The organism is Kitasatospora sp. NPDC056076 (genome assembly GCF_042266305.1).
Taxonomy (GTDB): Bacteria; Actinomycetota; Actinomycetes; order Streptomycetales; family Streptomycetaceae; genus Kitasatospora.
In genome coordinates this window covers 1-57,671 of the sequence record NZ_JBHJWG010000012.1, presented here as the reverse complement: position 1 = coordinate 57,671, position 57,671 = coordinate 1, and the positions used below count along the sequence as shown (strand labels likewise).

The following is a 57,671-nucleotide window of genomic DNA, read 5'->3' as shown; positions in this document are numbered from 1 at the left end:
GCAAGCGCCGGCCACGTCGGCCCAACGCCGTGCCGACCCTCGTGGACAACGGAAGAATCAAGAACGGCACGCCTGTCCGGCTACGCTTGTGGAACAAACCCGAGATCGAGGCACTCACCCCTTGGCTCGCGGAGGACCCACGACGCGGTGAAGCAGCCTGGGTGAACGACCGCACACGGTGCCTCGTATGGGCGGTCGACGGGAAGGCGTATTCGCCGACCCGCCTGGTCCTCAACCTGTACGAACTCGCCGGCTGGCAAGAGGCACCCGTGGCAGTGCAAGGACCAGCACGGTGGACGCTGGACGGTACGGACACTCTTTCTGATCTTGCACGAGCACTGCACGATGAGCAGACCGAACAGGAGTGAGCACGCGCGTGCCATGGCGCGAGCTGCGGCACGACAGCTCACTTGGTGACACCGACAAGGGTGAGCTCGCGTGAAACCGGCCGAATACTCGGTGTGGCGCAATACGCGCTGTCCGCGGCCTCTTCTTGGCCCTCGGCTAGACGCAGTGATCCCTTCCGGAGAAACTCACTGCGACGGACGGGGCGCGGAGAGAAGAGCGAGTGCAAGTGCAGGATGCGGGGCGGGGACAGGTGCCGGACAAGCCGATCGCGGGCCGCTACGAGCTGCTGGAGCGGCTCGGCAACGGCGGCATGGGCGACGTGTGGCGGGGCTACGACGCGGTACTGGACAGGCCGGTCGCCGTGAAGCGGATCCGGCCGCAGGCCGTCGCCGCCACGCCCCAGCTGGCAGACGAGTTCGAGCGTCGCTTCCGGCGCGAGGCGCGGATCACCGCCCGCATCCAGCACCCGGGTGTGCCACAGGTGTACGACGCCGTCCTCGACAGCACCTACGAGCACCTGTTCCTCGTCATGGAGCTGGTGGAGGGCGTCCCCCTCACCCGGTACGTGCACGCGGAGCGGCCCCTCCCCGTCAGCTGGGCGGTGGCGGTCGCCGCGCAGGTCGCCACCGTGCTGTCGTACGCGCACGAGGTGCCCGTGGTGCACCGCGACCTCAAGCCGTCCAACATCCTGGTCGCGCGGGACGGCACGGTGAAGGTCCTCGACTTCGGCGTCGCGGCGATCCTGCAGACCGACGTCACCAGGCTGACGGCCACCGGTCGGCCGATCGGCACCCACCAGTACATGTCACCCGAGCAGGTGCGCGGCACCCGGGTAACCCCGCGCACCGACCTCTACGCCCTCGGCTGCGTGCTCCACGAACTCCTCTGCGGAAAGCCGCTGTTCAACGCGCACAGCGAGTTCGAGCTGATGGACCAGCACGTCCGAACCGCGCCCACCCCGCTGCGAGGCCTGCGCGCCGACGTACCGGAGGAGTTGGAAGCACTGGTCCTGCACCTGCTCCGCAAGACGCCGGAGAGCCGGCCGGTGGACGTGCAGGAGGTCTACGAGCGGTTGATGCCCTTCCTGCCCGCGCCCGGGGAGTCCTCCACCCTCGGGGAGGCCGGGCCGCCTGGAGCGCCGGACCCGACCGGGCTCTACCGCCGCCCCTACGCACCCCGCGCCCGGGTCGAGAGCCGGCCCCGTATCACCCCCGACGAGGCGGCTCCCGGCCCGGTCGCCGGACACGTGGTCTCGTCGTCCGAGCGGGAGCAGCTGCGGGCCCAACTGCGTGAGGTCGACGAGCACTACATCGCCCTCATGGAGGAGGAGCGCTACACGCAGGCCGCCGAGGTCGCGGGCGAGATGATCGAGCCGCTGGCACGGGCCCTGGGCGCCGAGAACAGGGCCGTCCTCCGGCTGCGGCGCCGTCGAGCGGTCAGCCGGCAGCTGGCGGGTGACCACCGGGCGGCCCTGCCCGAGTTCGAGGCACTGGCCGAGGCGTACGGCCGCATCAACGGGCCGACCAGCGAGGCCGCCCGCGACTGCCGCGCCCAGGCCGCCCGCTGCCGCGGCGAACTCGGCCAGGTGACCGAGGCGCTGGCGGAGCTGCAGGAAGTCCTCGAAGTGGAACGGGCCGTCGAGAGCGACGTCAGCGACGCCGCTGTGGAACTGCGCCGCGACATCGGCATGCTGCTGCTCAGCCAGGGCAACCCGGAGGAGGCCCGGGCCTGTCTGGCGGCCCTGTACGAGGACGTCGCGCTCGTCCACGGCCCGCACCACGACGTGGCCGCCGAGGCCGCGGAGGTCCTGGCCATGCTCCGCCGCGAACTGGACGGCGGGTGACCGCCGGAGCCCGGCCGGCAGCAGGTGAACGGCCAATCCCAGCCTGCTGCCGCGCCGCAGCGGCCTAGAATCCCGTCATGCCGCACCTCGCCCTCGACAGAGCCTTCTGTCAGCAGCTGGAGAAGCTCGAAAGGCACGTCAAGAACGGCGTGTTCGATGCCTGGGAGAAGTTCGAGCGACTCACCCTCGACCAGCTCTTCAGGGACCCGGGCCTGAAGCTGGAGTCCTTGAAAGGCGCCAGGGACCGGCAGATCCGGACCATCCGGATCACCCACGGATACCGCGGCGTGGTCCTCGCGCCCTCCACGGGTGACACCTTCGTGCTGCTCCGGGTCGGCCCGCACGACGAGGCCACCGAGTGGGCGGTGAAGCAGAAGGCGACCATCAACGCCGTCACCGGCGCCGTGGAGCTCCGCGAGATCGCCACCCTGGAGGAACTGACCCCCACCTACCAGCGCATCGCGCCCGCGGAGGAGCAGCGGCTCTTCGCCAAGGTCTCCGACGGGGAGATGGTCGCGCTCGGAATCGACGCGACCACACGCGCGCAGGCGCGCGTGCTGACCAGCCTGGAACAGCTCGACGTCTTCGGGCGGTTCTTCCCGCCGGACCAGTACAAGGTGCTGGAACACCTGGCCCTCGGAGCGACTGTCGAGCAGACGTGGCAGGAAGTCGTCGCGCCGGCGCTGGCCGGCGCGGCTTCACAGGAGCCCGTCGACACCACCGACTACGCGACCGCCATCGCGCACACCCGCACCCGGATCGCCGTCGTCACGGACGCCGACGAGCTGCGCGACATCCTCGACAAACCGTTCGCCGCCTGGCGGATCTTCCTGCACCCTGCCCAGCACAAGGTCGCGTACCGTCCGTCGTACTCCGGCCCCGCGCAGGTGACCGGCGGGCCCGGCACCGGGAAGTCCGTCGTCGCCCTCCACCGGGTGCGGCACCTGCTGCGGCACCTGCGCGACGGCGACCGCGTCCTCCTCACCACCTTCACCAACGCCCTCGTGGCCTCCCTGAACGAAGGGCTCTCCCTGCTCGTCGACGATCCCGACCTGCGCGACCGGGTGGACGTCATGACCGTCGACGCCTTCGCCGGACGCGTGGTCAACACTTCACGTCGACCGCTCACCGGGTACGAGGAGACGGCCCGGTGGGAGCGGGCCGCAGAAACCACCGGCTTCACCGGCACCCCGCAGTTCCTGGCCCAGGAGTACAAGCACGTCGTCCTCGCCCAGGACATCCGCAGCCGGGAGGAGTACGAGCGCTGCGAACGCCGGGGCCGCGGCAGCGCGCTGCCGCTCGCCGCCCGGCCGCTGGTGTGGCGGACCATGGAGGAGTTCGCCCGGCGCCTGACCGAGGACGGGCTGCGCACCTACCTCGGCACCTGCACGGAGGCCACCGACCTACTGGCCGGGCAGGGGCCGTGCTACCGACACATCGTCATCGACGAGGCCCAGGACCTCCACCCGGCCCAGTGGCGGATGCTCCGCGAGGCCGCCCCGCGGCGCCCAGATGACCTGTTCATCGCGGGCGACCCGCACCAGCGGATCTACGACAACCGGGTGTCGCTGAAGTCCCTCGGCATCAACGTCGCCGGCCGTTCGACCAAGCTGCGCAAGAACTACCGTTCCACCCAGGAGATCCTGAGCTGGGCGACGGGACTTCTGCTCGGCCGCCCCTACGCCGACCTGGCCGACAGCGGGCAGCACAACACCCTGATCGGGTACAGCTCGGCCCTGCACGGCTCCGGACCGCGCGTCCACGCGGCGGAGACGGAGGAGGGCGAACTCGACGCCTTGGTCGAGCAGGTGCGTGAGTGGCTGGAAAGCGGCACCGCGCACGGGGAGATCGGCATCTGCGCACGGTTCAACAAGACCTGCGAGAAGGCCACGGCCCGCCTGATCGCGGCCGGAATCCCCGCCGGCCGCATCCGCGCGGGAGCCACCCGCACGGACGAGGCGGTCAACGTGGGCACCATGCACACCTTCAAGGGCCTCGAATACCGCTACACCGCCGTCGTCGGCGTCAACGACCGTGCGTTGCCGAACCCTGCAGCCATCACACCGGAGCAGGTCGACCGCCTCCAGCACGAAGCCGACCTCGCCGCAGAACGCTGCCTGCTGTTCGTCGCCTGCACCCGGGCACGGGACCGGCTGTACGTCTCGTGGACCGGACAGCCGAGCCCCTTCCTGGTGGAAGCCGGCTGCGAGGCAGGATAGTCGGCACAGTCCGCTCACCATCCCTGATTCAAGCGAACGCAAGCCCCCCGACCGCACTCCCGAGTCCCTCGACAGCACCACCGCCGACGCCGCCTATCGCCAGCTCTGCCACAAGACCACAGCCGTCCGATGCATCGCACCACACCGCCTCAACTACGAACATTCGCATTAGCTATCCCACCCGCATCCCCCAGTCGGACGTCGACATGAGGAAGCGGCCCCCCGACACCCGCTGACCACCAGGAGGCTCGACCGATGCCCGGCCCAGGCAACCTTCGCCGGGCGGGTGGACGACCTCAGTGCAACACCCGCGTCTGGGACGCCGCAGAGCGCAGCCCACACCCGCCAGAGCGGACCGCGTGTTCGTGCTGCGGGCGGGTCTCTACCTCGACGGAGGTCTCGCCTGAGCAGCATTTCGCAGCTACGCGTACGGGTCGCGCAGCGGCCGGGGCTCGCGAATTCCGCGCGCGATCTCCTTGGGGAGATCCGGGCCGGCCATGTAGTAGCGGCTCTGCGCCTCGCCCTTGGCGCCTAGCCAGCCAGCACGGACGAGTTCGCGGATGTCGCGTTGGGCCTGCTGTTCGCTGAGTTCGGCATCCGTCTGGTAGGTCGCGCGGCGCAGGCGGTTGCCCATGGCCGTGGGGTAGAAGGGCGTAGAGCATGCGGTCGGGCCAGCCGCGCTGCTCGACGGCTTCGTCGAGGGCGGCCCAGACCTCGCGGGTGGTGTTCACCTGGCGCTCGACGCTCTGGGCCTGCTGGTGGTGGGCGCGCAGGCAGAACCGGATCCAGGGCAGGGTGTCGCGGTCCGGAGTCCAGACTGGGCTACCGACGTCGGCGAGGATGTCGTAGTAGCGATAGGTGTTGCGGGCCCTGCCGAGCCATTCCTCGATGCTGGAGAACTCCGGCGCCATGATCCCTTCGCGGGCCAGGACCAGGGTGTGCAGGGCGCGGGACATCTGCCCATTGCCGTCCGACCACGGGTGGATCGCCACCAGGTTCAGGTGCGCCATCGAGGCCCGCACCAGTCCCGGAGCGTTCAGATCGCCCTCGTTCAGCCACCCGACGAGTTCGCCAGTCAGTTCTGCCAGCTGCTGGGCATCAGGAGCGGTATAGGCGGCGATGGTCGGGTCTTCGGCGGAGGTGACGTACACCGGCCCGGTGCGCCACCAGCCGGGCCGTTTGATCAGGTGGTGGCCTTGCATCATGAAGTGCAGCGAGTTGAGCAGGCCCTTGCTGTAGGCGAAGTCGTCGCCCGCTTCAGCGAGGCGCTGGATGTAGGTCATCGCCCGCCGATAGCCCTCGATCTCGGCCGTGACGGTGTCGTTCGCATCGATCGGCGCTTCGCCGACCATGATGTCCTCGACGTCCGACACGCTCGCGGCGTAGCCCTCGATCGTGTTCGATCCGGCGATTGCCCGCGCCGTGAGGTTACGCCGCAGCTGCCCCTCCCAGCGACGTGAAGTGCGCAGACGGAGACGCAGCCGGTTGCGCATCTCGTCAATCTCCGCGAGGACGGACTGGTCGATGTCCTGCAGCAATGGCACAGCGTAGAGCATGAAGCAATGACACCATGACGGCATCAAACAAGCAGGCGGAACCGGCGCAACCATGGTGCATGAGTACTTCGATGCATCCCTGGGAATCAGTCGCCCCGGATCCGTTCAGCGAGATCACCACCGCCGACCTTCCGACTCCGCCGAGCGCCCTGCGCTCGCAATACCGCACTTCACGCTTACCAGCCCCCGCCCGCCGGCCTCCCAGGCCACCCCGGCCCAGAAACAGGCCTGGGCCAGCTTCCTGGCAGGGGCTGTCCACAATGGGCTCGACCCGACACTGGTCACCCAATGGCCGACCATCCTGGCCGACGCCACCGGCAGCCCCGTCCTCCCGTCCCTGGCCTCCATGCCGTTGGGCGACTACGTCAACCTCCGCCTCCCGGTCATCCTGACCGGCCTGGAAACCACCACACACGCCCCCTACCTCGCCGGCTGGCACCTGCGGATCGAGCCCGAGCTCGGGCGGCTCCCCCTCCGCCTGATCACCACCGCTCTCATCACTGCGGCAGTTCTCGGCTGGATCGCCGATGGCTGCAGCCGCTCCACAATCAAGAACACCCTCGCGATGCTCTCTCGCATCTTCGAGCAGGCCATCGCGGACGGCATCCTCGAACACAACCCCGCCCACATCGCTGGCCGGCAGCGCGAATTCCAGCCGGTCGAAGACGAGCTGCGGGATCCCTACTCCCTCGCCCTGCACGGCTGGGACGCCCTCACCAAACTCGCCGATGCCCTGGTCGCGGCCTCATACAACCGCTATCGAGGATGGGGTGATGTCGTCGTCCACAGCGTCTGCACCGCTACAAGGATCGGCAAGGTCTCCGGAGTCCGGGCCCGCGACGTCGATACCGAGAAGTGGCTCCTGACCTGCCGCCGACAGACCCCCCCACTCCCGGCGGCCTGGTCAACAAGCACACCGAGGGTAGGGTCGCCCGTCCCACCCCGATCATCGAACCAATGTGCCCGCTCATCATCAGGTGGCTCCGAGCAACGCGATGCGACCCGGACGTCCTCCAGATCCCGGAAGCTGGAAGCTGGACAAGCCCTCACTCATCACCTCGAGGAGCTCCAACGCCGCGACCGAATCACCCGCCGATGGTAACGTTCCGCAACTATCGCCACTCTGAAATTGCAGGTCTGTCCTAAGGCGGCCCAGGCCGCTCCAAGGTGAGCAGTAGGTGCCAGGAGGTCCCGAGAAATGTCCCGGCATCTACCACTTTGACCGACTTGACCAGTGCCCGGTGCACTTGACCTTCGGTCAAGTGCACCACCACACCTCGCGCAACAGCCACCAAAGCAAGGACTAGCTTTTGAGGGGGACCACTTGGGGGCGGGAATCCCACCCCGAAAACCAGCAAGAGCGGGCACTTGGCTTCCCAAGTACCCGCTCTCACAAGCGACATCACTGTCGGGACGACAGGATTTGAACCTGCGACCCCTTGACCCCCAGTCAAGTGCGCTACCAAGCTGCGCCACGTCCCGTGGTCTCGGTGCCTTGCGGTGGGGCCTGGGGGGCCTTGCCGGTTGGCTTCTCGACCTTGTCTCCGGTTGTTGTCCCGGCGACGTGGAAAACAATACAGCACGTCGGGGGGTGCTCGCTGCCAGGTTTCGGGGGTGGGGCGGGGAGGGGGTCAGGGGGTAGGGCGGCGGGCGTCGTAGGTGAGGAAGGCGGGGCGGCGGGCGGCGAGGAGGAGGACGCAGGCGACGCAGGCGAGGCCGCCGGTGATGACGGAGGTGGCGGGGTTGGTGAGGGCGGAGACGGCGCCGGATTCGAAGTCGCCGAGGCGGGGGCCGCCGGCCACGACGACGATGAAGATGCCCTGGAGGCGGCCGCGCATCTCGTCGGGGGCGGCGACCTGCATCATCGTGTTGCGGAAGATCATGCTGACGGTGTCCGCGCAGCCGGCCACGGCGAGCAGGAGGAGGCCGAGCCAGAGGTTGTGGAGGGCGCCGAAGGCGGCGATGGCGAGGCCCCAGGCGGAGACGGCGGCGAGGATCGCGACGCCCTGGCGGTGGACCCGGCCGACCCAGCCGGAGAAGAGGGCGCCGATCAGGGCACCGACGGCCGGGGCGGAGACGAGCAGGCCGACGGTGCGGGCGTCGCCGGCGTAGAAGGTGACGGCGATCGCCGGGAAGAGGGCCCGGGGCATGCCGAAGATCATCGCGGCGAGGTCTGCGAGGAAGCTGGTGCGCAGGTTGGGCTGATCGCGCAGGAAGCGCAGGCCGTCGAGGACGGAGGCGCGGCCCTTGCGCTCGCCCTCCGGCCGCATGGCGGGCAGGCGCCACACGGCGTACAGGGTGCCGGCGAAGGCGACGGTGTCGACGAGGTAGGCGGCCTGGGCGCCGAAGGCGCCGATCAGGACGCCGCCGAGCATCGGGCCGACGGTGAGGCCGAGGTTCATGCTGACGGTGTTCAGCGCGTTCGCGGCCGGGAGCTGGTGGGCGGGGACGAGCCGGGGGATCATCGCCGAGCGGGCGGGCGAGCTGATCGCGAAGAACCCGGCCTGGAGGGCGACGGCGGCGTAGAGGAAGGCCACCAGATGGAAGCCCGCCAGGGCCTGGGCGGCGAGCAGGGCGGAGACGACGGCCAGGCCCGCCGAGCCGATCAGGCCCAGCTTGCGGCGGTCGACGGTGTCGGCGATCGCGCCGCCGTACAGGCCGAAGGCGACCAGTGGGACGAGCGAGAACAGGCCCACCAGGCCGGTGGCGAAGGCGGAGCCGGTCAGGTCGTAGACCTGGACGGAGACGGCCACCGCGGTCATCTGCTGGCCTATGGAGGACACGGCCTGCCCGGACCAGACCCGGCGGTAGTCGGCGTTCTCGCGCAGGGGGCTGAGGTCGGCGAAGGCCCGCCGGTACCAGGGCACCTGCACCGGTACCGCCGGAGCAGCGGTGGTGGCAGGAGCAGCCGTGGCAGCAGGAACGGCGTCGGCAGGAACGGCGTCGGCGGCAGGGGCGGCGGCGGTCGGGGTATCAGGGGGTTGGTTGGCGGTCACAACAGTCCATGGTTGCCCCGGCCTCCGCCGCAGCCGACACCGGGGCCCCTGTACGCCCGCCCGCACTACCTGGTGAGCACCTGCTTCTCCCCCGCCTCCACCGCGAAGTCCAGCCGGTTGCCCGGCGGCGGGAACGGGCAGATGAAGTGGTCGGCGAAGGCGCAGGGCGGCAGGTAGGCCCGGTTGAGGTCGAGGACCGTCCGGCCCTCGTCGTCCGGCGCCGGCAGGGTGATGAAGCGGAAGCGGTAGGTGTCGATGCCGCTGGTGGCGTCGGCGATGACGCCGGTGAGGTTGCGGCCCGAGCGGCCGACGGTCAGGGTGCGGTGCTCGCCGGCGACGGTGAACTCGATCCGCCCGGTGACCGCCAGCGGCCGGTCCTTGCCGTCCGCGTTCGGGACGAGCACCGACTGCCCCTCCTCCTCGAACGGGGTGTAGACGGCGGGGACGGCCCACTCGGGCGCGTACGGGTAGGCGGCGATGCCCGCGAAGCCGGTGCGGGTCGGCGCGGCCGGGTCGAAGACCCGCAGGGCGAGCTCGCCCTCCCGCTCGATCGGGACGAGCAGCAGGTCGCCCAGGGTGGCGGTGCCGGCGGCCGGGTCGGTGTCCGGGCGGAGCAGTACCTCGCCGTCGATCGGCCCGTCGGCGCCGTCGACGGTGATGCCGTCGCCGGCGGCGGCCCGTACCCGGACGCCCTCGGTGTCGGCCCACCAGAGGCCGGGCAGGCCCGGGACCTCGGCCGGCTCAGGCTCCAGCCAGTGCGTGCCGGTGAGTGCGAGCTGTCCGTGCAGCGCGCTCACCGACGCCGCCCGCCCGTCACTCCAGTGCTTCCAGTCCTCCGCGGCCGTCGCCGTCATCGGTCAACCCTCCCGGTCCGGTCCGCGGACGGCCCGCTGTTCGGGCCGTCCGTATCGGTCATCCTGCACAACACCGCCCGCCGGTGCGGATCATTCCCGGCTTACGGCAAGCCGCCGGACCCGTAAGGAGACTGCAATGCCGCGGCAACAGAGGGCGGCCGGGAGCCCGGTCCTCCGACGACCGTCACCACCACCGCCACGACGAGCGCCACCACCACCAGCGGTCAGCCCTTCAACGGCCGGAACAGCCCCTCCTGCACCACCGACACCACCAGCTGCCCGCTCCGGTCGTAGATCTGCCCGCGGGCCAGGCCGCGCGCGCCGTGGGCGATCGGGGACTCCTGCTGGTAGAGCAGCCAGTCGTCGGTCCGGAACGGCCGGTGGAACCACATCGCGTGGTCGAGCGAGGCCATGTCGAAGTGCCGGGTGCCCCAGAGCGGCTCGACGGGGGCTCGGACGGCGTCCAGCAGCGTCATGTCGCTGGCGTAGGTGAGGGCGCAGACGTGGATCAGCGGATCGTCCGGCAGCGGGCCGTTGGTGCGCAGCCACACACCGCTGCGCGCCTCGACGTCGACCAGGTCCTCCTTGTTCCAGCGCAGCCGCTCGACGTAGCGGATGTCGAAGGGCTGGCGACGGCTGATGAACGGGGGGAGCTCGCCGAGCCGGGAGCCGACCTCGTCCAGGGCGCTGGGCAGGCCTTCGGGGGCCGGGACCTCCGGCATCGGGTACTGGTGCTCGATGCTGCCCTCCTCCGGTCTGTGGAAGTCGGCGGTGAGCGAGAAGATCGACCGGCCGCCCTGGATGGCGAGCACCCGGCGGGTGCTGAACGAGCGGCCGTCGCGGATCCGGTCGACCTGGTACACGATCGGCACGCCGGGCACTCCGGGGCGCAGGAAGTACGCGTGCAGCGAGTGGACGGGGCGCGCGTCGTCGATCGTGCGCCCCGCCGCGACCAGTGCCTGCCCGGCGACCTGGCCGCCGAAGGTGCGCTGCAGGGCCTCCTCGGGGCTGCGCCCGCGGAAGATGTTCAGTTCGATCTGCTCCAGGTCGAGCAGATCGACGAGGTCGTCGACGGGGGTACCCATGCGCGCGCTCCCTCTCGTAATGGTGTTCGGTTCTCCAGCTCACTCGAATTGTCCGGCGACCCGGGGCATTCCCGCTCACCGACCCCCACCCACCGATTCACTCGAACGAGTAAGCGAACCGCTCGGGCTACGTCGCCAGCCCCGACTGCCGCACCGTGATGTTCAGCCGCCCGGCCAGCTCCAGCCCCGAGCCCGGATCCGCCGTCCCCGGCAGCGTCCGCACCACCCCGTGGTACGCGAACCGGGCCGGCCCGCCGAACACCAGCAGGTCCCCGCTGCGCAGCTCCAGGTCCGTCCACGGCCTGGTCCGGGTCTCCGTGTTGCCGAGCCGGAAGACGCAGGTGTCGCCGAGCGAGAGCGAGACCACCGGCGCGTCCGCGCGCTCGTCGCGGTCCTGGTGGAGGCCCATCTTCGCGCCGTGGGGGTAGTGGTTGACGATCGCGGTGTCGGGCTCGTAGTCCGCCGCGCCCGCGATCCCGCCGACCGCTCCGCCGTACGCGTCCGCCACCGCCCGCCGGGCGAGGTCCCCCAGCAGGGGCGGGAACGGCTTGACGGGGGTGCCGTCCTCGGCGGTCCGCGCGTACCCGTAGGGGTACCAGTGCCAGCCGAGGCTCACCATCCGCACCGACATGAGCCCGCCGGTGGGCATCCGCACGCTGTGCAGCCCGGCCGGCGGGCGGGCCCACTCCCGACAGGCGGCGACCAGCCGCTGCTGCGCGGCACGGTCCAGCCAGCCGGGCAGCAGCACGGCGCCGGGAGCCGGTTCGGACCGCTCCCGGACGGCCTGCTCGCCGGACGGCTCCCCGAACAGCTCACCCTGGATCACCCCACCATCCTCCCGCAGCCCCCACCCCGGCACGAGCCGCTCCCCCACCACCGGACTCCGACTACGGCTCCGACTCCGACTCCGGTTCCGGCTCCGACGACGGCTCCAGCTCCGGCCCCGATGTCGGACCCGCCCCCGACCCCGACCCCGGCCCCGATGTCGACCCCGCCCCCGGCCCAGGCCCGATCATCCCCAGCTCCCGCGCACAGGTCGGCCACGCCTCCCACCCCTGCTGCCGCAGGATCTCCTCCCCGACGGTGGTCTGCTCCCGCCGGCTCCCGTGGTCGGGCCGGTCGGCGAGGCGCAGCCCGCCCGCCTCCGCCCAGGTGGTCGGCCGGATCTGCAGGCCTCCGTAGAAGCCGTTGCCGGTGTCCGCGTGCCAGTCGCCGCCGCTCTCGCAGTCGGCGAGCTCGTCCCAGACGAGGTCCGCGACCCGCGTCGCCGCACCGGCCCGTACGTCGCCCGCGACCACGGCCAGCACCACCGCCACGGCGGCGCCCGCCCGGATCACGGCCCGGGCTGTCCGACCATCACACCGCCCCGGCCACCCCTGCCCCTGCCCCGGCCCCTGCCCCGGCCCCCGTCCGCACCCGCACCCGCACCCGCACCCGCACCGGACCTCGACCCCGCACGACACGGCACCCCCGCACGACACGTCAGACGAATGCGGCACAGCAGCCGACCCTAGGGAGCCCGGACCTCACCCCACCCCGCCACGCCGGGAACGCCGACGGCCGCTCCCCCGCGTGGCGGAGGAGCGGCCGTGACGAACAACCGAGCACCCAGAGACGACCGGAGGCGACCAGAGGTCAGCTCAGCATGCCTCAGAGCCTCAGATGCTCAGGGTCTGACCCGGGAAGATCAGGTCGGGGTTGCCACCGACGACCTTGGCGTTGTTCTTGTACAGGTCGTGCCAGTCCAGGCCCTGCGCGGCGGCGATGGAGCTCAGGGTGTCACCGGACTTGACGGTGTAGTTGCCCTTGGCCGGCTTGGCGTCGTTGGAGGTGTTCCAGGACTTCGCACCGTTCGAGGACTTCGCGGCGCCCTTCTTCGACGGGGCGTCGGTCTTCGGCGCGGCGTCGGCCTTGGGCGCGGCGGCCTTCGGGGCCACGTCGGCCTTCGGCGCGGCCGCGGCCTTCGGGGTGGCCGTCTTCGGCGCGGGGGTCTGCGCCGGCTTGGCGGCGGAGGTGCCGGCCGAGGTGTCGACGGCGGCCGGGGCGCCGCCCTTGGTGAGGCCCGCCTTGACGGAGCACACCGGCCAGGCGCCGGGGCCCTGCGAGGCGAGGACCTTCTCGGCGACGGAGATCTGCTGCGCCTTGGTGGCCTGGTTGGCCTGCGCGGCGTAGGCGGTGCCGCCGAAGGCGGCCCAGGTGCTGGAGGTGAACTGCAGACCGCCGTAGAAACCGTTGCCGGTGTTGATGGCCCAGTTGCCGCCGCTCTCGCACTGGGCGACGGAGTCCCAGGTGGAGACGGGGGCGGCGGAGGCCGAGGTGGCCGTGACGAGGCCGGCCACCGGCAGGGCCGCGACAGCGGCGCCCGCCACGACGGCCATCCGAACGCGGTTGCGCTTGGTGGCGGCGGTGGTGGTGGCAGCGGCGTTCTCGTTACGGAAGGTCATGGGGTTCCTCTCGACAGCCCCGGGCGGGCATGCGGAACCAGACCCTGGGGAGGGTCGCGTTTCGCTTGCCGCGTCCGTCGGACGGCCGTGCACGTGTCGGACGTGCCTCTGCCGCCCTGGCCACCCAGCCGCTCGCCGGCGACCTGTTCGAGCGATCGCGTCGGCGGGCACCTGCCGCGCCCGGCCGGAGCCGGGGAGCGGTGCGTCGGGGGTGAACCCGGGTGGCGCTCGTTGCGCCGCCAAGAAAGCTAGGGGTCGGTCGGCGGGGAAACCAAAACACCACCGGTCTTCCCAGCTCAGCAAAGGGTTACCGGCGGTAATGGCCACACATTCTTGCCCGAAATGTCCGCTTTGGCCATCGATTCCTAGATCAAACATCAAGTCGGCGTGACTCACCTCACCGTTTCATTCCGGCAGTCCTGGCACCGACATCGACAGATTGCGACCACGAGAACACGCGGCGCGGTCGGATCCGGGGCAATTCCCGTCAGCCTCGCCGGGCACCCGTGACGCCTGACACAAGGGCCCGTTGGGCATGGCGACCTCCCCATGCCCCGCCCCATGCCCGCCCCCATGCCCGCCCCCATGCCCGCCCCCATGCCCGCCCCGTGCCCCGCCCCGTGCCCGCCCCCGGGCCCGCCCTTGACCCACCCGCACCCATCCGAGGAGAACCCGTGCCGCGCATGCTCGACGTCAGCGACGAGGTCCGGTCCGAGATCGGCGACGACGAGGCCGACCGCCTGCTCGGCGGCGACCGCGCCCCCGACAGCTACGAATGCACCTCCTGCCGCACCCCAGGCGACACCCACGTGGAGCCCACCAGCACCGTGCTGTTCGTCGGCGACGAGACGGCGGTCCTGGCCTTCGCCCACGCCCGGTGCATCCCCTCCCAGGTGGTGCCGGTCGCCGAGGAGCAGCTGGTCGGCGCCGTCCGCAGCATCAACCAGTCGCAGCCCGCCGCGCCCGGCCTCACCGTCCCGGCCCCGGACCTCACCGCGCCCTCCCCGGACCTCGCCCTCCCCGCGCCGGCCGCCCCCCAGCCGCCCGCCCCCGGCCAGGCCGCCATCCTCGGCATCACCTGCGGGCTCGTCCTGCACGGCAAGGTCGGCCACGCCTCCCTCGTGGTCGAGCCCACCGGCCCGGTCGGCCGGCCCGGCAGCACCACCGGCGAGGACGAGTTCCTCGACCTGCTCCAGGACGCGGGCTTCCAGCCGGTCACCGACCTCGACGAGACCCCGGAGCAGCTGCCCGGCTGGTCGGTCCTGGTCGCCATGGGCAAGCTGCACGCGATCCTCCAGCCCGCCGCGGCCGGCGGCAGCACCGGCTGGTGGCAGGCCCACCAGCCGCTCCAGGTCACCGACGCCTGGCGGATGGCCGCCAGCCAGCTCTCCGAGGTGACCATGTACGCCGTCCCGGCCGGGATGGTCGGCCGCCAGCCCCGCGAGGACCTGCTGCGCCAGGCGCTGGAGCGGGCGGTCGCGCTGGGCCAGGTGGTCGCCGCCTCCCTCCCGCTCGCCGGCACCTGATCCCGCCGCTCCGGCCCACCGGGTGCGGCGGAAGGGCGGCGGGCCGTCCGCCCTTCCGCCGCACCCGGCAGGCACGGCGCGTCCGCAGCACCCGGCGATCCCGCCCCTCCCCCCGGTACGCCGAACGCCCCCGCATCCCCGCCGCCTCTCACTCGTTGGCCCCTACGTGTACAGCTACGACGTCTCCGCACCCGCCGGACGGTCGGCCACCGCCCCCCGCTCGATCCCGGGCATGCGCCCGTCGTACGACGCGGAGCACCCGCACTCGACGACCCCGATCTACGACGAGCTGTACTCCGAGTACCGACGGCTGTTCCGCGCCCTGCCCGGCGACCGCTCGGGCGAGGAGGACCTGAGGTTCACCGGCTTCGCGGTCCGCGACGGCCACCCGCTGCTCGGCGAGCAGCGCCCGTACCCGTCGGCGCAGCAGCAGGCCTTCCACACCTACGCGGGCCAGCCCTCCGGCCTCCCCCAGTTCATGCCGACGCAGTCGCACCACACCCCCACCCAGCACCACATCCCCCAGCACCACGCGCACACCCAGCACCACGCCCCCCAGCACCACGCGCACGTCCACCCCCAGCACCAGCACCAGCACCACCCCCAGCACCAGCCGACCCCCCACCCCGAGCCCATGGCCGCCATGGCCGCCACCGCTGCCACCAGCGACGGCCACGGCCAGGCCGGCCCCCCGGCTCCCCAGTTCACCAACGGCCAGGGCTGGGTCGCCGCCGGCTACCTCGGCGCGGTCCAGCACACCGTGCCCGCCCCGCCGCCGGCCCCGTCCCCGCTGCTGGGCACGGCCACCGGCCTCGCCACGGCCCCCGCCCCGACCGGCGGCCGCCACCGCCAGATGCTCTCGCTCCCCCCTGGCCGCACCGGCGACCACCACTGACGGGCGACCCCCGACCGGCCCCCGCACGACCCCCGACCGTCCCCCGACCGTCCCCCGACCGTCCCCCGACCGCGGCCTGAGCAAGCAGCCGAACCGTCGGTCGGCGCACACCACCGGCAGCGGAAACGCCCGAGGGCCCCGCCACCACCGGTGACGGAGCCCTCCAGCTCGTACAGCTACAGCTACGACTGCAGCTGCGACCTACTTCTTCTTGTTGTTGCGCTTCTCCCGCACCCGCACCGAGATCGAGATCGGCGTCCCGACGAAGCCGAACTCCTCCCGCAGACGACGCTCGATGAAGCGCCGGTACCCCGCCTCCAGGAAGCCCGAGGCGAACAGCACGAAGCGCGGCGGACGGATGCCCGCCTGGGTGCCGAACAGGATGCGCGGCTGCTTGCCGCCGCGGATCGGGTGCGGGTGGGCGGCGACCAGCTCGCCGAGGAAGGCGTTCAGGCGCGCGGTGGTGATGCGGGTCTCCCAGCCGTCCAGCGCGGTCTCGATCGCCGGGACGAGCTTCTCCATGTGCCGGCCGGTCTTGGCCGAGACGTTGACCCGCGGGGCCCACTGCACCTGGACGAGGTCGCGCTCGATCTCGCGCTCCAGGTAGTAGCGGCGCTCCTCGTCGAGCTGGTCCCACTTGTTGTAGGCGACGACGACGGCGCGCCCGGCCTCGACGGCCATCGAGATGATCCGGGTGTCCTGCTCGGCCAGGGTCTCGCTGGCGTCGATCAGGACGACCGCGACCTCGGCCTTCTCCAGCGCGGCGGAGGTGCGCAGCGAGGCGTAGAAGTCGGCGCCGGCGGTCAGGTGGACCCGGCGGCGGATACCGGCGGTGTCCACGAACTTCCAGGTCTTGCCGCCGAGTTCGATCATCTCGTCGACCGGGTCACGGGTGGTGCCGGCCAGCTCGTTGACGACCACCCGCTCCTCGCCGGCGACCTTGTTCAGCAGGCTGGACTTGCCGACGTTGGGCCGGCCGATCAGCGCGATCCGGCGCGGGCCGCCGGGGGCGGCGTCGCCGAAGGTCTGCGCCGGGGCCTCGGGCAGCGCGTCCATGACGGCGTCCAGCAGGTCACCGGAGCCGCGGCCGTGCAGGGCGGAGACCGGGAAGGGCTCGCCCAGGCCCAGCGACCACAGGTAGGCCGCCTCGGCCTCGGTGGACGGGCCGTCGACCTTGTTGGCGCACAGGACGGTCGGCTTGCCGGCCCGGCGGATGAGCTTGATCAGGGCCTCGTCGGTGTCGGTGGCGCCGACGGTGGCGTCCACGACGAACAGGACCGCGTCGGCCTGCTCGATGCCCAGCTCGGCCTGCGCGGCGACCATGGCGTCGATGCCGAGGACGTCGATCTCCCAGCCGCCGGTGTCGACGACCTTGAAGCGGCGGCCGTTCCAGCTGGCCTCGTAGGTGACCCGGTCACGGGTGACGCCCGGCTTGTCCTCGACGACGGCCTCGCGGCGGCCGATGATGCGGTTCACCAGGGTCGACTTGCCGACGTTCGGGCGGCCGACGACGGCCAGCACCGGCAGTCGGACGTGCTCGGCGCCGTCCTCGCCCTCGAAGCCGTCGAGGTCGAAGCCCTCCTCGGCCGCGAGGGCCATGTACTCGGCGTAGTCGGCGGCGTCCAGCTCGCCGGGCCCGGCGGAGTGGTCTGCGGTCATGTTCGTCTGTTCCGTTTCCCGGCGCGGCCCTTCCCAGGGGCGTGCCGTGCGTACCTGCCCCGCTGGGGCAGCGCGATGGTTTCCTCCGCGGCACCTGACGGCCCGCGGTTCGTTCGATGGTCGGCCGGTCCTTCGAAGACCGGCCGTACCGGTCAGACCGAGGACAGTCCGGCCCGCTCCTCCACCAGCGCGGTGATCCGGCCGATCACCTGCTCCAGGGTGAGCTCACTGGTGTCCACCAGCACCGCGTCCGCGGCCTGGGCCAGCGGCGCCGTCTCCCGGGAGGAGTCGGCGGCGTCGCGGCGCGCGAGGTCGGCGGCCATCGCGGTGATGGTCGCCTCGTCCACGCCCTTGGCCCGCAGCTCGGCCGCCCGGCGCGCGGCCCGGGCCGCCTCGGAGGCGGTCAGGAACACCTTGACGGTGGCCTGCGGGAACACCACGGTCCCCATGTCCCGGCCCTCGGCGACGATGCCGCGCTCGGCGACCTCGGCGCAGCCGCGCTGCAGCTCCACCAGCCGGGCCCGCACCGCCGGCACCGCGGAGACGGCGCTGACCTGCGCCGTCACCTCGGGGCCGCGGATCGGTCCGGAGACGTCCTGACCGTCCACCGTGATGGTCGGCCCGTCGGCGTCCGTACCGGACACGATGACGGGCTTGCCGCACGCGACGGCCACCGCCTCCGGGTCGTCGACGTCCACGTCGTTGGCCAGCATCCACCAGGTCATCGCCCGGTACATGGCGCCGGTGTCCAGGAAGCTCAGGCCCAGCCGGGCGGCGACCGCCCGCGAGACGGTCGACTTGCCGGAGCCGGAGGGTCCGTCGATGGCGACGACGACCGGGGCGTGCGCTCGGTCGGCAGTGTCCACGGGGCCGAACCTCTCTCTGAGCATGCTGACGCATGGGAGCCGGCGCCTACGGGGGCGAGCGGCCGGGGATTGTCTCCCTCAAGGTTAATGGACCGCCGCCGAACCCCGTCCCGGCCCGGTCACCACCGCGTCACCGGCCCGGACGCCACCGCGTCACCGACCCGGTCACCAGTGGGCGGCCCCGGCCAGCGCGCCCGCCAGGTCCGGCCCGCGCGAGCCCTCCAGCTGCACCGTGCCGTCCGGCAGCGGCATGGCGAAGTACCAGTCGTCGTCGCCCGCGCACCGGACCAGGCAGAAGAGGCTGAAACCGATGAGTGCGACCGCTCTGCCCCCGGGCTCGCCCAGCACCGTCCGGACGGTGACCTCGTCCGTTCCCATCAGCCTGGCCCACGGGGACCCGCCGACCTCCCGCACCCGCTCGATCGTCCATCCCGGCGGCAGCTGCGCCGCGGCCAGTTCGGCCTGCTCGGCAGCCGGGGACAAGGGCTCCCGCTCCACCTCCAGCACCGCGTTCCCGAGCCGGGCCCGCACGTACTCGCCGTCCCGCTCGATGCCGAGCACCCCGCCGAGGAAGGCCATCGACCGCCGCCCGCCGATCGTCTCCCACATGAAGGGCACCTTCGACACGTGCGACGGGAAGGCGTTCTCGGTGAACCGCGCCGGTCCCAGTTCCACCGTCCGCCGCTTCCACCGCTGCTGTGCCGCCCGCCAGCGGAACTCCGTACGGGGCTCCGGTCCGGCCTCGGTCTGGGTGTGCGCGAAGAAGGCGGTGATCCACCCGGACACGAAGTTCCCGCCGGACTCGGACTCCCACTTGTACAGCGAGCGCCAGAACTCCTCGTCCACCGGCCCGCCCGCCGCCGTCGCCGCGATCTCCGCCAACACCGGGCGCAGCCCGTCGAACCACGGCCCGAGCGGCTCGAACCACTCCGCCAGCTCGCCGGCCTTCCGGGCCAGCAGCGCCCAGTCCTCGGCCGTACCCTCCAGCCGGATCCGCGGGATGCCGCAGAGCGTGATCCAGAGGAACTCGTAGTACGGGCTGACCACGTCCATCAGCGCGACCAGCACCGAGGAGACGTCGTCCGGCGTGGTGGTCGAGAACGACGGCTGGAAGAGCTCCACCAGCTCGGGCCCGATCTCCGCCGCCAGCGGCTCCCGGACCAGCCGGATCGACCGGGCCCAGTCCGGGTCGGCGTCCAGCAGGCTGTGGTCCCTGACCTGGATGGTCCGCTTGCCGCCGCCGGGGGTGGCGTTGAACAGCCCCTCGTACCGCTCCGCGTTCAGCCGTACGTGCACCGCGACCTCGTGCACCACCGCGTACCAGAGCACGTCCGGCGACAGGCTCAGCGGCAGGTGCTCGGCGAAGGCGAGGTGGGCGGCGCGCAGCAGCAGGCTCCAGGTCGGCTCCGTCTCCCCCGCTCGCGGCGCGTACAGAGCGGGGGACACCAGCAGCGTCCCCGTACTGCGGTGGAGCACGGTGAACTCCCCGCCGACCACGGCCGCCAGGAAGCCGTCGTTCCCGACCACCTCCAGCGCCGCCGCGTCCCCCGGCTGCTGCCCGTCCCCGAGCGCGACATCGATGATCACTGCACCTCCAGCACCGCGTGCCCCAGCCGGGGCCGCAGGTAGTCCCCGTCCCGCTCGATCCCGAGCACCCCGCCGACGAAGATCATCGGCAGCTCGACGCCCAGACGGTCCCACACGAAGGGCACCGCGGACAGGTGCGAGGGGAAGTCGTTCACCGCGAAGGCGTCCGGGTGGTACGAGGTGCCGGCCGCCGCCCGCCAGCCGAAGGTCTGCCGCAGCCGGGGGCCGTCCGGGGTCTGGGTGTGGGCGAAGAAGGCGGTGAGCCAGCCGGTCACCAGGGGACCGCCGGACACCGACTCCCACTTGTACAGCGAACGCCAGAAGCCCTCGTCCACCGGGCCGCCCGCCGCCGTCGCGGCGATCTGCGCCAGCACCGGGCGCAGCCCGTCGAACCACGGCACCAGCCAGTCGAAGCGCTCCGCCAGCGCGTCCACCCGGCCTGCGAGCAGCGCCCAGTCCCCGGCGGTGCCCTCCAGCCGGATCCGCGGGATGCCGCAGCGGGTCTCCCAGCGGAAGTCGTAGTAGGGGCTGACCACGTCCATCAGCGCGACCAGGGCCGAGGCCTCGTCGTCCGGCGTGGTGGTGGAGAAGGCCGGCCGGAACAGCTCGACCACCTCCGCACCGAGGGCCGCCACCAACGGCTCCCGGACCAGTCGGACCGACCGGGCCCAGTCCGGGTCGGCGTCCACCAGCGAGTCGTCCCGCACCACGAGCGCCCGCGAGCGGTCCGCCGCGCCGAACAGCGCCCGGTAGCGCGGCGGGTACATCCGTACGTGCACCGCGACCTCGTGCACCACCGCGTACCAGAGCACGTCCGGCGACAGGCTCAGCGGCAGGTGGTCGGCGAAGGCCGTGTGGGCGGCGCGCAGCAGCAGGCTCCAGGTCGGCTCGGGCTCGCCGGGCTCCGGTGCGGAGAACTCCGGCCGGACCGGCTGCGGCCGGGGCCGCTCGACCATCGCCGCCACGCTGCGGTGACGGACCAGGAAGTCCCCGCCCACCACCGCCCGCAGGAAGCGCTCGTTCCCGAGGTCCACCGGCTCGCCCGCGAACCCGTGCCGGGTCTCCCCCAGCGGCAACTCGATGATCACGCCCACTCCCCCTCCCCGCCCGCTCCCCCGTACCACCCCGACCCGAACCACCCGGCCCCGGACACGGCCCCGACCCGAACGCTGCCCCGCCCGAACCCCGCCCCGCCCGGACACCGCCCGGGAGCGTCAGTCCCGGACGCTCCACCCGCTCGCGCGCAGCGCCGCCGTGAGCCGCTTGACCGCCGTCGGCGCCACCGACAGCTGGACGAAGCCGACCTGCTGCCCGTCCGAGTGCTCGATCAGGACGTCCTCGATGTTGACCCCGGCCTCGCCGACCTCCCCGAACAGCCGGCCCAGCTCGCCCGGCTGGTCGCCGAGGACGACCGCGACGGTCTCGTACCGGGTGGGCGGGGCGCCGTGCTTGCCGGGGATCCGGGCCTGGCCGGTGTTGCCGCGCCGCATGACCGCCTCGATGCCCTCGGCACCGGAGCGGCGCGTGCCCTCCTCCGCGGCCTCCAAGGCGCGCAGCGCGGTGACGGTCTCGCCGAGATCGTTGGCGACCTCGGCGAGCACGTCGGCGACCGCGCCCGCGTTGGCGGACAGGATGTCGACCCACATCCCGGGGTTCGAGGCGGCGATCCGGGTCACGTCGCGCACGCCCTGGCCGGAGAGCCTTATGGCCGTCTCGTCGGCGTGCTCCAGCCGGGCCGCGACCAGCGAGGAGACCAGCTGCGGGGCGTGCGAGACCAGGGCCACGGCCCGGTCGTGGGCCTCGGCGTCCATCACGATCGGCACCGCGCCGCACAGCGCGACCAGCTCCAGCGCGGCGTTGAGCGTGTCGGTGTCGGTGTCGGCGGTCGGGGTGAGCACCCAGGGGCGGCCCTCGAACAGGTCGGCGCGGGCGGCCAGCGGGCCGGAGCGCTCGCGGCCGGCCATCGGGTGGCTGCCGATGTAGTGGACGGTGTCCAGGCCCAGCGTGGCGATCTCGCTGCCCGGGCCGGACTTCACGCTGGCCACGTCGGTGTACCAGTGCGCCAGGTTGCGGCGCTGGCAGTCCGCGAGGACCTTGCCGACCAGGGCCGGCGGGACGGCGATGATCGCCAGGTCGACCGGGCCCTCGGCCGGTTCGGTGATGCCGGCGCCGAGCGACTCGGCGGTGCGGGCGGCGTCCGGGTCCGCGTCCTCCAGATGGACGGTCAGCCCGCGTGCGGCCAGGGCCAGGGCTGCGGAGGTGCCGATCAGTCCGGTGCCGACGACGACGGCAGTGCGCATGGCGGGTGGCTCTCCTCGATCACGGTTTCTCGACGGGACGGTTCACACGGGCGGTGCTCGACGAACGGGCGGTGCTCAGCGGGTGCCGGAGGGCGCGACGAAGTACCGGAGCCGACCGGGCGCGCCCGCGCCCCATCCTCCCACCCGACGCCCCCCGCCGACCCCCGACCCCGCCAACCGTCACGCCCCGGCAACCAACGCCCCCGCTGACCGCCACGCCCCGGCAACCGCCACCCACCCGGCAACCACCGCGCCCCGCGCCCCGTCCCACCCAGTGCACACGCCGTGCCCCGGGAAATCCGGCGACGCCCGGCCCCCGGCGGGGCAGACTGGCCGCCCGGGGGACAGGCGGGGCGAGCCGCGGCACACCGGTCCACGGGACCACCGGCCCACGGGACCACCAGGCCACGGGACTCCCGGACGCGAACGAAGGGGATGCGCATGGACGATCGACACAGCAGCCACACCGGGCCGTCGAAACGGCCGGCCGTACCGGCCCACCCGTCGGCCCTGGACTCCGTCGTGGTGTACGCCGAGGGCGCGGTGTGCCGGCGCCGGGCCACCGTCCCCCTCCCCCCGGACGGACGGCTGCGGCTGACCGGCCTGCCCGACTCGCTGCGCGCCGATTCGCTGCGCGCCCGGGTGCTGGCCGGACCGGCCGGCACCACGGTGGTCGAGGCCCGCCTCGAAACGCTCGCCGAGCTCCACGAGCCCGATGAACTCCCGCAGCTGCAGCGCGAGTTGGACGAGGCCATGGAACGCCAGGGCGCCCTGAACGAGCGCCACCGGCTGGTCCTGGCCGCGATCGCCGAGACCGCCGCGTTGCGCGCCGTCCCGCCCCAGCGCCGCCCCGACGAGCCGCTGCGCCGCACCCCGGCGGACGCCTGGCTGGAGCTCGCCGACTTCGTCGACGAACGGCTGGCCCGGCTCCAGGAGCGCTCCGAGCAGCTCACCCGGGAGATCGAACTCGCGGACCACGAGCGCCAGTTGGCCACCGACCGGCTGGACCGCGCGTCCACCGCCGACCGCACCGAGCCGGTCGGCACCACCAGAACCGTCCTGCTCACCCTCACCACCGGCACCCCCGACGCCAACGCCCCCGAAACCACCCCCGAAACCACCGCCGAAACCACCGCCGAAACCACCGCCCCCGACCGGATCGAACTGGAGCTGGAGCTGGAGTACGGCGTCCCCACCGCCCGCTGGGTGCCCGCCTACCGGCTCAGCCACCGCACCGGCACCGACACCGCCCAGCTGGTCCTGCGCGCCGCCGTCGCCCAGCACACCGGCGAGGACTGGACGGGCGTCCGGCTCGCCCTGTCCACCGCCGACCTCGACCGCCGCACCGACCTCCCCCGACTCGCCTCCCTCCGGATCGGGCGCAGCCAGCCCGCCCCGCCGCCCTCCGGCTGGCGCGAGCCCCCGGCCGGCCTGTCCGACCTCTTCACCGGCTACGACGCGGCCACGGCCGACCGCCCCGCCCGCCGCCCTCGCCGCCGCAACGTCCCGCTCCCGGTCCCGCCCGGCGCACCCGGGCCCGGCCGCCGCTTCTCGGCCCGACTCGGCGGCGCCCGCCAGGCCGGGCCCCGCGCCGAGTTCCTCGCGGACGAAGCGGCGCCCGCCGGCCCGTCCGGCGGCGGAATGCTCAGCGTCCCGGAGCCGCCCTCCGCCCCAGCGTTCTCCGCCCCCGCCCCCGTGCCCATGCCCCCCGTACCCCCCGCCCCCGTGGCACCCGGCTTCGCCGGCTACGGCGGCCCACCCGCCCCCGGCGCCCCAGCCCCCGGCGCCCCGGCCCCCGCCGGGGCCCCGATGCCGCAGGCCTTCGGCGGCGCCCCGCCGGCCGAGGCCCTCCGCTCCGCGCGCCGCCGCGGCGCGACCCCACCGCCCGACACCGGCTTCGTCCCGGCGGCCGACCTGCTCGACTACCCCGACCTCCAGCTGGCCGGCCCCGACGCCCCCGCCGACCGCCGCGGCACCCTGCGCCCCGACCCGGCCCGGCTCGAACACGAAACCTGGCAGCAGATCCACCCGGGCATCCGCCTGACCGGCCTCGCCCTCCCCCGCCACGCCGTCCCGCCCCGCGTCTCGGCCGGCTCCTTCGACCACCGCTTCGATGCCGCCGCCCCCGCCGACGTCCCCTCCGACGGCACCTGGCACACCGTCACGGTGGACGAGATCCCGCTCTCCGTCAGCCCCGAGTACGTCACCGTCCCGGCCGTCGAGGAGAAGGTGTACGCGACCCTGGTGCTCGCCAACCGCACCGACCGCGCCGTGCTGGCCGGCCCGGTCGAGGTCACCGTGGACGACGAGTTCCTGCTCACCGCCGCCCTGCCGACCCTCGCCCCGGGCGGCACCCGGAGCCTGGGCATCGGCGTCACCGAGAGCGTCGAGGTGGCGCGCCGCACCGAGCTGCGCGAGTCCGCCACCGGCATGCTGAAGGGCAACAGCACCGTGCTCGACCACCGGGTGCACGTCCACCTGGCGAACCGCCTCGGCCGCCCCGTCACGGTCGAGGTCCGCGAGCGCGTGCCGGTCGCCTCGGACACCGAGATCCGGATCGAGGAGCGCGCGGACTGGCAGGCCCCGGCCGTCCCCACCCCGGAGTGCCCGGTCGGCACCCGGCTCTGGCGGGTCGAGCTGGCGCCGGGTGGCCGCACCGAGCTGGACGGCGGCTACCAGATCAAGATCCCGGCCGGAAAGGCCATCGTCGGCGGAAACCGGAGGAACTGACCAGATGACCGAAGAGACCGTTCCCCTCCCCCTCCCAGCTGCCCTCCCCGTTCCCACCGCCCCCGTTCCCCCCTCTCTCCCCGTCACCGCCGCCCTCCCCGTCACCGCCGTCACCTGCCTGGAGGACCGGGCCCAGGTCGAGCGCTCGGTGACCGTCCGACTCACCGCGGGCGTCCAGCGGCTGCGGCTGGGCCCGCTCACCGCCCTCGCGGTGGACCGCACCCTGCGCGCCGAGTCCGCCACCCCCGGCGCCCGGGTGCTGGAGGCCCGGCTGGTGCGCTCCTGGTCCCCGCGCGCGCCGCTGCCGCCCGGCCCGGCGGACTCCGCGCTGCGCCACCGCCTGCACGGGCTGGAGGCCGAGTACCGCCTCGCGGACCGGACCCGCGCCCGGCTGGAGGCCCGGCTCGCCCTGCTCGCCCAGCTGACCGCGGACCTGCTGCGCGAGGTCGGCGAGGGCGCCGGCGTCGGCGAGATCGAGCGCACCCGCTGGGCCCGCGAGCTGGACCGGGTGGACGCCGAGCGCGAGCGCCACGGCGAGGAGCTGCGCGCGACCCGTTCCCGGCTGCGCCGCCTGGACGAGGAGCGCTCCCAGGCCCTGCTGGCCCTGGACGAGGCCGAGGAGGAGCCCGCCGAGCTGCACGCCCACCTGGAGCTCACGGTCGAGGCCGAGCGCCCCGGCCCGGCCGAGCTGACCGTCCACCACCTGGTGCCCTGCGCGCTGTGGCGCCCCTCCTACCGCGCCACGCTGGACTCCGACGGCCTGCGCCTGGAGTCGGAGGCGGTGGTCTGGCAGCGCACCGGCGAGGACTGGACCGGCGCCCGGCTGACCTTCTCCACCGCCCGCTCCGCCCTGGCCACCGACCCGCCGGTGCTCGCCGAGGACCTGCTGGTCCTGCGCGAGCGCACCGACGAGGAGCGCCGCACGGTCGAGGTCGAGCTGCGCGAGGAGGAGGTCAGCACCCTGGGCCCGGACGCCGCCGTCCCCGGCCTGGACGACGGCGGCGAGGTCCGGGTGCTGCCCGCCCCCGCCCCGGCCACCGTCCCCTCCGACGGCCGCGCCCACCGGGTCCCGCTGGGCGCCTTCACCGGCCCGGCGAGCAGCGAGTTCGCCTGCGCCCCGGAGCTGTCCCCGCTGGTCACCCGGGTGGTCCGGTTCCGCAACGCGGCCGGGCACCCGCTGCTGGCCGGCCCGGTCGAGCTGGTCCGCGGCAGCGGCTTCACCGGCCGCGGCGAGCTGCGCTTCACCGCCGCCGGCGCCGACGCCGAACTGTCCTTCGGCAGTACGGACGGCTACCGGGTGGTCCGCGAGACCGAGGAGCGCAGCGGCACCACCGCCCTGAGCGGCCGCCGGACCACCACCCGGACCGTCCGGCTGCACCTGTCCCGCTTCTCCGGCCCGGAGGAGCACGACGAGCAGCTGGTCACGGTCCGCGAGCGGGTGCCGGTCTCCGAGGTCGCCGAGGTCGAGGTGCGGCTGCGCAAGGAGGAGTGCTCCCCGGCTCCGGACGCCTTCGACGCCGAGGGCATCGTCCGCTGGGACGTCCCGCTCGGCCCGGGCGCCCGCCGCAGCCTCACCCTGGTGTACGAGGTGTCCGCCGCCGCCAAGGTGGCCGGGCTGTGACGCCGGAGGCCCCGTGACGACCGCTCAGGACCGGAAAGCGGGTACAAAAGGAACATGATCCTCCATCTCGCCCCCCTGGACGACTGGCTGTCCGACCCCGGCCGCCCGTACGCCACCGCGTCGCTGCTCACCGACGGGTTCATCCACTGCTCGGCGGACGAGCGGACGGCGCTCGCGGTGGCCAACTCCTTCTTCGCCGACACCCCGGACCCGCTGATGGTGCTGCTGATCGAGGAGGCACTGGTGGAGCCGATGGTCAAGTGGGAGGCCGCCCACGGCGCCCCGCCGCCCGGCGCCACCCCCGGCGTACTGTTCCCGCACATCTACGGGCGGCTGAACCGGTCCGCCGTGGTCGGGCTGGAGAAGGTCGACCGCGGCCCGGACGGCCACTGGGCCTCGCTCAGCCCCTGGAGCTGAGCGGCCGACCCGCCCCACAGCCACCCCGGATCACAGCCGACCCGCCTCACAGCCACCCCCGCTCCCGGGCCGCCATCCCGGCCTGGAAGCGGGTGGTGGCGCCCAGCGAGCGCATCAGGGCCTGCAACCGCCGCTGGGTGGTCCGGGCGCTCCAGCCCAGCGAACGGGCGATCGACTCGTCGGTCAGCCCGGCGGCCAGCAGCCCCAGCAGCTTGCGGTGGTCGGCGTCCGGCTCCGGCGAGGCGTCCCCGGTGCCGATCGCGGCCTGCAACTGCACGGCCCGCTCCCACTCGGCCTCGAACAGCGTGTCCAGTGCCTGGAGCAGCGCCGAGGGGTGGATCACGTAGGCCGCGTCCAGCACGCTGTCGCCGACGCTGATCGGGATGATCGCCATCCGGTCGTCCGAGATGATCATCTTCATCGGCAGCGTCGGCCGCACCCGCGCCTCCTCGCCGTCCGCGACGCCGACCAGGATGTTCCGCTCCAGGCGGCCGGGCCAGGCCACCGCCTCCCGGTCGTAGATCGTCCGGAACCGCAGGCCCTCCCGCAGCCGCCGCCGCTGCAACGGCATCGCCGAAACCGGGTCCTGGATGTACGGCGGGCGGTCGAAGCCGCGGACCTGGTACTGGCTGCTCCCGGTGATGTGCTCCAGCCGCTGGGCGATCGCCTCGCCGCCGGTCAGCACCTCCACCGAGTGCGCCGGGTCGGTGTACCGCGAGGCCTCCCGGAAGGCGTCCATCAGCCGGTGCATCTCGGCCCGGGCGCTGCGCAGCTCGGACTCCCGGTGGCCGATCAGGGTCCCTATCGCCACGTCCGGGGCGACCGGCAGGTAGCGCTCCCGGTCCACCGGGGCCCGGGTGGCCATCCCCTGCTGCGCCAACCGGTCCAGCGCGCGCACGCCCTGCTGGAGCGTCAGGCCGCAGCTCTCGGCCAGCTCCTCCGCCGTGGACTGCGGGTTGGCGACCAGTGCCGCGTACACCTGCCCGTCCGGCTCGGCCAGGCCCAACGGGCCGAGCGCGTGTCCGGCGGACCGCCCCAGTGCTGCATCGGACACGACGCCGTCTCCCCCTGCTCGCTCCGGAACACCCCTCCGGCCGCCCGTACTGGCGCGGTCCCGCCACGCGGCGGGGCGGTGGTCCGGTGGCCATCCTCGGCCACGGATCATGGCGCTGACAAGGCCGTGACCAGCGGTTGCGTCCCGGCTCACACACACGTCGGAGGGTCCCCCGCCACCACGGGCGGGGGACCCTCCGACGAACGACGGCCGTACGGCCGGGGTCCTACAGGCCGACCTCGCGCATCAGCTGGCCGACCTCGGGGTTGGTCAGGCGGCGCAGCCAGCCCGACTTCTGGTCGCCCAGGGCGATCGGACCGAAGTGGGTGCGCACCAGCTTCTCGACCGGGAAGCCGACCTCGGACAGCATCCGGCGGACGATGTGCTTGCGACCCTCGTGCAGAGTCACCTCGACCAGGTAGTTCTTGCCGACGTTGGAGATCACCTTGAAGCTGTCGGCGCGCGCGTAGCCGTCCTCCAGCTCCACGCCCTTGGCCAGCTGCTTGCCCAGGTCACGCGGGATCGGGCCCTGGATGGCGGCCAGGTAGGTCTTGGTCACGCCGTACTTCGGGTGGGTGAGGCGGTGGGCCAGCTCGCCGTGGTTGGTGAGCAGGATGATGCCCTCGGTCTCGGTGTCCAGCCGGCCGACGTGGAACAGCCGGGTCTCCCGGTTGGTCACGTAGTCGCCCAGGCACTGGCGGCCGTCCGGGTCCTCCATGGTGGAGACCACACCGGCCGGCTTGTTGAGCGCGAAGAACAGGTAGGACTGGGTGGCGACGGTCAGGCCGTCGACCTTGATCTCGTCCTTCTCCGGGTCGACCCGCTTGCCCTGCTCGGTGACCTGCTTGCCGTTGACCGAGACCCGACCCTGCTCGATCAGCTCCTCGCAGGCGCGCCGGCTGCCGACGCCGGCCCGGGCCAGCACCTTCTGCAGGCGCTCGCCCTCGGGCTCGCCGAAGGTCTTGGGCAGCTTGACGGCCGGCTTGTCGTGCCGGGCCAGCACGGCGTCCTCGATCCTGGCCTGGAGCTCGCGCGAGCGCTGCGGCTGGCGGCGCGGGTCGCCCGGGGCGCCCTGGCCCTCCCGGCGCGGGCGCGGAGCCGGGCCGGGACGCCGGCCGGTGAAGCCGCCGCGGGCCGGGGTGGCGTTCGGGCCGCCACCGAACTCGGGGCGGTCGTACTTGCGCTCCTCGGGCCGCAGCGGGCGGTCCGGGAAGCGGCGGTCGTCACGCCGGTCGTCCCGACGGTCGTCCCGACGGCCGCCGTCGCGCCCGTAGGAACCGCCGCGCGAGCCCGAACCCGAACCCGAGCCGCCACCGTACGAGCCGCCGCCGCGCGAACCCGAGCCCGAACCGCCGCCGTAGGAACCACCGCGCGAGCCCGAACCGGAACCCGAGCCGCCACCGTACGAACCGCCGCGCGAACCCGAACCGGAACCCGAGCCGCCGCCGTACGAGCCACCGCCGTACGAACCGCCGCGCGAACCCGAGCCCGAGCCCGAGCCCGAACCGCCGCGACCGCCGCCGCTGCCGCCGCCGTAGGAGCCGCCCCGACCCCCGCCCTGTCCGCCGCGACCGCTACCGCCGCCGCTGCCGTTCCTGCCGTTGCCACTGCTACGCATCAAAGTGTCCGTACGTCGTTCCGTCTGGGATGTGCGGTCGTCTCGGCCGACCTCACCTCCCCCTACCGATCAGGCGTTGCCCGATCGGCCTCGCCACTGCCGTCCGCGGCCTGCGCGGCAGCGGCGGAGACCGCCTCCGCGATCATCGTGCCCTCCAGGGACTCCGCTTCCACGTCGTCGACCTCGGGCAGGAAGGGAGCGAGCTCCGGCAGCTCGTCCAAGCCGCGGAGCCCCATCCGTTCCAGGAAGTAGTTCGTCGTCCGATACAGGATCGCACCTGTTTCGGGCTCGGATCCGGCCTCTTCCGCCAGTCCTCGCTGTACCAGGGTACGCATCACGCCGTCACAGTTCACACCGCGGACGGCGGAAACCCGTGATCTGGACACCGGCTGCCGGTAGGCGACCACCGCCAGGGTCTCCAGCGCGGCCTGGCTGAGCCGGGCCTGCTGGCCGTCCAGCAGGAAGCGGTCGACCGCCTCGGCGCAGGTCTCCCGGCTGTAGAACCGCCAGCCGCCGGCCACCAGCCGCAGGTCGAAGCCGCGCCCCTGGGCGGTGTACTCGGCGGCCAGGCCGCGCAGCGCAGCGCCCACCTCGGCCCGCGACCTTTCCAGCACCCCGGCCAGCCGCTCCTCGCCGACCGGCTCGTCGACGACCATCAGGATCGCCTCCAGCTCGGCCCGCAGCCCCGGCCCGACCGCTCCGGGCCCCAGCGGATCCGTTCCGACCGCCTCCGCGCCGGTCGACTCCGTTCCAGTCGACTCCGTCGCACCGGAAGTCGACGGGCCCGACTTCTGGTGCACCACCCGGGGCCCGCCGTCCCCCGACTCCGCGGCGGCACCCGGCGGCGCCACCGGGGCTTCCTGAGCGGCCTGCGCCACCGGAGCCGCCACCGGCTCCGGCAGCAGCTCGAAGGCCGGCTCCAGCCACTCCTCCGCCCGCGGCTGCCCCGGCAGCCCGAGCGGGCGCCGCACCGGCCTCCCGACGCCCTTCCCGACGCCCTCGCCACCACTCATCGCCGCCCGTCCTCCTCCTCGGCCCGCTCCGCACCGTCGGCGGGCCGGTCGAACTCGTCCGTCACCTCGACCGGGCCCCGGCCCTCCTCGGCCACCCAGCGCACCCGCAGCTCCCCGAGCGCCTCCGGTTGCTCGAAGTCCAGCGCCCGCTCCCGGTACAGCTCCAACAGCGCCAGGAACCGGGCGACCACCACCAGGGTGTCCGGCGCGTCCGCGACCAGCTGCTGGAAGGAGGCCTCGCCGAGCTCGGTGAGCAGCCCGACCACCAGCGCGGCCTGCTCGCGCACGCTGACCGGCGGGGCGTGGATGTGGTCCACGTACACCACCGGCTCGGGCTTGGGCTCCATCGCCTTGGCCGCCAGCTGGGCGAGCCGCTCCGCGCCGACGGTGATGACCACCTCGGGCAGCAGCTCCGCGTGCCGGGGCTCCAGCCCGACGGCCCGGGGGCGGCGCAGCAGCTCGGCCGCCCAGCGCTCGCCGAACAGCGCGGCCGCCCGCTTGTACGCCCGGTACTGCAGCAGCCGTGCGAACAGCAGGTCACGCGCCTCCAGCAGGGCGAGGTCCGCCTCGTCCTCGACCTCGGCCACCGGCAGCAGCCGGGCGGCCTTGAGGTCGAGCAGGGTGGCGGCCACCACCAGGAACTCGGTTGCCGCGTCCAGGTCCCAGTCCGGGCCCATCGCCCGGATGTGCGCCAGGAACTCGTCCGTCACGGTGGCCAGGGCCACCTCGGTGACGTCCAGCTTGTGCTTGGCGATCAGGCCGAGCAGCAGGTCGAAGGGGCCCTCGAAGTTGTCCAGCCGTACCCGGAAGCCGCCCCGGGGCTCCTCCTCGGTGGCCTTCACGGCGGTGGCGTTCACGGCGCTGGCGGCTGGTTCGACGGTGCTCGGCATGGCGGTCCATCTTCACCCGCCCGCACCGGCCGTCCGGCCACGGGGCCCGGCGACACGCCGCCGACCGGCCCGCCACGGACCCGCGGCACGCCGCCACCGGCGGCCGGGGCAGGCCCGACGGACGGGCCCGGGAAACAGACCTGGGCAACAGGCCCTAGCGGCCGCGCAGCCGCCGGACCAGGATCGAGGCCTCGCCGCGCTGCTCCAGGTCCGCCAGGACGACCGCGATGGCCTCCCGGACGATCCGCCCGCGGTCCACGGCCAGGCCGTGCTCGCCGCGCAGCACCAGCCGGGTGTGCTCCAGGTCCATGAGCTCCTCGGCGGACACGTACACGGTGATCTTCTCGTCGTGCCGCTCGCGCCCGCTCGGGCGGCGCGGCGCGCGGCCGCGCGGCCGGGCGCGTCCGGCGGCGCCGGCCTGCTCCTCGGCGGCGCCGGCGTGGGAGCGGCCCGCCGGCGCGGGGGCGGCGCCCTGGCCCCCGGCGGCCCGCTGGACGGGCGGCTGGCCGGGCGGCGGCACCGCGGCGCCCTGGTGCTGCTCCTGGGGCGCCTGCCGGTCGTCCTGGGCCCCCTGGGCGGCCTCGGTGCCCTCGGCGCCCTCCGTGCCGTTGACGGTCCGCGCGGTCTCCGGTCTGGATGCCTCGGCGGCCGGACGCGGGGCGAGGGACGGCGACAGCGCCATCCCGCCGGTGGTCCGGAACAGCTCGTCGGCACCCGGGAGACTCACTCGGCGGGGCGGCACCGGTCGAGCACCTCCCTGGCGAGCTGGCGGTAGGCGGCGGCCCCGACCGAGTTGGTGGCGTAGGTCGTGATCGGCTCGCCGGCGACGGTGGTCTCCGGGAAGCGCACGGTCCGCCCGATGACGGTGTGGAAGACGTGCTCGCCGAACGCCTCGACGACCCGTGCCAGCACCTCGCGGCTGTGTACGGTGCGCGAGTCGTACATGGTCGCGAGGATGCCGTCCAGGCGCAGCTCGGGGTTGAGCCGCTCGCACACCTTCTCGATGGTCTCGGTCAGCAGCGCGACCCCGCGCAGTGCGAAGAACTCGCACTCCAGCGGGACGATCACGCTGTGAGCGGCCGTCAGCGCATTGACCGTCAGCAGGCCCAGCGAGGGCTGGCAGTCGATGATGACGAAGTCGTAGTCCGGCAGCAGCGGCTTGAGGGCGCGCGCCAGCGCGGACTCCCGGGCCACCTCGCTGACCAGCTGCACCTCGGCGGCGGAGAGGTCGATGTTGGAGGGCAGCAGGTCCATGCCCGGGACGGCGGTCTTGAGCAGCACCTCATCGGCCGTCAGGCCCCGCTCCATGAGCAGGTTGTAGACGGTGACGTCGAGCTCCATCGGGTTGACGCCGAGGCCGACCGAGAGCGCGCCCTGCGGGTCGAAGTCGACGAGCAGCACCCGGCGGCCGTACTCGGCCAGCGCCGCGCCCAGGTTGATGGTCGACGTGGTCTTGCCGACGCCGCCCTTCTGGTTGCACATGGCGATGATCTGGGCGGGTCCGTGCTCGGCGACCGGCGCGGGGATCGGGAAGTACGGCAGCGGGCGGCCGGTCGGGCCGACCCGCTCGCGGCGCTGGCGCGCGGCGTCGGGGGCCAGCGTGGCGGCGTACTCCGGGTCCGGCTCGTACTCGGCGTCCGGGTCGTCGTAGGCGCCGTAGGCGAACTCGCCGTAGGCCAGGCCGTAGGCCGCCAAGTCGGCGTCGTGATCGGTCACCGTGGTCACCTGCGCTGTGTTCTGGCGTGCTTCGAAGGTACGGAGTGCGACCGAGCCGACCTCGGCCGAGCCCACGGATGCCTGCCGGGCCCCGGGCTCCTCACTCGGCTGGCCGGCGGTGAGCTCCGCCAGTCCTGGCTGACCACCCCCGGGAGCAATTGTCGACTCATTCACAAGTCGTCTTACCTCCTTGGGGATCCAGGACTCTATGTCGATTCGTCAGCGTGGCAGCATGCCGACGGTTTGCGACTCTAGGCCGTTCAAGGCGTTCGCAGCAACACAATCCACGGTAGTGGGCACGATGTGTCGACTATCGGGCGGGCTGCTGTCAAGGGATGAGCAGGCCCATGACCCTAACGTTTCTGCGGGACGCCGAGGGTCGGGTGACACCACCGACGGAAATTGACGACAGAGCGACCCGCCCGGTCCACCCGCTGTTCACGGGCACGGCGAAGCCCCCGACCCGAGGGCATCGGGTCGGGGGCGAACGACCGCCGTGCGGTCAGGGAGTTCAGGCGAGCACGCTCTCCAGCGTGACCGACTCCAGGCCGAAGGCCTCGGCCACGGCCGGGAAGGTGATCTGGCCCTCGTGGACGTTCAGGCCCTTGGCGAGCGCGGCGTCACGACGCAGCGCCTCCTTCCAGCCCCGGTTGGCCAGCTCCAGCACGTACGGCAGGGTGGCGTTGGTCAGCGCGTAGGTGGAGGTGTTCGGGACGGCGCCCGGCATGTTGGCCACGCAGTAGAAGACCGAGTTGTGGACCTGGAAGGTCGGGTCGTCGTGCGTGGTCGGGTGCGAGTCCTCGAAGCAGCCGCCCTGGTCGATGGCGATGTCGACGAGCACGGAGCCCGGCTTCATCCGGGAGACCAGCTCGTTGGTGACCAGCTTCGGGGCCTTGGCGCCCGGGATCAGCACGGCGCCGATGACCAGGTCGGCGTCCAGGACGGCCTTCTCCAGCTCGAAGGAGTTGGACATGATGGCCTTGATCTTGGTGCCGAAGATCCGGTCGGCCTCACGCAGCTTGTTGATGTCGCGGTCCAGCAGGGTCACGTCGTAGCCCATGCCGATGGCGATGGTGGCCGCGTGCCAGCCGGAGACGCCACCGCCGATGACGACGGCCTTGGCCGGGTGGGTGCCGGGCACGCCGCCGGGCAGCACGCCGCGGCCGCCGGCCGGGCGCATCAGGTGGTACGAGCCGACCTGCGGGGCCAGCCGGCCCGCGACCTCGGACATCGGGGCGAGCAGCGGCAGCGCGCCGTTGCCCAGCTGGACGGTCTCGTACGCGATCGCGGTGGTGCCGGAGGCGACCAGCGCGTCGGTGCCGGCCCGGTCGGCCGCGAGGTGCAGGTACGTGAAGACGGTCTGGCCCTTGCGCAGCCGGTGGTACTCGGAGGCGATGGGCTCCTTGACCTTCAGCAGCAGGTCGGCCGTGGCCCACACCTCGTCGGCGGTGGCGAGGATGGTGGCGCCGGCGGCCACGTACTCCTCGTTGGGGATCGAGGAGCCGAGACCGGCGTTGTCCTCGATGTAGACCTCGTGGCCGTTGCGGACCAGCTCATGCACGCCGGCGGGCGTGATGGCCACGCGGTACTCGTGGTTCTTGACCTCGCGGGGGATGCCGACCTTCACGACTGAACACGTCCTCTTGCCATGGGGGTCCCGACCGGAGAAGACCGGTGGGCGACGCGCACGTGGGGAAGCCTCCGGGCATGCCGGGGCAGGGGAACGCTGCGCGACTGGGTTCGAGTGTAATGAAGCCCAGGCGGCCTGTCAGCCTTCCAAATCTAACAATTTCGCCGAAGGCATTGGCAGGTTCGTAGGCTTCCACTGGAACTTACCTGTCATAGGTGTCGTAACAGGGCACTTTCGACGATACCTCCGAAACCGCCCTCACCACCCGCCGTCGACGCGTTCCCGCAGGTCGGCGAGGGCGCTGCCGACCGCCTCCCGGCCGCGCTCGTCGCCGATCCGGCGCAGCACGGCCAGCGCGGCCCGGTACTCCCGGTCGGCCTCCTCGAAGCGGCGCTGGGCGGTGTGCGCCTCGGCGACCCGGGCCAGCAGCCGGGCCTCGGCCGCGTGGTCGCCCAGCGACCGCCGCAGCCCGAGCGCCCGCCCGTACCAGTCGGCGGCGCGCACCGCGTCGCCGAGCGCCCGGTGGCAGCCCGCCGCGCCCTCCAGGGCCCGGGCGCAGAGCGGTTCGTCGCCGACCTCCCGGGCGTGCTCCAGGGCGGCCCGGTAGTGCCCGGCGGCCTGCTCCCAGCGGCCCGCCGAGGCCTGGAGGTCGCCCAGGTTGAGCAGCGCCGCCGAGGCCCGGCGGGGGCGCCCGTTGCGCTCGGCGACGGTGAGCACCAGCTCGTGCAGCCGGTAGAGGTCGGCGGGGGCGGCCGTGCCGGTCAGCGGCAGGGCCCGCAGCAGCGCGGTGACCAGCCGGCCGGCCGAGCCGTCCAGGTCGCCCTGGCCGATCGCGTCGGCCACCGCGCCGAGCAGCAGCTCCCGCTCCGCCGTCAGCCAGTCCCGGGCGTGCCCGGCCGAGTCCAGCCGCAGCGCGGGGGGCAGCGGGTCGGGGGCCGGGCCGTCGGCCGGGTCCAGCAGGGCGCGGGCCGACTCGGTCAGCCGGACCAGCCGCTCCAGCAGCCGGGCCCGGGCGAGCTCGGTCTCGGCGGGCCGGTCCTCCTGCTCCCGCAGCCGGACCAGCCGCTGGTAGAGCCGCCCGGGCACCCGGTAGCGCGGGGTGCCGTCGGCGGCCGGGGCCTCCTCGCCGAGCAGTTCCCGCTCGGCCAGCGCGGCCAGCGTCGCGGCCGCCTCCGGCGCCGGGCAGCCGACCAGGGCGGAGGCGGTGCGCGGGTCGGCGGTCTGCGCCGGGGCGAGCGTGAGGGTGCGCAGCATCCGTGCCTGGGCGGCCGGCAGTCCCCGGTAGAGCAGGGTGAAGGCGCCCAGCAGCGGGTCGTTGTCGGGGACGGGCACCGGCTCGGCGGGCGCGGGCTCGGGCTTGACCCAGGTCGACGGGTCGCCGGCCGGCTCGGGCGCGGCGGCGGGCTCCGCGGCCCCGTCCTGCGCCTGGGCGCCCTCCTCCTTCTTCTCCGGTGCCGCGTCGGTCCTCGGCGTCCGGCCGGCCTTCGCGGTCCTCGCGCCCTTCCCGGCCTTCCCCGCCCGGCCGCGCCCGGCGCCCTTGGCGCCCGAGGCCTCGGACTCCTCCCCCACCGCCCGGGTGAGCTCGCGCGCCGCGTCGGTGACCGCGATCTTCGGGTTGCCGCGCAGCCACCGCGAGATCAGCCGCAGCGCGGCCGGCCCGGCGGCGCAGGCCTCGGCGAGGTCGGCCGCGCCGACCGGGTCGCAGGAGACCCGGGTGCCGCCCACCAGGTCGGCCAGCAGTTCCCCGGAGGCCTGCCGGTCCAGCCCGCCGAGGATCACCGGATCGATGTCCTCGATGCCGGTGAGCGGCCCGGCCGTGGTGGCGAGCACCAGGCAGCCGGGCTCGTCGGCGAGCAGCGGCCACAGCTGCCCGGCGTCCCGGACGTCGTCCAGCACCAGCAGCACCCGGCGTCCCGCCAGGGCCTCCCGCAGGGCGACGCCGCCCGGTTCGTCCCGTCCGTCCTCGACGGCGCCGGGCAGTGGTACGGCGGCCTGCGGGTCGAGCTGCTCCAGCAGCAGCCGGGCGGCCCGGCCCGGCGGCACCCGCCCGCCGTCCGGGGCGGACAGCCGGGCGAACAGCACGCCGTCCGGGTAGTCGGCGGCGGCGGTCCGGGCGAAGCGGGCGGCGAGCGCCGTGCGGCCCGAGCCGGGGCGCCCGGCCAGCACCAGGACGGGGCAGCGGCCGCTCACCCGGCGGGTCGCGGCCGCCCGCAGCGCGGCCAGTTCGGTGCGCCGCCCGGCGAACAGGGCGGGCCCGGCGGGCAGCCGGTCGAGCCCCGGGACGGCGCCGGCGGGCGCGTCGGGGCCGGGGTCCATCGTCGCCGTCTTCCTCGCCACCCGTGCCACTCCCGACGTCATCCCGCGCCCGGCGTCCGGCCGGAAGGCCCGCTGCGCTCGGCGGAGGCGGCCCGGGACGGGCGCCCTGTCTGCGAAGCGTAGTTCGACCGTCCGACTGATCGGAGGTGACATCCGGTCGTACGAACCGGTGAATCACCCCAAGGCATCAACCCCGCTGGTTCGCCCACGCCCCGACGGGCGGTCAGACCTCGAAGGGGCGGGCCGGCCACGGCGCGTCCGGGCGGCGCAGCCCGTCCAGGCCGTTCGGGGAGGTCAGCGCGGCGTGCACGGCGAGGACGCCGGTGACCAGGGTCGGGTTGTGCAGCTGCCCGGCCTGGATCAGCCGGATCAGCTCGGGCACCGGCACTCGGGCGACCTCGATCTCCTGCTCCTCGCCCTCGGCCTCGTACCGCCGGCCCTCGGCCTCGGCGAGGTCGGTGGCCAGGAACATCCGCAGCGCCTCGTCGGTGCCGCCCGGGGAGGTGTAGTAGTCGGCGAGGACCCGCCAGGTGTCGGCCCGGCAGTGGGCCTCCTCGTACAGCTCGCGCCGGGCGGCGTGCCACGGGTTCTCGCCGGGTACGTCGAGCAGGCCGGCCGGCAGCTCCCAGAGCCGCTGGCGGACGGGGTGGCGGTACTGGCGCAGCACCAGCACCCGCTGCTCGTCGTCCAGGGCGAGCACGGAGACCGAGCCGGGGTGGGTCTGGTAGTCGCGCCGGGACCAGCTGCCGTCGGGCATCCGGACCTCCTCGCTGCGCACGCCGGTGACCCGGCCCTGGAACGGCGTCGAGCTCGCCCGGACCTCCCACTCCTCGGCCGTGTCGGCGATCACCAGGTCGCTCTGCTCGTCCATCGCTCTCCCCTTTTCGTCAGTACGACACAATCTAACGCCGAACGGCGGCCCCGCGGGAATCGCGGGGCCGCCGTCCGGTGCGCGACCGGGGCCGGGAGCAGGAGGACTACTCCGCGGCCGGGGCCGTCTTGATCTCGATGGCGGCCTTGACCAGGCCCGCGAACAGCGGGTGCGGGCGGGTCGGGCGGGACTTCAGCTCCGGGTGGGCCTGGGTGGCCACCAGGTACGGGTGCACCTCGCGCGGGTACTCGACGTACTCGACCAGGTCGCCCTTGGGCGAGAGGCCGGAGAACTGCAGGCCGGTCTTCTCCAGGTCCGCGCGGTAGGCGTTGTTGACCTCGTAGCGGTGGCGGTGGCGCTCCTCGACGTACGGCTCGCCACCGTAGACCTCGCGGACGATCGAGCCCTCGGCGAGCTTGGCCGGGTAGAGGCCCAGGCGCATGGTGCCGCCCAGGTCGCCCTTGCCGTCGACGATCGCCAGCTGCTCGGCCATGGTGGAGACGACCGGGTGCTTGGCGGCGGCGTCGAACTCGGTGGAGTTGGCCTCGGGCAGGCCGGCCAGGTTGCGGGCGGCCTCGATGACCACGCACTGCAGGCCCAGGCACAGGCCCAGCAGCGGGACCTTGTTCTCGCGGGCGAAGGTGATGGCGCCGACCTTGCCGTTGACGCCGCGGTCGCCGAAGCCGCCGGGGATGCAGATCGCGTCGACGTCACCGAGCTGCTCGCGGGCGCCCTCGGGGGTCTCGCAGTCGTCCGAGGTGACCCACTTGATCTCGACCCGGGCGTTGTTGGCGAAGCCGCCGGCGCGCAGCGCCTCGGTCACCGACAGGTAGGCGTCCGGCAGGTCGATGTACTTGCCGACCAGGGCGACCTTGACGATGTGCTGCGGCTCGTGGACGCGGCGCAGCAGGTCGTCCCAGGTGGTCCAGTCCACGTCGCGGAACGGCAGGTCCAGGCGGCGCACCACGTAGGCGTCCAGGCCCTCGCCGTGCAGCACCTTCGGGATGTCGTAGATCGACTTGGCGTCGATGGCCGCGACCACGGCCTCCTCGTCCACGTCGCACATCAGCGAGATCTTGCGCTTGATCGCCTGCGGGACCTCGCGGTCGGCGCGCAGCACGATCGCGTCCGGCTGGATGCCGATGTTGCGCAGCGCGGCGACGGAGTGCTGGGTGGGCTTGGTCTTGAGCTCGCCCGAGGGGCCGATGTACGGCAGCAGGGAGACGTGCACGAAGAACACGTTGTCCCGGCCGACCTCGTGGCGGACCTGGCGGACGGCCTCCAGGAACGGCAGCGACTCGATGTCGCCGACGGTGCCGCCGACCTCGGTGATCACGACGTCGACGTCCTCGGTCGCCATCCGGCGGATCCGGGACTTGATCTCGTTGGTGATGTGCGGGATGACCTGGACGGTGTCGCCCAGGTACTCGCCGCGGCGCTCCTTGGCGATGACCGTCGAGTACACCTGGCCGGTGGTGACGTTCGCCGAGCCGTGCAGGTTGGTGTCGAGGAACCGCTCGTAGTGGCCGATGTCCAGGTCGGTCTCGGCGCCGTCGTCGGTGACGAAGACCTCACCGTGCTGGAACGGGTTCATGGTGCCCGGGTCCACGTTGAGGTACGGGTCGAGCTTCTGCATCGTCACGCGCAGGCCGCGGGCCTTGAGCAGCGCGCCGAGGCTGGAGGCGGTCAGCCCCTTTCCGAGCGAAGAGGCAACACCCCCGGTGACGAAGAGGTGCTTGGTCGTCACGGCGCGGCCGTTCGCTGCCTTGCCGGAATGGGGCTGTGCCAAGAGGGGGCTCCCGTGGGTCGCGTGTCGAAAGTGACGTGGGCGGGAGGCTCGGGGCTCGCCGGGCGACGGGAGGCCGGCAGGCTGCGCGGCGCTCGAAGGGTCGTCGGTTCGGCTGGTCCGGGGCGTTTTGATCCCGCCGGTCCACGGGATACCAGGGTAACAGTGACCTGACCGGGACGCCTTTCGGCCCGCGCTCGGCCCGCGCCCGGCACTCCGGGAGCGTGCGCCGGGCGCACCACCGGCGCACCATCCGCCGCACGCGTCACACCGGTCGCACCACCCACCGGACCGGGCCAGCCGGGGTACTCCGACCGGGCCATGCCAGCCCCTCCGTTACGGCCACCCGGAGCTGATCCTTCCGGACCATCCTGCGCCGCGCCCCCGCGATGCACGGCATTTCCGCCGAATTGCGGCGCCACACGAGGCTGCGCCCGCGTGCTTCGCCCCTTTCGTCCGTCGTAAGCTGCACGGACGCATCGCGACAGCACGAGCACGCGGAGGGCGTGGGAGCGTCAGGACACTCCCGGTCCCCGATGCGCGACCGGACCTCCCCGTTATCCAGCTCCTCCCCACCCACCCCCAGGGGCTCGACCGAGCCCCGCGCGGACACTCCAGCAAGGCCCGCCACCACCCCCCGGCGGGCCGGACGTCCCGGGGTGAACCCCCGGCCCCGCAGACCCGCTCGCTCCCTGGTTCGCCGATGCCCTGACCACATTGCGAACTGGAGATCCACGTGGCCGGCCGTATCGAGGACTACGCACTCATCGGGGACATGCAGACCGCTGCCCTGGTCAGCAGGGACGGGGCGGTGGACTGGCTCTGCCTCCCCCGCTTCGACTCGCCGGCGGTGTTCGCCGGCCTGCTCGGCACCGATGAACACGGCTTCTGGCGGATCGGACCGGCCGAGGCGGTGGCGACCGAGCTCCCCGCCCCGGCCGCCGCCCCCGCCGAGGCCGCCCTGCCCCGCCTCGGCGACACCGCCGGCCCGCGCGTCCCGCCGCCCACCGCCGCCGCCCCCGCCGTGCCCGCCGACCGCCGCCGCTACCGGGGCGACTCGCTGATCCTGGAGCAGGAGTGGGACGCCCAGGGCGGCACCGTCCGGGTGATCGACTTCATGCCGCCCCGCCCGCTGGCCGGCAAGGACTCCGTGCCGCAGATGATCCGGATCGTCGAGGGCGTGGCCGGCACCGTGCGGATGCGCTCGGCGCTGCGGATGCGCTTCTCCTACGGCCGGATCGTCCCCTGGGTGCACCGGGTCGAGCAGGCCGACGGCGGCCACCGCACCGTCGCCGTGGCCGGGCCCGACTCGGTCTGGCTGGACGGCGAGGCCGAGACCTACGGGCGCGACCTCACCACCTACGCCGACTTCACCGTCCGGGCCGGCGAGCGGATCGCCTTCGCCCTCACCTGGCAGGCCTCCCACCTGGAGCCGCCGGCCGTCCCGGACGCCGAGGCGATGCTCGACGCCACCGCCGAGTTCTGGCACGACTGGGCCGGCCAGTGCACCTACCAGGGCCCCTACCGCGAGGCCGTGGTCCGCTCGCTGATCACCCTCAAGGGCCTCACCTACGCCCCCACCGGCGGCATCGTCGCCGCCCCCACCACTTCGCTGCCCGAGGACATCGGCGGCGAGCGCAACTGGGACTACCGCTACACCTGGCTGCGCGACGCCGCGATCACCCTCTCCTCGCTGCTGCGCACCGGCTACCGCGAGGAGGCCCGCGCCTGGCGCGAGTGGCTGCTGCGCGCGGTCGCCGGCGACCCGGAGAACCTGCAGATCATGTACGGCATCGCCGGCGAGCGCGAGCTCACCGAGTCCTCGCTGGACTGGCTGCCCGGCTACGAGGGCTCGCTGCCCGTGCGGATCGGCAACGGCGCCGCCGGACAGCTCCAACTCGACGTCTACGGCGAGGTGGTGGAGGCCCTGCACCTGGCCCACATGACCGGCCTGGTCCGCAACGACCACGCCCACAACCTCCAGCTGCGCCTGATCGAGTACCTGGAGGACCACTGGCAGAACCCGGACGAGGGCATCTGGGAGGTCCGCGGCCCGCGCCGGCACTTCGTCCACTCCAAGGTGATGGCCTGGGTCGCCGTCGACCGCACCATCAAGCTGCTGGAGCAGACCCCCGAGGACGCCCCCTCCGACGGCCACCTGGAGCGCTGGCGCGTGCTGCGCGAGACCATCCACCGGGACGTCTGCGAGAAGGGCTACGACCCCGAGCGCAACACCTTCACCCAGTACTACGGCGGCAAGGAGCTGGACGCCTCGCTGCTGCTCATCCCCCAGGTCGGCTTCCTGCCGCCGGACGACAAGCGGGTGATCGGCACCATCGAGGCGATCCAGCGCGAACTGTCCACCGAGGACGGCTTCGTGCTGCGCTACCCCACCCACGACGAGTCGGGCAACAACGTGGACGGCCTGTCCGGCCACGAGGGCGCCTTCCTGGCCTGCTCGTTCTGGCTCGCCGACGACCTCGCCATGATCGGCCGGGTGCAGGAGGCCCGCGAACTGTTCGACCGGCTGCTGTCGCTGCGCAACGACCTCGGGCTGCTCGCCGAGGAGTGGGACCCTCGGCTCAAGCGCCAGGTCGGCAACTTCCCGCAGGCGTTCAGCCACGTCCCGCTGATCGACACCGCCCTGCGGCTGACCGCCTGCGGCGCCGCCTACCTGTCGGCCCAGCCGGACGGCGCCGAGGCCGACCGGGCCGCGGAGCGGGTGGAGCGGGCGGGCGTCTGAGGCCCACCGCCGGGGGTGCTCAGCCCCGCTGCACCAACTCGTCGTAGGTGCTGAGCACCTGGGCGACGGTGGCGGCCTCGTCCGGCCAGGTCTCGGCCTGCTGCCGGCCGGCCGCCACCAGCTGTTCCCGGCGGGCCGGGTCGGCGAGCAGCCCGCGCACCGCCCGGCCGAGCGCCGCCGGGTCCCCCGGCGGCACCAGCAGGGCGGCGTCGCCGACCAGTTCGGGGATGCCGCCGACGGCGGTGGCGACCACCGGCACGCCGGCCCGCATCGCCTCCTGGACCACCAGCGAGCGGGCCTCCCAGCGGCTGGAGACCACCACCACGTCGGCGGCGGCCAACAGGTCGGGGACGTCGGTGCGGTAGCCGAGCAGGCGCACCGGCAGCTTCTCGGCGGCCACCCGCTCGCGCAGCGGGCCCGCCTCCGGACCGTCCCCGGCGAGCAGCAGCAGCGGCTCCGGGTCCAGCGCGGACAGCTCCTGGGCGGCGTCCAGCAGCGTCCCGAAGGCCTTCTGCGGGACGAGCCGGCCGACCGCCAGCACCAGCGGGCGGTCCGGGCCGTCGCCGAGCAGCGCGGCGCGCGCCTCGGCCCGGCCGAGCCGCCCCTCGGGCATCGGCGGGGCGGCCACCGGGCCCAGCCGGGCGTCGGTGGCGCCCAGTTCACGGGCCCTGGCGACCAGGTCGGAGGAGGCGCCGAGGACCAGGTCGGCGGCGCGCGCCACCCGGCGCTCCATCAACCGCTGCAGCCGCCGCTCCATGCCGGTGGCCAGCAGCGCGTGGTGCGAGGTGACCACCAGCGGGGTCTCCGGGCGCAGGCCCGGGAAGCGGCCGGCGGTGCGCAGCGCGAGGTCGGACAGCAGGCCGGCCCGCAGCCCGTGGGCGTGCACCACGTCGGCGCCGGTGAAGGCCCGGCGCAGCTCGCCGATCGCGGTGGCGTCGCTGCGGGCCCCCGCGGTGGGGGTGATGTCGACGGTGTGGAACCGCGCGCCGGTGCGGGAGAAACCGAACAGCGCGTCCGTGCCGGCCGGTGCGCAGACCGTGACGGTCACCCCGTGCGCGACCAGGCCCTGGGCCAGGGAACGCACGTGCGCACCGATGCCGCCGGTGCTGGCGGCCAGGACGAGTACCACGTGCAGCTGCCCCGGTTCCGGGGCGGCCGCGGTGGCCCGGGCGGCGGAATGGTCCACGTCGTCTCGCATCCGACTCGATCAGGTTCGCGCGCCGCTTCGCGAGGATTGCCCGCCCGGCGGCGCTCGGGACTGGAAAGCCAGTGTCCAGCCGCCACCATGCCAGGTCGGCGGCCCTCTTGGACAGTCGGCGCCACGGGGGGCGCGTCGCCGTCCCGGCGGGGAGGACCGCCGGTTCCGGCCGACCCCGTCCGGCCGGTCCCGGCGGGCCGATCCGCCGAGATCCGCTGGCCAGGGCCGGACCGGGCCTAGCTGTGGCGAGGGGCCCGGGCGGCGGCCAGCAGCTCCTCGGCGTGGGCCCGGCCCAGCTCCGAGTCCTCCAGGCCGGCCAGCATCCGGGAGAGTTCCCGCACCCGCTCCTCGTCGTTCAACACCTTGACCCCGGAACGGGTCACGGTGCCGTCGTGGGTCTTCTCCACCACCAGGTGCCGGTCCGCGAACGCGGCCACCTGCGGGAGGTGGGTGACCACCACGACCTGGGCGGATTCCGCCAGTTTGGCCAGCCGGCGGCCGATCTCGACCGCGGCCTTGCCGCCGACGCCCGCGTCCACCTCGTCGAACAGGTAGGTGGGGACCGGATCGGCGCCCGCGAAGACCACCTCGACGGCGAGCATCACCCGGGAGAGCTCACCGCCCGAGGCGCCCTTGGCGATCGGGCGCGGCTGGGCACCCGGGTGCGGGGCGAGCAGCACCTCGACCTCGTCCACGCCGTACGGCCCGTACGCGACGGTGCGGCCGTCCAGTTCGATGCCGGCCAGATCGTCGACCCGGGTGATCGAGAAGGTCACCCGGGCGTGCGGCATGGCGAGTTCGGCGAGCTCCGCGGAGACGGCCTCGGCGAAGCGCCCGGCGGCGGCCTGCCGGGCGGCCGACACCTCGGCCGCCAGCTCGGCCAACTCGGCCCGCAGCTCGGTCTCCTGGGCGCCGAGCTGGTCGATCCGCTCGTCGTCGCCGTCGAGTTCGGCGAGCCGGGCGGAGCCGGCCTCGGCCCAGGCGATCACCTCGGCGAGGTCGTTGTCCTCGCCGCCGTACTTGCGCAGCAGCTGGGCCAGCACGGACCGGCGGTCCTCGACCGCGGCGAGGCGCACCGGGTCGGCGTCCAGGTCGTCGGCGTAGCCCGCGAGGTCCCCGGCGACGTCGGCCAGCAGGTAGCCGACCTCGTTCAACCGGTCGGCCAGGGCGGCCAGCCGCTCGTCGTGGTGGCGCACGGCGTCCAGGGCGCGCCGGGACTGGGCGAGCAGGGTGCCCGCGTCCAGCGCCTCCGGGTCGGCCGGGTCGCCGGCCAGGGCGGCGTGGGCGAGGGTCGCGGCGGAGGAGAGCGCGTCGGCGTGGCCGAGCCGCTCGGCCTCGGCGGCCAGCTCGACGTCCTCCCCGGCCACCGGCTCGGCGGCGGCGATCTCGTCCAGGCCGAAGCGCAGCAGGTCGGCCTCCTGGGCGCGCTCGCGGGCCCGGGTGGTCAGCTCCTCCAGGGTGGCCGCGACCTCGCGCAGGGCGCGGTAGGTCTCCCGGTAGCGGGCCAGCGGCTCGGCGACCGTCCCGCCCGCGTAGCGGTCCAGCGCGCCGCGCTGGCGGGCCGGGCGCAGCAGCCGCTGCTGGTCGGTCTGGCCGTGCACGGCGATCAGGTCCTCGCCGAGTTCGGTGAGCAGCCCGACCGGGACGGCCCGCCCGCCGACGTACGCCCGGGAGCGGCCCTCGGCGGACACGGTCCGGCTGATCAGCAGCGCTCCGTCGTCCAGTTCGGCCCCGGCCTCGACGGCGCGGGCCGCCGCCGGGGAGTCCGCGGGCAGTTCCAGCCGGCCCTCCACCACGGCGCGGCCGGCCCCGTGGCGCACCAGGCCGGGGTCGGCGCGGCCGCCGAGCAGGAGGCCGAGGCTGGTCACCACCATGGTCTTGCCGGCGCCGGTCTCACCGGTCACGGCGGTGAAGCCGGGAGCCAGCTCGACCACCGCATCGTCGATGACCCCAAGATCCCGTATCCGCATCTCGTCCAACACGGAGACGACCTTACGAGGTTCCGCACCCGGAGCGCGACGAGCGGCAACGGCGCGCGGCAACTCCGTGCCGCCGGGTTCACTCCTTCCGGGGCGTTTGAGCGGCGGTGGGCACCGTGCACCACGGCAGGAAGAGCTGCACCAGCGGGCCGATGAGCAGCGCGTACACCACCGTGCCGACCCCGGCGGTACCGCCGAGCAGCAGTCCGACGGCCAGCACGGTGACCTCGATGCCGGTGCGGATCAGCCGCAGCGAGCGCCCGGTGCGCCGGTGCAGTCCGGTCATCAGGCCGTCCCGCGGGCCCGGGCCGAGCCGGGCGCCGATGTAGAGGCCGGAGGCGACGCCGTTGAGCAGCACCGCGGCGGCCGTCAGCGCGGCCCGGGCGGGCAGCCCCTGCGGGCCGTCGACCACCCGCAGGGTGAGGTCCATCGCCGCGCCGATCACCAGCACGTTGGCGACGGTGCCCACCCCCGGACGCTGGCGCAGCGGGATCCACAGCAGCAGCACCAGGGCGCCGCAGACGGTCACCCAGGCTCCCACGGTGAGCCCGAACACCCGTTGCAGGCCCTGGTGGAAGACGTCCCAGGGGTCGAGGCCGAAGCCGGAGCGGAGCATCAGCGCCATGCTCGCCCCGTACAGGGCCAGGCCGACGGCGAGCTGCGGGAGCCGGCGGCCCAGCGCGTGGGTGTCGCCGAGGACCCGGACGGCGAGGCCGGGGCGGGGCCCGACGGCAGGCGGCGGCGTGGGTGCGGTCGTGGGTGCGGTCGTGGTGGCCACTGGTGCTCCTGCGGGTGGTGCTGCACCCCCGGGTCGCGCCCGACGGTGGCGGACTCGACGGCCGCACTGCCATGATGAGAGAGCCAATACGGCCCCCGACAGGGCCAATTCCGAGCAAGTGGACTGATCAGCGATGGCCGACTGGCACACCACCGTCACCCCGCCCGCGCTGGCCCGGCTGCTCGCCACCGCGCGACTGCCCGAACCGGCCACCGCCCGCCGCCCCGCCTACCGCACCCTGGCCGGGCAGATCCGGCTGCTGGTCACCGAGGGCCGGCTGCCGGTCGGCGCCCGACTGCCCGCCGAACGCGAACTCGCCTCCGCCCTGGAACTCAGCCGCACCACCGTCGCCACCGCCTACGAGGCCCTGCGCGGCGACGGCTACCTGCTCAGCCGGCGCGGCGCCGGCAGCTGGACCGCCCTGCCCGAGGGCGCCCCGCCACCCAGCGACGCCCTGCACCCCGTCCCGCCGGACGAACAGGGCCGGATCCTCGACCTCGGCGTCGCCGCCCTGCCCGCCCCCCAGCCCTGGCTGGGCCGGGCCGCCGCCCGGGCCGTCGAACTGCTGCCGCAGTACGCCGCCGGGCACGGCCACTACCCCACCGGCGTCCCGGTGCTGCGCGAGGCCGTCGCCCGCCGCTACACCGAGCGCGGCCTGCCCACCACCCCCGACCAGATCCTCGTCACCACCGGCGCGATGGGCGGACTGCACCTGGTCCAGCGGGTCCTGGTCGGCCGCGGCGACCGGGTCGCCGTCGAGGCCCCCAGCTACGCCCACACCCTCCAGGCGCTGCGCCTCACCGGCGCCCGCCTGGTGCCGGTCCCGTACGACGCCTCCGCGGCCCCGAGGCGCTGGGACCTGGAGGAGTGGCAGCGGGTGCTGCGCGGGGCCGCCCCCAAGGTCTCCTACGTCATCCCGGACTTCCACAACCCGACCGGCGCACTGATCGACGAGGACCAGCGGCGCCGGCTGCTGGCCGCCGCCCGGGCCGCCGGGAGCATCGTGCTGGTGGACGAGACCACCGCCGAACTGGGCTGGGGCGTACCGGAGTCCACGCCGCTGCCGCGCCCGGTGGCGGCACTGGACCGGGCCGCCCAGGTGGTCACCGTCGGCTCGGCCGGCAAGCTGCTCTGGGGCGGCCTGCGGATCGGCTGGGTCCGGGCCGCGCCCGCGCTGGTCCGGCGGCTGGCCACCGAGCGGGTCTACAGCGACGTCGGCACCCCGGTGCTCGACCAGCTGATCGCCGCCGAGCTGCTGGGCGAACCGCTCCCGGCCGTCCGCGCCCACCAGCTGGACCGGCTGCGGGCCACCGCGCACGCCTTCGCCGCCGCACTGCCCGAGCAGCTGCCGGAGTGGAGCTTCCCGCTGCCGCCCGGCGGCCTCGCGCTCTGGGTCACCACCGACGGCCTGTCCGGCGCGGCGCTGGCCCAGGCCGGGGAACGGGCCGGGGTCCGGATCGCGGCCGGCAACCGGTTCGGCTCGGACGGCGCCTTCGAACACCACATCCGGATCCCGCTCACCGTGCCCGCCGCCGCCGTCCCCGCCGCCGTGCGGAGGCTGGCCGCGGTGGCCGCCCGCGCCACCGCGGGCGGCCGGCTCGGCGCGGCCGACGAGGGCCAGGCACTGGCGGTCTGAGCCGCCCGGACGATCCGGCGGACCGTCAGCAGGGGGTGTTCGAGCGGCCGCGCCAACCCGTCACCGGGAGCGCGAACTTGGCGACCAGCCGGTCGGTGAACGGCGCCCGGTGCAGCCTGGCCAGCCGCACCGGCGTCTTCCCCCGGCGCACCTCCACCCGCGCCCCGGCGGGCAGTTCGACCGAGCGGCGCCCGTCGCACCAGAGCACCCCGTGCGGGGTCTTGGGCTGCACCTCGACCGCCAGCACCGAGTCCGGGGAGGTCACCAGCGGCCGGGCGAACAGCGCGTGCGCGGAGATCGGCACCATCAACAGCGCCTCCACCTCCGGCCACACCACCGGCCCGCCGCCCGAGAAGGCGTACGCCGTCGAACCGGTCGGCGTCGCACAGACCACCCCGTCGCAGCCGAAGTTGGAGACCGGACGGCCGTCCACCTCGGTCACCACCTCCAGCATCCGCTCCCGGGACGCCTTCTCGATCGACGCCTCGTTCAGCGCCCAGTCCTCGTGCACCACGTCGCCGTTGGTGCGGACGATGACGTCGATCGTCATCCGCTCCTCGACCTCGTAGTCGGCGTCCACCACCCGCTCGACCACCACGGCCAGGTCGTCCCGCTCCGCCTCGGCCAGGAAACCGACCCGGCCGAGGTTGATGCCCAGCATCGGCAGCCCGTGCGAGCGCGCCAACTCCGCGCCGCGCAACAGCGTGCCGTCCCCGCCGGCGACCAGGATCAGCTCGCAGCCGTCCGCCGCGCCCGGCCCCTCGGCCACCTTCTCGACCCCGTCCGGCAGGTCGAGGTCCACCGCCTCCGTCTCCAGCAGCCTGATCCGCAGCCCCGATTTCAGCAGCCCGTGCACCAGGGCCTCGACGCTGCGCAGCGCCGCCTCCCGGCCGGTGTGCGCGATCAGGAAGACCGTGCGTTCTCCATCGCTCATGCCGCTGCCCTCTCCCTACGCCTGCCGGGTCGCCCTCGGCCCGGTGCGGCCGCGCCATCCAGCATGACGGGCCGGACGCTCGCAGAGCACCCTATCGGGGCCCCTCCGCCACGGCCCGGTCCGCGTCCGCGGGGTCCAGCTGCGGGGCGTCCCGGCGCATCCAGAGGAAGTACTCGACGTTCCCGGACGGCCCCGGCAGGGGGCTCGCGGTGACCGCGCGCACGCCCAGGCCCAGCTCCCACGCCTGCCCGGCGACCTGCCGGACCATCTCGGCGCGCAGCTGCGGGCTGCGCACCACCCCGCCGCTGCCGAGCCGCTCCTTGCCGATCTCGAACTGCGGCTTGACCATCAGCACCAGGTCCGCGTCCGCGGCCGCGCAGGCGGCCAGCGCGGGCAGCACCAGGCCCAGCGAGATGAAGGAGAGGTCACCGACGACCAGGTCGACGGGGGTGCCGCCGATCGTCTCCAGGGTCAGCTCACGGACGTTGGTGCGGTCCATCACCGTCACCCGCTCGTCGCTCTGCAGCGACCAGGCCAGCTGCCCGTAGCCGACGTCCACCGCCAGCACGTGGGCCGCCCCGGACCGCAGCAGCACGTCGGTGAACCCCCCGGTGGAGGCGCCCGCGTCCAGCGCCCGGCGGCCCTCGACCACCAGGCCCTGCGGCACGAAGGCCGCGAACGCCCCGGCCAGCTTGTGCCCGCCGCGCGAGACGTAGTCGGGGTCGTTGTCGTCCTTGGCCACCACGACCGCCGCCGAGGTCTCCACCTGGGTGGCCGGCTTGGTCGCGGTGGTGCCACCCACGGTCACCCGGCCGGCCGCGATCAGCTCGGACGCGTGCTCACGCGACCGGGCCAGCTTGCGGCGGACCAGCTCCGCGTCGAGTCGGCGTCGTGCCACTGCCACTGGTGTTTCAGCTCCTACGGGTCCTGCGGATCATTCCTGGTCGAGCGCGGCCAACGCGTCGGCGAGCCGCTGGTGAACATCTTCGTACACCGCGACGTGCGCCTCGGCCGGGACCCCGTCCAAAGCCTCCAACCGGGCCAGCCCGGCATCCACTCCGGGGTGCCCGGTGGGCAGCAGTTCGACGCCGAGCGGCCCCTCCGCCACGGCGGACCCGGCGGGGTCGGCGGACTCGGTGGGCTCAGTGGGCTCGGTGGACTCGGTGGGCCGCGTGGGCTCGACGAGCTGGGCGGGCTCGGCCGGTGCGCCCGGCTCACTCGTCCCGGTCATCGGGCTTCTTCGTGCTGCTGGCCTTGCGGACGGTGGTCTTCCTGGTCGCCGTGCGCTTGGCCGCCGTCCCGGCCCGGCCGTCCGCCTCGGTCCGCTTCGCGGTGGCCGTCTTCTTCACCGTGGCCTTCTTGGCGACGGCCGTCTTCTTCGCCGTGCCGGCCTTCTTCGCCGTGGTCGCCTTCTTCGCCGCGCCGACCTTCGCGGCGGCAGTGGTCTTCGCGGCAGTGGTCTTCGCGGCGGCGGCCTTCTTCTCCCCCGCGGCCTTCTCCGGCGGCGCCACCGGCGGATCGACCTCGACCGGCTCGTCCACCTCGACCCGCTCGGCCACTATCGGCTCCGCCGCCACACGCTCGTCCTCGAACTCCCAGCCGCGTCCGAACAGGTCATCCGCCCGGGGCGCCGGCACCGGCTCCTCCGCCGGGTACCCGGTCGAGGCCGGGCCCGGCCCGGCCTTGGCCGCGACGGGCTCCTCCTCGACCTCGCGCAGCTTGCTCTCCAGGTACGCCAGCACCACGCCGACCTTGGTCACCTGGTCCCCGACCTTCTCGAAGGCCTTCTCCACCTCGTTGCGCGCCACCCCGACCGCCAGGTCCACCCCGGCCCGCCCGGCGGTGACGGCCTCCTCCGCCAGGGTCTGCAGCGTCTTCGCCGACGGCGGGAACTGGCCGCCCAGCCTGCGCTCGACCTCGGCCACGTCGACGCCGGTCTTCTCCAGGACCGCGGCCGCCGTGTCGACGACCCGCTTGCCGACCTCCTCCACCACCACGGCGGCGGCCGCCACCGCTCCCCGCACCGTCCTCGGCAGCATCCGGGTGCCTCCTCCGCGCCTGCGCGCGCACAGCGCGCCGCGCTCCGTCGCCCTCGGCACCCGGGCGATTCCGGGCACCCCACCGACGACGCTACCGCCAAAACCCTCCTGAGGTACCGTGGCCCGGCAGTCCGCACCGTAGTGACCTGGGGATGGAGCGAGCGCCGTGGCGAACGCCGAGGAGTGCCGGGAGGCGCTGGAGCAGCTCAGCCGGAACATGGCCAAGGCCACCGGCGACGTCCGGAAGGCCGCCGCCCTCGACCGCTCGCTGAGCTGCCGGATCACCGACCTCGACCTGACCTTCACCGGGCAGCTGCGCGACGGCCGGATCCAGGACGTGTCCGCCGCGCCCGGCCCGCCCACCGAGAAGGCCGCGATCCGGCTCACCATGGCCGGCGACGACCTGCTCGCCCTGGTCGGCGGAGAGCTCAACTTCGCCTCCGCGTGGGCGAGCGGCCGGATCAAGCTGGAGGCCGGCCTCCGGGACCTGCTGCGGCTGCGCACCCTGCTCTGAGAGCCGGGCCGGGCGTCTGACACGGACGTCCGTACCGAGGAACAGTTCGTACGTCCGTGTCAGACGCCCGCCGCGAAGGCCCTGCCCTGGATGCCCGGCCCCGCCCTGGACGTCTGAATCGGACGTACGACTCAGACGAACGTCCGGGACGGCCGTCTCGAACGACCGTCCCGGACAAACGTCCCGGACAAACGTCCCGGACAAACGTTCCGGACGACCGTCCCGAGCGACCTCAGAACCCGAGCTCGGCCAGCGCCTTCCGCCCGTCCACCGGCCCGCCGTCCGCGTCCAGCGCCGTCCACGCCGCCGCGCAGAGCGCCCGCAGGCCGTCCCAGCGGTCCCCGGCACCGGTCAGCCGCAGCACACCGCCCTCCGCCACCGCCGTCCAGCCGCCGCAGCCGAAGCCGCCGCCCGCCGCCGTCACCGCCGGCTGCGCGACCAGCAGGCCGCGCAGGTCGGCCGCCAGGTACGTCGGCCGGTGCTCGACCGGGGCCGCCAGCAGCTGCACCGGGGTGGTCACCCCGGTGAACACCAGCAGGCTGTCCACCCCGCCGTTGAAGGCGCCCTCGATGTCGGTGTCCAGCCGGTCCCCGACCACCAGCGGCCGCCGCGCACCCGTCCGCAGCACCGTCTCCCGGTGCATCGGCGGCAGCGGCTTGCCCGCCACCTCCGGGTCCACCCCCGCCGCCGCCCGCACCGCGGCCACCAGCGTCCCGTTGCCGGGCGCGATGCCGCGGGCCGTCGGCACCGTCATGTCGGTGTTGGAGGCGACCCACGGCAGCCCGCCGCGCACCGCGTACGCGGCCTCCGCCAGCTGCGCCCAGCCGACCGACGGGTCGAAGCCCTGCACCACCGCGAGCGGCTCCTCGGCCAGCGAGCGGACCGCGACCAGCCCGCGCTCGGCCAGCGCCTCCTCCAGGCCCAGCCCGCCCACGACCAGCACCTTCGCCCCGGCCGGCACCTTCTCGGCGACCACCCGGGCGGCCGCCTGGGCCGAGTTGATCACGTCCGCGGGCTCGGCCGGCACACCCAGCTCGGTCAGGTGCTCGGCGACCACCCGCGGCGGGCGGGAGGCGTTGTTGGTCACGTACGCGAGCCGCATCCCGGCCGTCCGGGCCGTCGCCAGCGAGTCCACCGCGTGCTCGATCGCGTGCGGGCCGGCGTAGACCACGCCGTCCAGGTCCAGCAGTGCCGTGTCGTACGCCTCGGTCAGCGGGCGGTCGCTGCCGCCGGGGGTGGTCCGTCGCGCGGGGGTGGCCGTCTCGGTCATGCCTGCCCTACCTCATTCACTGCGGTTCGTCCGCGTTCACCGCGGTTCGTCTGCTCGTCACTGCCCACCCGGTCAGGCGTCCTCGTCGACGCCGCCGGGCCCTCCCCCGACCTGCCCGGGCACCCCCGGCCCACGGTAGCCGGGCGCCCCCGGCAGCAGTGGGCCGTAGGCCCCGGCGCGGGCCGCCAGGGTCGCCCTGGTCTGCCGCAGCGCCGCCTGGTAGTGGTCGGTCCCCGGCCGCATGGCCACCGCCAGCGCCAGGTGCTCGGCGGAGGTCTCGAAGTCGCCCAGCCGGGCCGCCGCGACCCCCCACCCGAACTGAGCGTAGTCGTCCGAGGGATCGGCCTGCGCCACCGCCCGGAAGTTCTCCAGCGCCGCCGCGTACGAACCGGCGTCGAACTGCGCCCGGGCCAGCGCCTCCCGGATGCTGCGCGAGTGCGGCTCGGCCTCCGCCGCCCGGGCCAGCAACTGCTCGGCCGCCGCCGGGTGCCCCTGGGCCAGCAGCTTCGCGCCCCGGCGGAACCAGTCGTAGACGTCCCCGACCGGCTCCCCGGTCCGCCCCTGGGCGGGCACGCCGCCCGTCGGCACGCGCTCCCCCGACGCACCGCCGTCCAACCGTTCCTGCCCGTCCTCCATGCCGTACCTCGCCCTCGGTCGTACACCCGTCCGACCGTTCGGCACGGGGATTCCGATCTCTCAACAACGCGTACCCGGTTACGATGCCCAGAATGAGCACACCCAGTGCAGAAGACGGAGTCGAGACTCCCGTGGGCGGCCCCGGCGATCCCGGGCACGTCGCCACCGCAGGCCTGTCCCTGTCCCCCTTCCGTGGCCTGCGCTACGTCCCCGACCGGGTCGGCGCGCTGGCCTCGGTGATGTCCCCGCCGTACGACGTCGTCGACCCGGGGCGCCGGCTCGACCTGGAGACCGCCGACCCGCACAACGTGGTCCGGCTGATCCTGCCCCGCCCGGAGCCCGAGGACGTCGGCGACCGCCCCGACCGCGACACCAAGTACCGGCACGCCGCCCGGCTGCTGGCCGCCTGGCAGCGCGAGGGCGTCCTCGCCGCCGACCGGGAGCCGGCCATCTACGTCTACGAGCAGCGGGTCCCCGGCAACGGTGACACGCCCGAGCTGCTCCAGCGCGGCCTGATCGGCGCCCTCGCGGTGAGCGGCCCCGAGGCCGGCGTCGTCCTCCCCCACGAGGACGTGATGCCCCGGCCGGTCGCCGACCGGGTCGGCCTGATGCGCACCACCCGGGCCAACCTCGAACCGCTGCTGCTCACCTACCGCGGCAACGGCGGCGCCTCCGGCGTCATCGAGCGGACCGTCGAGGGCGAGCCGCTGCTCTCCACCGCCACCACCGACGGCACCCACCACCGCCTGTGGGCGGTCACGGACCCCGCCGACCTCGGCGAGATCAGCCGCGACCTGGCCACCTGCCGGGCCCTGATCGCCGACGGCCACCACCGCTGGGAGATGTACCTGCGGCTCCAGCGCGAACACCGCCACCTGCCCCGCAGCCCGTGGGACCGCGGCATGGTGCTGCTGGTGGACACCGCCCGCTACCCGCTGCGGGTCCGGGCCATCCACCGGGTGCTGTACCGGCTGCCGGTGGCCGAGGCCCTGGAGAAGCTCGGCGACCAGTGGAAGGTCAAGGAGGTCCCCGGTCCGCTGACCGCCGCCCTCCAGGCCCTCGCCGAGCAGAAGCGGCACGGCGGCAACGGCTTCGTCCTCACCGGCGGCGACGGCGTGTTCTGGCTGCTCGGCGAGCCGGAGGAGGCCCTGCTGGGGGCCACCGTGCCGCACGACCGGCCCGAGGAGTGGCGCCGCCTGGACGCCACCGTGCTGCACGCCACCCTGCTCGACCACACCTGGCACGTCCCCGACGGCCCCGACGACATCGGCTACCTGCACACCGCCGCGGCCGCCGAGCGCGAGGCCGCCCGCACCGGAGGCACCGCCGTACTGCTGCACCCGGTCCGGGAGAGCGTGGTACGCAGGCTGGCCGAACAGGGCGTCACCATGCCGCGCAAGTCCACCTCGTTCGGGCCGAAGCCGGCCACCGGGCTGGTGCTGCGCAGCCTTCCGCTGGGCTAGGCCGCCGGGGCCGGTCCAGCGGCCGGCCCGCCGGGCAGCAGGAACCCCCGGACGCCGTGAGGCCCTGCCGATCTCCCCCGAAGGGGCATCGGCAGGGCCTCACGGCGTGTTTCAGGGCGCTCAGGCCTGGGCGTCGCCCTTGGCCTCGGCCTTCTCGGCCTCGTCGGCCTTGGCGTCCGCGGCGCGCTCGGGGACCATGCCGTCGAAGTCCTCGTCGATCTCGAGGTCGTCCTCGTCGTAGAACTCCTCGACGTCCTCTTCGTCCTCGAAGATCACACGGTCGTCGGAGACGTCGCCGCCGCGCTTCTTCGCCGGGGCCTCGGCGCGGTCGACGTCCTCGTCGGCCAGCTCCGGGTCGAGCGCGTCGGTGAACTCCACGCCGTCGATCTCGGCCAGGCGCTCCGAGGCGTTGGTCGAACCCTCGGTGTCGGCCTCGGCGGCCTTGGCGAACCAGTCACGGGCCTCGTCGCCACGGCCGGCCGCGATCAGCGCCTCGGCGTAGGCGTACCGCAGGCGCGCGGTCCACGAGTGCACGGCGCTGGAGGCCAGCTCCGGGCTCTGCAGGGTGACGACGGCCGCCTCGAACTGCTGCATGTCGCTGCGGGCACCGGCCGCGACCAGGCGCATCTCCACCTGGCCGGCCTTGTCCAGCTGCTTCACCTCGGGCTCGCCGGCCATCGCCAGCGCCCGCTCCGGACGGCCCAGACCGCGCTCGCAGTCGGCCATCACGGGCCACAGGTCGGCACGACCGGTCATCCGACGGGCGGCGCGGAACTCGGTCAGCGCCTCGGAGTAACGCTGCGTCATGTACGAGGCGAAACCGGCCGCCTCACGGACGGCGGGCACGCGGGACGCCAGCCGCAGCGCGACGCGGGAGTACTGGTAGGCCTCCTCCGCGTCGCCGTCGAGCAGCCGGGCCACCATCACCAGGTTGCGCGCGACGTCGTCCGCGAGGGTCTTGGGCAGGCTCTTGAGCTCCTGGCGCACGTCCGCGTCCAGCTCGAAGCCGGTGACGTCCTCCGGGATCGGCAGGCGCTTGACCGGCTCGAAGTTGCCACGACGGTCGTCGTAGTCCCCACGGCCGCGGTCGCCGCCACGGTCGTCACGGTCGCGGTAGGACGGACGGTCGTCGCGACGGAAGCCGCCGCCACCCTGGCGGTCGTCCCGGCGGAAGCCGCCACGGTCGCCACCGCGGTCACGGTTGAAGCCACCACCCTGCGGACGGTCGCCACGGTCACGGTTGAAACCGCCGCGGTCGCCGCCGCGGTCGCCACGGTCGCCGTAGGACGGACGGTCGTCACGACGGGGACGGTCGTCACGGTCGTCGCGACGGAACCCGCTCGGGCGGTCGTCCCGGCGGAAGCCGCCGCCCTGGGGGCGGTCGTCGCGACGGAAGCCGCCGCGGTCGCCGCCGCGGTCGTCACGGTTGAAACCGCCACCCTGGGGACGGTCGCCACGGTCGCGGTTGAAACCGCCACCCTGCGGACGGTCACCACGGTCACGGTTGAAACCGCCGCGGTCGTCGCGGTCGCGGTTGAAGCCACCGCCCTGGGGACGGTCGTCGCGACGGAAGCCGCCGCGGTCGTCACGGTTGAAGCCGCCACCCTGGGGACGGTCACCGCGGTCGCGGTTGAAGCCGCCACCCTGCGGACGGTCGCCACGGTCGCGGTTGAAACCGCCCGGGCGGTCGTCACGGCGGAAGCCACCGCGGTCGTCACGGTTGAAGCCACCGCCCTGGGGACGGTCGTCACGGCGGAAGCCGCCACGGTCGCCGCCGCGGTCGTCACGGTCGCGGAACGACGGACGGTCGTCACGACGCGGACGGTCGTCACGGTCATCGCGACGGAAACCGCCCGGACGGTCGTCCCGGCGGAAACCGCCACCCTGCGGGCGGTCGTCGCGACGGAAGCCACCGCGGTCGCCGCCGCGGTCGTCACGGTTGAAGCCACCACCCTGCGGACGGTCGCCACGGTCACGGTTGAAGCCACCACCCTGCGGACGGTCGCCACGGTCACGGTTGAAGCCACCACCCTGCGGACGGTCGCCACGGTCACGGTTGAAACCGCCACCCTGCGGACGGTCACCGCGGTCGCGGTTGAAGCCACCGCCCTGCGGACGGTCGTCGCGACGGAAGCCGCCACGGTCGCCGCCGCGGTCGTCACGGTCGCGGAACGACGGACGGTCGTCACGACGCGGACGGTCGTCACGGTCGTCACGACGGAAGCTGCCACGGTCGTTGGACCAGCCCCCACGCGACCGGGGCTCGTAGCCTCGGCCGTCGTCCGATCGACGCTCGGGACGGCCCTCGGGCTGGTTCGACATCCTCGTGACTCCTTCTGCTGCTTCATCTCCACCGCGGACTGGGCAACGTCAGTGCCGTCACGCGGTATCGGCGCCGGCCTCCTGGCCGCACACCATCTCCATTGTCCGGCATGTCGGAAGCGTCCGCTCCTGGGCGGAAGTTCCGGCCTGCCGGTCTCGTGCAAGTTCGCAAAACACAAAAAGGCCGCGGCCCCAGCGAATCGCTGGGGCCGCGGCCTTGAATAATTGTTCGGCGGCGTCCTACTCTCCCACAGGGTCCCCCCTGCAGTACCATCGGCGCTGTGAGGCTTAGCTTCCGGGTTCGGAATGTAACCGGGCG

The 57,671-nt window shown here is 73.9% G+C and carries 45 protein-coding genes, 1 tRNA gene, 1 rRNA gene and 1 pseudogene (1 of these 48 running past the window's edge); 13 read left to right on the top strand and 35 right to left on the bottom strand.

The genetic code is table 11. The features are described from left to right. The 3 genes from ACFC1T_RS12575 to ACFC1T_RS12565 form a co-directional block, all read left to right on the top strand. A protein-coding gene (locus tag ACFC1T_RS12575) for an AIPR family protein (RefSeq protein WP_375887136.1) crosses the window boundary here: on the top strand, nt 1-368 show its end. 1,885 nt of this gene lie to the left of the window's left edge; 368 of the gene's 2,253 nt are visible here — the last part of the coding sequence; its start codon lies beyond the left edge, outside the window; its stop codon occupies nt 366-368. Between the two features lie 290 nt (nt 369-658). After that, nucleotides 659-2,191 (top strand): protein kinase, encoded by a 1,533-nt coding sequence (locus ACFC1T_RS12570; protein WP_375887356.1) that lies wholly within the window; start codon nt 659-661, stop codon nt 2,189-2,191. A 77-nt stretch (nt 2,192-2,268) separates the two neighbouring features. Beyond that, nucleotides 2,269-4,410, top strand: coding sequence for a UvrD-helicase domain-containing protein (locus ACFC1T_RS12565; RefSeq protein ID WP_375887134.1), 2,142 nt, complete (start codon nt 2,269-2,271; stop codon nt 4,408-4,410). Nucleotides 4,411-4,706: 296 nt separating this feature from the next. On the opposite strand, the gene ACFC1T_RS12560 is transcribed toward ACFC1T_RS12565, so the two are convergent. Beyond that, nucleotides 4,707-5,948: a Fic family protein gene (locus ACFC1T_RS12560; RefSeq protein WP_375887132.1), complete on the bottom strand. Its 1,242-nt coding sequence runs from the start codon at nt 5,946-5,948 to the stop codon at nt 4,707-4,709. A gap of 70 nt (nt 5,949-6,018) precedes the next feature. Here ACFC1T_RS12560 and ACFC1T_RS12555 point away from each other — a divergent pair, with 70 nt between their 5' ends. Continuing rightward, nucleotides 6,019-7,068 carry a hypothetical protein gene (locus ACFC1T_RS12555; RefSeq protein ID WP_375887130.1) on the top strand — a complete coding sequence of 350 codons (1,050 nt, stop codon included), beginning with the start codon at nt 6,019-6,021 and terminating at the stop codon, nt 7,066-7,068. A 306-nt stretch (nt 7,069-7,374) separates the two neighbouring features. On the opposite strand, the gene ACFC1T_RS12550 is transcribed toward ACFC1T_RS12555, so the two are convergent. From ACFC1T_RS12550 to ACFC1T_RS12520, 7 genes are all read right to left on the bottom strand, one after another. Continuing rightward, a tRNA-Pro gene (locus ACFC1T_RS12550) sits at nt 7,375-7,448 on the bottom strand. A 149-nt stretch (nt 7,449-7,597) separates the two neighbouring features. Beyond that, on the bottom strand, nt 7,598-8,962 hold the full coding sequence (locus ACFC1T_RS12545; RefSeq protein WP_375887127.1) for an MFS transporter: 1,365 nt from the start codon (nt 8,960-8,962) through the stop codon (nt 7,598-7,600). Nucleotides 8,963-9,027: 65 nt separating this feature from the next. Next, nucleotides 9,028-9,816, bottom strand: a complete 789-nt coding sequence (locus ACFC1T_RS12540) for a DUF1684 domain-containing protein (RefSeq protein ID WP_375887126.1) — start codon at nt 9,814-9,816, stop codon at nt 9,028-9,030. 224 nt (nt 9,817-10,040) lie between these two features. After that, nucleotides 10,041-10,901, bottom strand: a complete 861-nt coding sequence (locus ACFC1T_RS12535) for an acyl-CoA thioesterase (protein ID WP_375887124.1) — start codon at nt 10,899-10,901, stop codon at nt 10,041-10,043. A gap of 127 nt (nt 10,902-11,028) precedes the next feature. Beyond that, nucleotides 11,029-11,724: an alpha-ketoglutarate-dependent dioxygenase AlkB gene (locus ACFC1T_RS12530; RefSeq protein WP_375887354.1), complete on the bottom strand. Its 696-nt coding sequence runs from the start codon at nt 11,722-11,724 to the stop codon at nt 11,029-11,031. A 64-nt stretch (nt 11,725-11,788) separates the two neighbouring features. Next, a complete protein-coding gene (locus tag ACFC1T_RS12525; RefSeq protein WP_375887122.1) occupies nt 11,789-12,238 on the bottom strand; it encodes a transglycosylase family protein in 450 nt (149 codons plus the stop codon). A 321-nt stretch (nt 12,239-12,559) separates the two neighbouring features. Further along, nucleotides 12,560-13,345, bottom strand: coding sequence for a transglycosylase family protein (locus ACFC1T_RS12520; RefSeq protein ID WP_375887119.1), 786 nt, complete (start codon nt 13,343-13,345; stop codon nt 12,560-12,562). Nucleotides 13,346-14,019: 674 nt separating this feature from the next. On the opposite strand from ACFC1T_RS12520, the gene ACFC1T_RS12515 reads away from it, so the two are divergent. Both ACFC1T_RS12515 and ACFC1T_RS12510 read left to right on the top strand, forming a co-directional pair. After that, nucleotides 14,020-14,871 carry a hypothetical protein gene (locus ACFC1T_RS12515; RefSeq protein ID WP_375887117.1) on the top strand — a complete coding sequence of 284 codons (852 nt, stop codon included), beginning with the start codon at nt 14,020-14,022 and terminating at the stop codon, nt 14,869-14,871. A 166-nt stretch (nt 14,872-15,037) separates the two neighbouring features. Then, entirely contained in the window at nt 15,038-15,766 is a 729-nt protein-coding gene (locus tag ACFC1T_RS12510; RefSeq protein WP_375887115.1) for a hypothetical protein, read from the top strand. 201 nt (nt 15,767-15,967) lie between these two features. Here ACFC1T_RS12510 and der read toward each other — a convergent pair whose 3' ends face one another. The 5 genes from der to ACFC1T_RS12485 all read right to left on the bottom strand — a co-directional run bounded on the left by der (nt 15,968) and on the right by ACFC1T_RS12485 (nt 22,178). Next, entirely contained in the window at nt 15,968-17,425 is a 1,458-nt protein-coding gene (gene der, locus ACFC1T_RS12505) for a ribosome biogenesis GTPase Der (RefSeq protein ID WP_375887112.1), read from the bottom strand. Nucleotides 17,426-17,577: 152 nt separating this feature from the next. Continuing rightward, complete coding sequence (cmk, locus tag ACFC1T_RS12500) at nt 17,578-18,315, bottom strand: (d)CMP kinase (RefSeq protein WP_375887109.1); 738 nt, start codon at nt 18,313-18,315, stop codon at nt 17,578-17,580. Between the two features lie 141 nt (nt 18,316-18,456). Beyond that, complete coding sequence (locus ACFC1T_RS12495; RefSeq protein ID WP_375887106.1) at nt 18,457-19,878, bottom strand: DUF4419 domain-containing protein; 1,422 nt, start codon at nt 19,876-19,878, stop codon at nt 18,457-18,459. Then, nucleotides 19,875-20,966 (bottom strand): DUF4419 domain-containing protein, encoded by a 1,092-nt coding sequence (locus ACFC1T_RS12490; protein WP_375887103.1) that lies wholly within the window; start codon nt 20,964-20,966, stop codon nt 19,875-19,877. Before ACFC1T_RS12490 ends, ACFC1T_RS12495 begins: the two co-directional genes overlap by 4 nt. Nucleotides 20,967-21,092: 126 nt before the next feature. Beyond that, entirely contained in the window at nt 21,093-22,178 is a 1,086-nt protein-coding gene (locus ACFC1T_RS12485) for a prephenate dehydrogenase (RefSeq protein WP_375887100.1), read from the bottom strand. Between the two features lie 441 nt (nt 22,179-22,619). On the opposite strand from ACFC1T_RS12485, the gene ACFC1T_RS12480 reads away from it, so the two are divergent. The 3 genes from ACFC1T_RS12480 to ACFC1T_RS12470 are packed head-to-tail and all read left to right on the top strand — an operon-like array spanning nt 22,620 to nt 26,946. After that, entirely contained in the window at nt 22,620-24,908 is a 2,289-nt protein-coding gene (locus ACFC1T_RS12480; protein ID WP_375887097.1) for a DUF4139 domain-containing protein, read from the top strand. 4 nt (nt 24,909-24,912) lie between these two features. Continuing rightward, nucleotides 24,913-26,529: a DUF4139 domain-containing protein gene (locus ACFC1T_RS12475; RefSeq protein WP_375887096.1), complete on the top strand. Its 1,617-nt coding sequence runs from the start codon at nt 24,913-24,915 to the stop codon at nt 26,527-26,529. A gap of 54 nt (nt 26,530-26,583) precedes the next feature. After that, nucleotides 26,584-26,946 carry a DUF952 domain-containing protein gene (locus ACFC1T_RS12470; protein ID WP_375887095.1) on the top strand — a complete coding sequence of 121 codons (363 nt, stop codon included), beginning with the start codon at nt 26,584-26,586 and terminating at the stop codon, nt 26,944-26,946. Between the two features lie 46 nt (nt 26,947-26,992). On the opposite strand, the gene ACFC1T_RS12465 is transcribed toward ACFC1T_RS12470, so the two are convergent. The 10 genes from ACFC1T_RS12465 to ACFC1T_RS12420 all read right to left on the bottom strand — a co-directional run bounded on the left by ACFC1T_RS12465 (nt 26,993) and on the right by ACFC1T_RS12420 (nt 39,843). Next, nucleotides 26,993-28,000: a helix-turn-helix domain-containing protein gene (locus ACFC1T_RS12465; RefSeq protein ID WP_375887094.1), complete on the bottom strand. Its 1,008-nt coding sequence runs from the start codon at nt 27,998-28,000 to the stop codon at nt 26,993-26,995. A 226-nt stretch (nt 28,001-28,226) separates the two neighbouring features. Further along, complete coding sequence (locus tag ACFC1T_RS12460; RefSeq protein WP_375887091.1) at nt 28,227-29,618, bottom strand: pseudouridine synthase; 1,392 nt, start codon at nt 29,616-29,618, stop codon at nt 28,227-28,229. A gap of 62 nt (nt 29,619-29,680) precedes the next feature. Beyond that, nucleotides 29,681-30,328 carry an SMC-Scp complex subunit ScpB gene (scpB, locus tag ACFC1T_RS12455; RefSeq protein WP_375887352.1) on the bottom strand — a complete coding sequence of 216 codons (648 nt, stop codon included), beginning with the start codon at nt 30,326-30,328 and terminating at the stop codon, nt 29,681-29,683. 299 nt (nt 30,329-30,627) lie between these two features. Next, nucleotides 30,628-31,521, bottom strand: a complete 894-nt coding sequence (locus ACFC1T_RS12450) for a segregation and condensation protein A (protein ID WP_375887089.1) — start codon at nt 31,519-31,521, stop codon at nt 30,628-30,630. Between the two features lie 154 nt (nt 31,522-31,675). Next, on the bottom strand, nt 31,676-32,203 hold the full coding sequence (locus ACFC1T_RS12445; RefSeq protein ID WP_375887349.1) for a hypothetical protein: 528 nt from the start codon (nt 32,201-32,203) through the stop codon (nt 31,676-31,678). A gap of 41 nt (nt 32,204-32,244) precedes the next feature. Next, nucleotides 32,245-33,312 carry a ParA family protein gene (locus ACFC1T_RS12440; RefSeq protein WP_208869108.1) on the bottom strand — a complete coding sequence of 356 codons (1,068 nt, stop codon included), beginning with the start codon at nt 33,310-33,312 and terminating at the stop codon, nt 32,245-32,247. Between the two features lie 436 nt (nt 33,313-33,748). Then, entirely contained in the window at nt 33,749-34,864 is a 1,116-nt protein-coding gene (ald, locus tag ACFC1T_RS12435; RefSeq protein ID WP_375887087.1) for an alanine dehydrogenase, read from the bottom strand. A gap of 261 nt (nt 34,865-35,125) precedes the next feature. After that, nucleotides 35,126-37,204, bottom strand: coding sequence for a tetratricopeptide repeat protein (locus ACFC1T_RS12430; protein WP_375887085.1), 2,079 nt, complete (start codon nt 37,202-37,204; stop codon nt 35,126-35,128). A 202-nt stretch (nt 37,205-37,406) separates the two neighbouring features. Continuing rightward, complete coding sequence (locus ACFC1T_RS12425; protein WP_375887084.1) at nt 37,407-38,054, bottom strand: NUDIX domain-containing protein; 648 nt, start codon at nt 38,052-38,054, stop codon at nt 37,407-37,409. 106 nt (nt 38,055-38,160) lie between these two features. Further along, a complete protein-coding gene (locus ACFC1T_RS12420; protein ID WP_375887081.1) occupies nt 38,161-39,843 on the bottom strand; it encodes a CTP synthase in 1,683 nt (560 codons plus the stop codon). 733 nt (nt 39,844-40,576) lie between these two features. Here ACFC1T_RS12420 and ACFC1T_RS12415 point away from each other — a divergent pair. Further along, nucleotides 40,577-42,583: a glycoside hydrolase family 15 protein gene (locus ACFC1T_RS12415; protein ID WP_375887078.1), complete on the top strand. Its 2,007-nt coding sequence runs from the start codon at nt 40,577-40,579 to the stop codon at nt 42,581-42,583. Nucleotides 42,584-42,602: 19 nt separating this feature from the next. Here the strand turns inward: ACFC1T_RS12415 and ACFC1T_RS12410 are convergent, their stop codons facing one another. From ACFC1T_RS12410 to ACFC1T_RS12400, 3 genes are all read right to left on the bottom strand, one after another. Continuing rightward, the gene (locus ACFC1T_RS12410; protein ID WP_375887075.1) at nt 42,603-43,769 is read right to left on the bottom strand and encodes a glycosyltransferase family 4 protein; all 1,167 of its coding nucleotides are present in this window, start codon (nt 43,767-43,769) and stop codon (nt 42,603-42,605) included. Between the two features lie 248 nt (nt 43,770-44,017). Next, nucleotides 44,018-45,751 carry a DNA repair protein RecN gene (recN, locus tag ACFC1T_RS12405; RefSeq protein ID WP_375887347.1) on the bottom strand — a complete coding sequence of 578 codons (1,734 nt, stop codon included), beginning with the start codon at nt 45,749-45,751 and terminating at the stop codon, nt 44,018-44,020. 88 nt (nt 45,752-45,839) lie between these two features. Continuing rightward, nucleotides 45,840-46,385, bottom strand: a complete 546-nt coding sequence (locus ACFC1T_RS12400; RefSeq protein ID WP_375887345.1) for a YitT family protein — start codon at nt 46,383-46,385, stop codon at nt 45,840-45,842. Nucleotides 46,386-46,671: 286 nt separating this feature from the next. Here ACFC1T_RS12400 and ACFC1T_RS12395 point away from each other — a divergent pair, with 286 nt between their 5' ends. After that, the gene (locus ACFC1T_RS12395) at nt 46,672-48,174 is read left to right on the top strand and encodes a PLP-dependent aminotransferase family protein (protein WP_375887072.1); all 1,503 of its coding nucleotides are present in this window, start codon (nt 46,672-46,674) and stop codon (nt 48,172-48,174) included. Nucleotides 48,175-48,199: 25 nt separating this feature from the next. On the opposite strand, the gene ACFC1T_RS12390 is transcribed toward ACFC1T_RS12395, so the two are convergent. From ACFC1T_RS12390 to ACFC1T_RS12375, 4 genes are all read right to left on the bottom strand, one after another. Beyond that, nucleotides 48,200-49,108, bottom strand: a complete 909-nt coding sequence (locus ACFC1T_RS12390; RefSeq protein WP_375887069.1) for an NAD kinase — start codon at nt 49,106-49,108, stop codon at nt 48,200-48,202. A gap of 91 nt (nt 49,109-49,199) precedes the next feature. Then, nucleotides 49,200-50,006: a TlyA family RNA methyltransferase gene (locus ACFC1T_RS12385; protein ID WP_375887343.1), complete on the bottom strand. Its 807-nt coding sequence runs from the start codon at nt 50,004-50,006 to the stop codon at nt 49,200-49,202. Between the two features lie 36 nt (nt 50,007-50,042). Beyond that, nucleotides 50,043-50,339, bottom strand: coding sequence for a hypothetical protein (locus ACFC1T_RS12380; RefSeq protein WP_375887066.1), 297 nt, complete (start codon nt 50,337-50,339; stop codon nt 50,043-50,045). After that, on the bottom strand, nt 50,323-51,147 hold the full coding sequence (locus ACFC1T_RS12375; RefSeq protein ID WP_375887064.1) for a hypothetical protein: 825 nt from the start codon (nt 51,145-51,147) through the stop codon (nt 50,323-50,325). The genes ACFC1T_RS12380 and ACFC1T_RS12375 overlap by 17 nt, the downstream gene beginning before the upstream one ends. Before the next feature lie 166 nt (nt 51,148-51,313). Here ACFC1T_RS12375 and ACFC1T_RS12370 point away from each other — a divergent pair, with 166 nt between their 5' ends. Next, entirely contained in the window at nt 51,314-51,661 is a 348-nt protein-coding gene (locus tag ACFC1T_RS12370) for an SCP2 sterol-binding domain-containing protein (RefSeq protein ID WP_375887062.1), read from the top strand. Between the two features lie 232 nt (nt 51,662-51,893). Here the strand turns inward: ACFC1T_RS12370 and ACFC1T_RS12365 are convergent, their stop codons facing one another. Beyond that, complete coding sequence (locus tag ACFC1T_RS12365; RefSeq protein ID WP_375887059.1) at nt 51,894-52,931, bottom strand: HAD-IIA family hydrolase; 1,038 nt, start codon at nt 52,929-52,931, stop codon at nt 51,894-51,896. A gap of 72 nt (nt 52,932-53,003) precedes the next feature. Further along, on the bottom strand, nt 53,004-53,567 hold the full coding sequence (locus ACFC1T_RS12360; RefSeq protein ID WP_375887056.1) for a tetratricopeptide repeat protein: 564 nt from the start codon (nt 53,565-53,567) through the stop codon (nt 53,004-53,006). A 92-nt stretch (nt 53,568-53,659) separates the two neighbouring features. Here ACFC1T_RS12360 and ACFC1T_RS12355 point away from each other — a divergent pair, with 92 nt between their 5' ends. Beyond that, on the top strand, nt 53,660-55,030 hold the full coding sequence (locus ACFC1T_RS12355; protein ID WP_375887053.1) for a DUF1015 family protein: 1,371 nt from the start codon (nt 53,660-53,662) through the stop codon (nt 55,028-55,030). 120 nt (nt 55,031-55,150) lie between these two features. Here the strand turns inward: ACFC1T_RS12355 and ACFC1T_RS12350 are convergent, their stop codons facing one another. The 3 genes and pseudogenes from ACFC1T_RS12350 to rrf form a co-directional block, all read right to left on the bottom strand. Beyond that, nucleotides 55,151-56,062: a hypothetical protein gene (locus ACFC1T_RS12350; protein ID WP_375887341.1), complete on the bottom strand. Its 912-nt coding sequence runs from the start codon at nt 56,060-56,062 to the stop codon at nt 55,151-55,153. A gap of 339 nt (nt 56,063-56,401) precedes the next feature. Continuing rightward, nucleotides 56,402-57,223 (bottom strand): annotated as a pseudogene (locus ACFC1T_RS12345) (tetratricopeptide repeat protein); the annotation flags it as partial. Nucleotides 57,224-57,579: 356 nt separating this feature from the next. Beyond that, nucleotides 57,580-57,671 (bottom strand): 5S ribosomal RNA (gene rrf, locus ACFC1T_RS12340); the annotation flags it as partial.

What these genes read in the sequence shown, in the direction of transcription:
- ACFC1T_RS12570 (WP_375887356.1), top strand. Translation starts at nt 659, where the DNA reads ATGGGCGACGTGTGGCGGGGCTACGACGCGGTACTGGACAGGCCGGTC.
- ACFC1T_RS12565 (WP_375887134.1), top strand. Translation starts at nt 2,269, where the DNA reads ATGCCGCACCTCGCCCTCGACAGAGCCTTCTGTCAGCAGCTGGAGAAG.
- ACFC1T_RS12555 (WP_375887130.1), top strand. Translation starts at nt 6,019, where the DNA reads ATGGTGCATGAGTACTTCGATGCATCCCTGGGAATCAGTCGCCCCGGA.
- ACFC1T_RS12540 (WP_375887126.1), bottom strand. Translation starts at nt 9,816, where the DNA reads ATGACGGCGACGGCCGCGGAGGACTGGAAGCACTGGAGTGACGGGCGG.
- ACFC1T_RS12535 (WP_375887124.1), bottom strand. Translation starts at nt 10,901, where the DNA reads ATGGGTACCCCCGTCGACGACCTCGTCGATCTGCTCGACCTGGAGCAG.
- ACFC1T_RS12520 (WP_375887119.1), bottom strand. Translation starts at nt 13,345, where the DNA reads ATGACCTTCCGTAACGAGAACGCCGCTGCCACCACCACCGCCGCCACC.
- der (WP_375887112.1), bottom strand. Translation starts at nt 17,425, where the DNA reads ATGACCGCAGACCACTCCGCCGGGCCCGGCGAGCTGGACGCCGCCGAC.
- cmk (WP_375887109.1), bottom strand. Translation starts at nt 18,315, where the DNA reads ATGCTCAGAGAGAGGTTCGGCCCCGTGGACACTGCCGACCGAGCGCAC.
- ACFC1T_RS12485 (WP_375887100.1), bottom strand. Translation starts at nt 22,178, where the DNA reads ATGCGCACTGCCGTCGTCGTCGGCACCGGACTGATCGGCACCTCCGCA.
- ACFC1T_RS12480 (WP_375887097.1), top strand. Translation starts at nt 22,620, where the DNA reads ATGGACGATCGACACAGCAGCCACACCGGGCCGTCGAAACGGCCGGCC.
- ACFC1T_RS12475 (WP_375887096.1), top strand. Translation starts at nt 24,913, where the DNA reads ATGACCGAAGAGACCGTTCCCCTCCCCCTCCCAGCTGCCCTCCCCGTT.
- ACFC1T_RS12470 (WP_375887095.1), top strand. Translation starts at nt 26,584, where the DNA reads ATGATCCTCCATCTCGCCCCCCTGGACGACTGGCTGTCCGACCCCGGC.
- ACFC1T_RS12460 (WP_375887091.1), bottom strand. Translation starts at nt 29,618, where the DNA reads ATGCGTAGCAGTGGCAACGGCAGGAACGGCAGCGGCGGCGGTAGCGGT.
- ACFC1T_RS12450 (WP_375887089.1), bottom strand. Translation starts at nt 31,521, where the DNA reads ATGCCGAGCACCGTCGAACCAGCCGCCAGCGCCGTGAACGCCACCGCC.
- ACFC1T_RS12445 (WP_375887349.1), bottom strand. Translation starts at nt 32,203, where the DNA reads ATGGCGCTGTCGCCGTCCCTCGCCCCGCGTCCGGCCGCCGAGGCATCC.
- ACFC1T_RS12425 (WP_375887084.1), bottom strand. Translation starts at nt 38,054, where the DNA reads ATGGACGAGCAGAGCGACCTGGTGATCGCCGACACGGCCGAGGAGTGG.
- recN (WP_375887347.1), bottom strand. Translation starts at nt 45,751, where the DNA reads ATGCGGATACGGGATCTTGGGGTCATCGACGATGCGGTGGTCGAGCTG.
- ACFC1T_RS12400 (WP_375887345.1), bottom strand. Translation starts at nt 46,385, where the DNA reads ATGGCGCTGATGCTCCGCTCCGGCTTCGGCCTCGACCCCTGGGACGTC.
- ACFC1T_RS12395 (WP_375887072.1), top strand. Translation starts at nt 46,672, where the DNA reads ATGGCCGACTGGCACACCACCGTCACCCCGCCCGCGCTGGCCCGGCTG.
- ACFC1T_RS12390 (WP_375887069.1), bottom strand. Translation starts at nt 49,108, where the DNA reads ATGAGCGATGGAGAACGCACGGTCTTCCTGATCGCGCACACCGGCCGG.
- ACFC1T_RS12380 (WP_375887066.1), bottom strand. Translation starts at nt 50,339, where the DNA reads ATGACCGGGACGAGTGAGCCGGGCGCACCGGCCGAGCCCGCCCAGCTC.
- ACFC1T_RS12375 (WP_375887064.1), bottom strand. Translation starts at nt 51,147, where the DNA reads ATGCTGCCGAGGACGGTGCGGGGAGCGGTGGCGGCCGCCGCCGTGGTG.
- ACFC1T_RS12365 (WP_375887059.1), bottom strand. Translation starts at nt 52,931, where the DNA reads ATGACCGAGACGGCCACCCCCGCGCGACGGACCACCCCCGGCGGCAGC.
- ACFC1T_RS12360 (WP_375887056.1), bottom strand. Translation starts at nt 53,567, where the DNA reads ATGGAGGACGGGCAGGAACGGTTGGACGGCGGTGCGTCGGGGGAGCGC.
- ACFC1T_RS12355 (WP_375887053.1), top strand. Translation starts at nt 53,660, where the DNA reads ATGAGCACACCCAGTGCAGAAGACGGAGTCGAGACTCCCGTGGGCGGC.